The sequence below is a fragment of the Henriciella aquimarina genome (genome assembly GCF_002088975.1).
Taxonomy (GTDB): domain Bacteria; phylum Pseudomonadota; class Alphaproteobacteria; order Caulobacterales; family Hyphomonadaceae; genus Henriciella; species Henriciella aquimarina.
The window spans coordinates 1-50,047 of record NZ_NCST01000077.1 but is presented as its reverse complement, the minus strand read 5'-3'; the positions used below and the strand labels follow the sequence as shown (position 1 = coordinate 50,047).

General features: G+C 61.4%; 75 protein-coding genes and 1 tRNA gene (1 of these 76 cut by a window edge). 60 read left to right on the top strand and 16 right to left on the bottom strand.

From position 1 onward, the window contains the following. The 4 genes in view from B8784_RS12665 to B8784_RS12650 are tightly spaced (each overlapping or abutting the next) and all read right to left on the bottom strand, a layout consistent with a single transcriptional unit that may run on beyond the window. Positions 1–87, bottom strand: the start of a protein-coding gene (locus tag B8784_RS12665; RefSeq protein ID WP_084398319.1) for a hypothetical protein. 243 nt of this gene lie to the left of the window's left edge; only the first 87 of its 330 coding nucleotides appear in the window; its start codon is at positions 85–87; the stop codon falls past the left edge of the window. Then, on the bottom strand, positions 84–377 hold the full coding sequence (locus B8784_RS12660; RefSeq protein ID WP_084398318.1) for a hypothetical protein: 294 nt from the start codon (positions 375–377) through the stop codon (positions 84–86). Before B8784_RS12660 ends, B8784_RS12665 begins: the two co-directional genes overlap by 4 nt. Continuing rightward, entirely contained in the window at positions 374–613 is a 240-nt protein-coding gene (locus B8784_RS12655) for a hypothetical protein (RefSeq protein ID WP_084398317.1), read from the bottom strand. The genes B8784_RS12660 and B8784_RS12655 overlap by 4 nt, the downstream gene beginning before the upstream one ends. Further along, positions 610–924, bottom strand: coding sequence for a hypothetical protein (locus B8784_RS12650; protein ID WP_084398316.1), 315 nt, complete (start codon positions 922–924; stop codon positions 610–612). The genes B8784_RS12655 and B8784_RS12650 overlap by 4 nt, the downstream gene beginning before the upstream one ends. A gap of 141 nt (positions 925–1,065) precedes the next feature. Here B8784_RS12650 and B8784_RS21615 point away from each other — a divergent pair, with 141 nt between their 5' ends. Continuing rightward, complete coding sequence (locus B8784_RS21615) at positions 1,066–1,236, top strand: hypothetical protein (protein WP_158085672.1); 171 nt, start codon at positions 1,066–1,068, stop codon at positions 1,234–1,236. Between the two features lie 301 nt (positions 1,237–1,537). Next, positions 1,538–2,170 (top strand): hypothetical protein, encoded by a 633-nt coding sequence (locus tag B8784_RS12640; RefSeq protein WP_084398314.1) that lies wholly within the window; start codon positions 1,538–1,540, stop codon positions 2,168–2,170. Positions 2,171–2,174: 4 nt separating this feature from the next. On the opposite strand, the gene B8784_RS12635 is transcribed toward B8784_RS12640, so the two are convergent. After that, a complete protein-coding gene (locus B8784_RS12635) occupies positions 2,175–2,780 on the bottom strand; it encodes a LexA family protein (RefSeq protein ID WP_158085671.1) in 606 nt (201 codons plus the stop codon). Between the two features lie 88 nt (positions 2,781–2,868). Here B8784_RS12635 and B8784_RS12630 point away from each other — a divergent pair, with 88 nt between their 5' ends. From B8784_RS12630 to B8784_RS12445, 40 genes are all read left to right on the top strand, one after another. Then, complete coding sequence (locus B8784_RS12630) at positions 2,869–3,093, top strand: helix-turn-helix domain-containing protein (RefSeq protein ID WP_084398358.1); 225 nt, start codon at positions 2,869–2,871, stop codon at positions 3,091–3,093. Beyond that, a complete protein-coding gene (locus B8784_RS12625) occupies positions 3,090–3,275 on the top strand; it encodes a hypothetical protein (RefSeq protein ID WP_084398312.1) in 186 nt (61 codons plus the stop codon). The genes B8784_RS12630 and B8784_RS12625 overlap by 4 nt, the downstream gene beginning before the upstream one ends. Positions 3,276–4,125: 850 nt before the next feature. Further along, a complete protein-coding gene (locus B8784_RS12620) occupies positions 4,126–4,524 on the top strand; it encodes a hypothetical protein (protein ID WP_143435466.1) in 399 nt (132 codons plus the stop codon). Between the two features lie 53 nt (positions 4,525–4,577). Continuing rightward, positions 4,578–5,039, top strand: coding sequence for a winged helix-turn-helix domain-containing protein (locus tag B8784_RS12615; protein ID WP_084398310.1), 462 nt, complete (start codon positions 4,578–4,580; stop codon positions 5,037–5,039). A 1-nt stretch (position 5,040) separates the two neighbouring features. Beyond that, a complete protein-coding gene (locus tag B8784_RS12610) occupies positions 5,041–5,583 on the top strand; it encodes a TRM11 family methyltransferase (protein WP_084398309.1) in 543 nt (180 codons plus the stop codon). Beyond that, on the top strand, positions 5,580–5,924 hold the full coding sequence (locus tag B8784_RS12605) for a LexA family protein (protein ID WP_084398308.1): 345 nt from the start codon (positions 5,580–5,582) through the stop codon (positions 5,922–5,924). The genes B8784_RS12610 and B8784_RS12605 overlap by 4 nt, the downstream gene beginning before the upstream one ends. After that, the gene (locus B8784_RS22075; protein WP_267889986.1) at positions 5,921–6,052 is read left to right on the top strand and encodes a hypothetical protein; all 132 of its coding nucleotides are present in this window, start codon (positions 5,921–5,923) and stop codon (positions 6,050–6,052) included. The genes B8784_RS12605 and B8784_RS22075 overlap by 4 nt, the downstream gene beginning before the upstream one ends. Then, positions 6,049–6,705 carry a hypothetical protein gene (locus tag B8784_RS12600; RefSeq protein WP_084398307.1) on the top strand — a complete coding sequence of 219 codons (657 nt, stop codon included), beginning with the start codon at positions 6,049–6,051 and terminating at the stop codon, positions 6,703–6,705. The genes B8784_RS22075 and B8784_RS12600 overlap by 4 nt, the downstream gene beginning before the upstream one ends. Continuing rightward, complete coding sequence (locus B8784_RS12595; protein WP_084398306.1) at positions 6,702–7,076, top strand: RusA family crossover junction endodeoxyribonuclease; 375 nt, start codon at positions 6,702–6,704, stop codon at positions 7,074–7,076. The genes B8784_RS12600 and B8784_RS12595 overlap by 4 nt, the downstream gene beginning before the upstream one ends. Beyond that, the gene (locus tag B8784_RS12590; RefSeq protein ID WP_084398305.1) at positions 7,073–7,618 is read left to right on the top strand and encodes an endonuclease domain-containing protein; all 546 of its coding nucleotides are present in this window, start codon (positions 7,073–7,075) and stop codon (positions 7,616–7,618) included. The genes B8784_RS12595 and B8784_RS12590 overlap by 4 nt, the downstream gene beginning before the upstream one ends. Beyond that, positions 7,611–8,300: a YdaU family protein gene (locus B8784_RS12585; RefSeq protein ID WP_084398304.1), complete on the top strand. Its 690-nt coding sequence runs from the start codon at positions 7,611–7,613 to the stop codon at positions 8,298–8,300. The genes B8784_RS12590 and B8784_RS12585 overlap by 8 nt, the downstream gene beginning before the upstream one ends. An 85-nt stretch (positions 8,301–8,385) precedes the next feature. After that, complete coding sequence (locus B8784_RS12580; RefSeq protein WP_084398303.1) at positions 8,386–8,865, top strand: hypothetical protein; 480 nt, start codon at positions 8,386–8,388, stop codon at positions 8,863–8,865. Then, positions 8,862–9,218, top strand: coding sequence for a helix-turn-helix domain-containing protein (locus B8784_RS12575; RefSeq protein ID WP_084398302.1), 357 nt, complete (start codon positions 8,862–8,864; stop codon positions 9,216–9,218). Before B8784_RS12580 ends, B8784_RS12575 begins: the two co-directional genes overlap by 4 nt. Beyond that, on the top strand, positions 9,208–9,621 hold the full coding sequence (locus tag B8784_RS12570; RefSeq protein WP_084398301.1) for a hypothetical protein: 414 nt from the start codon (positions 9,208–9,210) through the stop codon (positions 9,619–9,621). Before B8784_RS12575 ends, B8784_RS12570 begins: the two co-directional genes overlap by 11 nt. Further along, a complete protein-coding gene (locus B8784_RS12565; RefSeq protein WP_084398300.1) occupies positions 9,622–9,945 on the top strand; it encodes a hypothetical protein in 324 nt (107 codons plus the stop codon). Beyond that, on the top strand, positions 9,942–10,217 hold the full coding sequence (locus B8784_RS12560; protein WP_084398299.1) for a hypothetical protein: 276 nt from the start codon (positions 9,942–9,944) through the stop codon (positions 10,215–10,217). Before B8784_RS12565 ends, B8784_RS12560 begins: the two co-directional genes overlap by 4 nt. 26 nt (positions 10,218–10,243) lie before the next feature. Continuing rightward, on the top strand, positions 10,244–11,032 hold the full coding sequence (locus B8784_RS12555) for a hypothetical protein (RefSeq protein ID WP_084398298.1): 789 nt from the start codon (positions 10,244–10,246) through the stop codon (positions 11,030–11,032). A 9-nt stretch (positions 11,033–11,041) separates the two neighbouring features. Beyond that, on the top strand, positions 11,042–11,443 hold the full coding sequence (locus tag B8784_RS12550; RefSeq protein WP_084398297.1) for a hypothetical protein: 402 nt from the start codon (positions 11,042–11,044) through the stop codon (positions 11,441–11,443). Beyond that, complete coding sequence (locus B8784_RS12545; RefSeq protein ID WP_084398296.1) at positions 11,440–11,739, top strand: hypothetical protein; 300 nt, start codon at positions 11,440–11,442, stop codon at positions 11,737–11,739. The genes B8784_RS12550 and B8784_RS12545 overlap by 4 nt, the downstream gene beginning before the upstream one ends. A 229-nt stretch (positions 11,740–11,968) precedes the next feature. Further along, positions 11,969–13,027 carry an RNA-guided endonuclease InsQ/TnpB family protein gene (locus tag B8784_RS12540; protein WP_084398295.1) on the top strand — a complete coding sequence of 353 codons (1,059 nt, stop codon included), beginning with the start codon at positions 11,969–11,971 and terminating at the stop codon, positions 13,025–13,027. 129 nt (positions 13,028–13,156) lie between these two features. Further along, positions 13,157–13,660, top strand: a complete 504-nt coding sequence (locus B8784_RS12535; protein WP_084398294.1) for a DNA-packaging protein — start codon at positions 13,157–13,159, stop codon at positions 13,658–13,660. Beyond that, positions 13,647–15,317 (top strand): hypothetical protein, encoded by a 1,671-nt coding sequence (locus tag B8784_RS12530; RefSeq protein WP_084398293.1) that lies wholly within the window; start codon positions 13,647–13,649, stop codon positions 15,315–15,317. Before B8784_RS12535 ends, B8784_RS12530 begins: the two co-directional genes overlap by 14 nt. Continuing rightward, complete coding sequence (locus B8784_RS12525) at positions 15,317–17,212, top strand: phage portal protein (RefSeq protein WP_084398292.1); 1,896 nt, start codon at positions 15,317–15,319, stop codon at positions 17,210–17,212. The genes B8784_RS12530 and B8784_RS12525 overlap by 1 nt, the downstream gene beginning before the upstream one ends. After that, a complete protein-coding gene (locus tag B8784_RS12520) occupies positions 17,209–18,987 on the top strand; it encodes a phage minor head protein (protein ID WP_084398291.1) in 1,779 nt (592 codons plus the stop codon). The genes B8784_RS12525 and B8784_RS12520 overlap by 4 nt, the downstream gene beginning before the upstream one ends. Next, positions 18,984–19,259 carry a hypothetical protein gene (locus B8784_RS12515; RefSeq protein ID WP_084398290.1) on the top strand — a complete coding sequence of 92 codons (276 nt, stop codon included), beginning with the start codon at positions 18,984–18,986 and terminating at the stop codon, positions 19,257–19,259. Before B8784_RS12520 ends, B8784_RS12515 begins: the two co-directional genes overlap by 4 nt. Position 19,260: 1 nt before the next feature. Beyond that, positions 19,261–19,590: a hypothetical protein gene (locus B8784_RS12510; RefSeq protein WP_084398289.1), complete on the top strand. Its 330-nt coding sequence runs from the start codon at positions 19,261–19,263 to the stop codon at positions 19,588–19,590. Further along, complete coding sequence (locus B8784_RS12505; RefSeq protein WP_084398288.1) at positions 19,587–20,171, top strand: motility associated factor glycosyltransferase family protein; 585 nt, start codon at positions 19,587–19,589, stop codon at positions 20,169–20,171. The genes B8784_RS12510 and B8784_RS12505 overlap by 4 nt, the downstream gene beginning before the upstream one ends. Beyond that, positions 20,168–20,701, top strand: coding sequence for a DapH/DapD/GlmU-related protein (locus tag B8784_RS12500; RefSeq protein WP_084398287.1), 534 nt, complete (start codon positions 20,168–20,170; stop codon positions 20,699–20,701). Before B8784_RS12505 ends, B8784_RS12500 begins: the two co-directional genes overlap by 4 nt. Beyond that, positions 20,658–21,311, top strand: a complete 654-nt coding sequence (locus B8784_RS12495; RefSeq protein ID WP_084398286.1) for a hypothetical protein — start codon at positions 20,658–20,660, stop codon at positions 21,309–21,311. The genes B8784_RS12500 and B8784_RS12495 overlap by 44 nt, the downstream gene beginning before the upstream one ends. A 94-nt stretch (positions 21,312–21,405) precedes the next feature. Beyond that, positions 21,406–21,570: a hypothetical protein gene (locus tag B8784_RS21610; RefSeq protein ID WP_158085670.1), complete on the top strand. Its 165-nt coding sequence runs from the start codon at positions 21,406–21,408 to the stop codon at positions 21,568–21,570. A 67-nt stretch (positions 21,571–21,637) separates the two neighbouring features. Next, complete coding sequence (locus B8784_RS12490) at positions 21,638–22,786, top strand: DUF2213 domain-containing protein (RefSeq protein ID WP_233356113.1); 1,149 nt, start codon at positions 21,638–21,640, stop codon at positions 22,784–22,786. Between the two features lie 3 nt (positions 22,787–22,789). Next, the gene (locus B8784_RS12485; protein ID WP_084398284.1) at positions 22,790–23,167 is read left to right on the top strand and encodes a head decoration protein; all 378 of its coding nucleotides are present in this window, start codon (positions 22,790–22,792) and stop codon (positions 23,165–23,167) included. Positions 23,168–23,222: 55 nt separating this feature from the next. Further along, positions 23,223–24,242, top strand: coding sequence for a major capsid protein (locus B8784_RS12480; RefSeq protein ID WP_084398283.1), 1,020 nt, complete (start codon positions 23,223–23,225; stop codon positions 24,240–24,242). Between the two features lie 57 nt (positions 24,243–24,299). Then, on the top strand, positions 24,300–24,581 hold the full coding sequence (locus B8784_RS12475; RefSeq protein WP_084398282.1) for a hypothetical protein: 282 nt from the start codon (positions 24,300–24,302) through the stop codon (positions 24,579–24,581). 3 nt (positions 24,582–24,584) lie between these two features. Beyond that, positions 24,585–24,959: a DUF4054 domain-containing protein gene (locus tag B8784_RS12470; protein WP_084398281.1), complete on the top strand. Its 375-nt coding sequence runs from the start codon at positions 24,585–24,587 to the stop codon at positions 24,957–24,959. Then, positions 24,959–25,318: a head-tail adaptor protein gene (locus tag B8784_RS12465; RefSeq protein WP_084398280.1), complete on the top strand. Its 360-nt coding sequence runs from the start codon at positions 24,959–24,961 to the stop codon at positions 25,316–25,318. Before B8784_RS12470 ends, B8784_RS12465 begins: the two co-directional genes overlap by 1 nt. Further along, positions 25,311–25,721, top strand: a complete 411-nt coding sequence (locus B8784_RS12460; RefSeq protein WP_084398279.1) for a hypothetical protein — start codon at positions 25,311–25,313, stop codon at positions 25,719–25,721. Before B8784_RS12465 ends, B8784_RS12460 begins: the two co-directional genes overlap by 8 nt. A gap of 5 nt (positions 25,722–25,726) precedes the next feature. After that, on the top strand, positions 25,727–26,026 hold the full coding sequence (locus B8784_RS12455) for a hypothetical protein (RefSeq protein ID WP_084398278.1): 300 nt from the start codon (positions 25,727–25,729) through the stop codon (positions 26,024–26,026). Next, a complete protein-coding gene (locus B8784_RS12450) occupies positions 26,013–26,432 on the top strand; it encodes a DUF3168 domain-containing protein (RefSeq protein WP_084398277.1) in 420 nt (139 codons plus the stop codon). The genes B8784_RS12455 and B8784_RS12450 overlap by 14 nt, the downstream gene beginning before the upstream one ends. Before the next feature lie 105 nt (positions 26,433–26,537). Continuing rightward, entirely contained in the window at positions 26,538–26,987 is a 450-nt protein-coding gene (locus tag B8784_RS12445) for a phage tail tube protein (protein WP_084398276.1), read from the top strand. Here the strand turns inward: B8784_RS12445 and B8784_RS12440 are convergent. Beyond that, positions 26,984–27,559 (bottom strand): HNH endonuclease, encoded by a 576-nt coding sequence (locus B8784_RS12440; RefSeq protein ID WP_084398275.1) that lies wholly within the window; start codon positions 27,557–27,559, stop codon positions 26,984–26,986. The genes B8784_RS12445 and B8784_RS12440 overlap by 4 nt on opposite strands. Before the next feature lie 118 nt (positions 27,560–27,677). Here B8784_RS12440 and B8784_RS12435 point away from each other — a divergent pair, with 118 nt between their 5' ends. Then, a complete protein-coding gene (locus tag B8784_RS12435) occupies positions 27,678–28,154 on the top strand; it encodes a gene transfer agent family protein (protein WP_084398274.1) in 477 nt (158 codons plus the stop codon). Between the two features lie 112 nt (positions 28,155–28,266). On the opposite strand, the gene B8784_RS22200 is transcribed toward B8784_RS12435, so the two are convergent. Continuing rightward, positions 28,267–28,857 carry an HNH endonuclease gene (locus tag B8784_RS22200; RefSeq protein WP_407646485.1) on the bottom strand — a complete coding sequence of 197 codons (591 nt, stop codon included), beginning with the start codon at positions 28,855–28,857 and terminating at the stop codon, positions 28,267–28,269. 250 nt (positions 28,858–29,107) lie between these two features. Here B8784_RS22200 and B8784_RS12430 point away from each other — a divergent pair, with 250 nt between their 5' ends. From B8784_RS12430 to B8784_RS12420, 3 genes are read left to right on the top strand one after another with little or no spacing between them, the layout of a single operon-like run. Then, positions 29,108–32,473, top strand: coding sequence for a phage tail tape measure protein (locus tag B8784_RS12430; protein WP_084398273.1), 3,366 nt, complete (start codon positions 29,108–29,110; stop codon positions 32,471–32,473). 51 nt (positions 32,474–32,524) lie between these two features. Further along, positions 32,525–33,004, top strand: a complete 480-nt coding sequence (locus tag B8784_RS12425; protein WP_084398272.1) for a hypothetical protein — start codon at positions 32,525–32,527, stop codon at positions 33,002–33,004. After that, positions 33,001–33,552: a hypothetical protein gene (locus tag B8784_RS12420; protein ID WP_084398271.1), complete on the top strand. Its 552-nt coding sequence runs from the start codon at positions 33,001–33,003 to the stop codon at positions 33,550–33,552. The genes B8784_RS12425 and B8784_RS12420 overlap by 4 nt, the downstream gene beginning before the upstream one ends. Positions 33,553–33,554: 2 nt before the next feature. On the opposite strand, the gene B8784_RS22195 is transcribed toward B8784_RS12420, so the two are convergent. Next, a complete protein-coding gene (locus B8784_RS22195) occupies positions 33,555–33,737 on the bottom strand; it encodes a ribbon-helix-helix protein, CopG family (protein ID WP_143435464.1) in 183 nt (60 codons plus the stop codon). A gap of 89 nt (positions 33,738–33,826) precedes the next feature. On the opposite strand from B8784_RS22195, the gene B8784_RS12415 reads away from it, so the two are divergent. The 4 genes from B8784_RS12415 to B8784_RS12400 are packed head-to-tail and all read left to right on the top strand — an operon-like array spanning position 33,827 to position 35,836. Continuing rightward, a complete protein-coding gene (locus B8784_RS12415; RefSeq protein WP_084398270.1) occupies positions 33,827–34,201 on the top strand; it encodes a S24 family peptidase in 375 nt (124 codons plus the stop codon). 11 nt (positions 34,202–34,212) lie between these two features. Next, positions 34,213–34,449, top strand: a complete 237-nt coding sequence (locus B8784_RS12410) for a hypothetical protein (RefSeq protein WP_084398269.1) — start codon at positions 34,213–34,215, stop codon at positions 34,447–34,449. A 39-nt stretch (positions 34,450–34,488) separates the two neighbouring features. Next, positions 34,489–35,337: a ParB N-terminal domain-containing protein gene (locus tag B8784_RS12405; protein ID WP_084398268.1), complete on the top strand. Its 849-nt coding sequence runs from the start codon at positions 34,489–34,491 to the stop codon at positions 35,335–35,337. Beyond that, the gene (locus B8784_RS12400) at positions 35,315–35,836 is read left to right on the top strand and encodes a hypothetical protein (RefSeq protein WP_084398267.1); all 522 of its coding nucleotides are present in this window, start codon (positions 35,315–35,317) and stop codon (positions 35,834–35,836) included. Before B8784_RS12405 ends, B8784_RS12400 begins: the two co-directional genes overlap by 23 nt. 37 nt (positions 35,837–35,873) lie before the next feature. Here B8784_RS12400 and B8784_RS12395 read toward each other — a convergent pair whose 3' ends face one another. Together B8784_RS12395 and B8784_RS12390 are read right to left on the bottom strand one after the other, a co-directional pair. Then, positions 35,874–36,164 carry a HigA family addiction module antitoxin gene (locus B8784_RS12395; protein ID WP_084398266.1) on the bottom strand — a complete coding sequence of 97 codons (291 nt, stop codon included), beginning with the start codon at positions 36,162–36,164 and terminating at the stop codon, positions 35,874–35,876. Positions 36,165–36,177: 13 nt separating this feature from the next. After that, positions 36,178–36,459, bottom strand: a complete 282-nt coding sequence (locus tag B8784_RS12390) for a type II toxin-antitoxin system RelE/ParE family toxin (RefSeq protein WP_084398357.1) — start codon at positions 36,457–36,459, stop codon at positions 36,178–36,180. Positions 36,460–36,559: 100 nt separating this feature from the next. On the opposite strand from B8784_RS12390, the gene B8784_RS12385 reads away from it, so the two are divergent. The 9 genes from B8784_RS12385 to B8784_RS12345 all read left to right on the top strand — a co-directional run bounded on the left by B8784_RS12385 (position 36,560) and on the right by B8784_RS12345 (position 43,884). Continuing rightward, a complete protein-coding gene (locus B8784_RS12385; RefSeq protein WP_084398265.1) occupies positions 36,560–37,171 on the top strand; it encodes a hypothetical protein in 612 nt (203 codons plus the stop codon). Beyond that, the gene (locus tag B8784_RS12380) at positions 37,168–40,350 is read left to right on the top strand and encodes a phage tail protein (protein WP_084398264.1); all 3,183 of its coding nucleotides are present in this window, start codon (positions 37,168–37,170) and stop codon (positions 40,348–40,350) included. The genes B8784_RS12385 and B8784_RS12380 overlap by 4 nt, the downstream gene beginning before the upstream one ends. A 316-nt stretch (positions 40,351–40,666) precedes the next feature. Further along, complete coding sequence (locus B8784_RS12375; RefSeq protein WP_084398263.1) at positions 40,667–41,350, top strand: hypothetical protein; 684 nt, start codon at positions 40,667–40,669, stop codon at positions 41,348–41,350. A 22-nt stretch (positions 41,351–41,372) separates the two neighbouring features. Beyond that, positions 41,373–41,699: a hypothetical protein gene (locus tag B8784_RS12370; RefSeq protein WP_084398262.1), complete on the top strand. Its 327-nt coding sequence runs from the start codon at positions 41,373–41,375 to the stop codon at positions 41,697–41,699. Positions 41,700–41,779: 80 nt separating this feature from the next. Continuing rightward, positions 41,780–42,253, top strand: a complete 474-nt coding sequence (locus B8784_RS12365; RefSeq protein WP_084398356.1) for a M15 family metallopeptidase — start codon at positions 41,780–41,782, stop codon at positions 42,251–42,253. Positions 42,254–42,361: 108 nt separating this feature from the next. Further along, positions 42,362–42,895 (top strand): hypothetical protein, encoded by a 534-nt coding sequence (locus B8784_RS12360; RefSeq protein WP_143435463.1) that lies wholly within the window; start codon positions 42,362–42,364, stop codon positions 42,893–42,895. 48 nt (positions 42,896–42,943) lie between these two features. Then, on the top strand, positions 42,944–43,261 hold the full coding sequence (locus tag B8784_RS12355; RefSeq protein ID WP_084398260.1) for a hypothetical protein: 318 nt from the start codon (positions 42,944–42,946) through the stop codon (positions 43,259–43,261). Between the two features lie 144 nt (positions 43,262–43,405). Next, a complete protein-coding gene (locus B8784_RS12350; protein WP_143435462.1) occupies positions 43,406–43,690 on the top strand; it encodes a hypothetical protein in 285 nt (94 codons plus the stop codon). Then, positions 43,687–43,884 carry a hypothetical protein gene (locus B8784_RS12345; protein ID WP_084398258.1) on the top strand — a complete coding sequence of 66 codons (198 nt, stop codon included), beginning with the start codon at positions 43,687–43,689 and terminating at the stop codon, positions 43,882–43,884. Before B8784_RS12350 ends, B8784_RS12345 begins: the two co-directional genes overlap by 4 nt. A gap of 159 nt (positions 43,885–44,043) precedes the next feature. Here B8784_RS12345 and B8784_RS12340 read toward each other — a convergent pair. After that, positions 44,044–44,120: transfer RNA gene (locus B8784_RS12340), tRNA-Met, on the bottom strand. A gap of 94 nt (positions 44,121–44,214) precedes the next feature. Beyond that, positions 44,215–45,330, bottom strand: coding sequence for an NAD(P)/FAD-dependent oxidoreductase (locus tag B8784_RS12335; RefSeq protein ID WP_084398257.1), 1,116 nt, complete (start codon positions 45,328–45,330; stop codon positions 44,215–44,217). Positions 45,331–45,396: 66 nt separating this feature from the next. Here B8784_RS12335 and B8784_RS12330 point away from each other — a divergent pair, with 66 nt between their 5' ends. Then, a complete protein-coding gene (locus B8784_RS12330; RefSeq protein WP_084398256.1) occupies positions 45,397–46,152 on the top strand; it encodes a tetratricopeptide repeat protein in 756 nt (251 codons plus the stop codon). A gap of 11 nt (positions 46,153–46,163) precedes the next feature. Here the strand turns inward: B8784_RS12330 and B8784_RS12325 are convergent, their stop codons facing one another. The 4 genes from B8784_RS12325 to B8784_RS12310 all read right to left on the bottom strand — a co-directional run. Next, positions 46,164–47,171: a tetratricopeptide repeat protein gene (locus B8784_RS12325; protein ID WP_084398255.1), complete on the bottom strand. Its 1,008-nt coding sequence runs from the start codon at positions 47,169–47,171 to the stop codon at positions 46,164–46,166. 109 nt (positions 47,172–47,280) lie between these two features. Beyond that, positions 47,281–48,249, bottom strand: a complete 969-nt coding sequence (trxB, locus tag B8784_RS12320) for a thioredoxin-disulfide reductase (RefSeq protein ID WP_084398254.1) — start codon at positions 48,247–48,249, stop codon at positions 47,281–47,283. 97 nt (positions 48,250–48,346) lie between these two features. Further along, entirely contained in the window at positions 48,347–49,258 is a 912-nt protein-coding gene (locus B8784_RS12315; protein WP_084398253.1) for a cation diffusion facilitator family transporter, read from the bottom strand. Positions 49,259–49,337: 79 nt separating this feature from the next. After that, a partial coding sequence (locus B8784_RS12310) for a mitochondrial fission ELM1 family protein (protein ID WP_199288581.1) occupies positions 49,338–50,047 on the bottom strand: 710 nt, incomplete at its 5' end.

Genomic DNA, 50,047 nt, shown 5'->3' with positions numbered 1-50,047 from the left:
AGCTTCGGCGGTCCATTCGCCGAACCTTTGCTCGGCAACATGAACAGCGCTATCGAAGTCGGCGGTGAGGGTGACGGCGGTGGTCATGCTATCCTCCGGTGGATTTCATGCCGGAAGTTGCAGCCACAGCGCAGACAGGTATCGTGGTCTTCACCGCGCCCGTCATGCATATGCGAAACACCTCTCCACAGCGCTTGTTGAATGGCGTCTTCCGGCTCGTAGCGATCAATGGCCTTGCAGACCGCCTCGACCAGATGCGACTCCTGAGAAGTCGACACACCGGCCAGAAAAAGCAGGTCTGCGAAGGCATCAGCGAACGTCTCTTGTGCTTCACGCAGCTGGTCGGCTCGTTCGGTGAGGGTGACGGCGCAGGTCATGGCTGATAGTCCTCCACGCGCGGACCCCAGTGGAAGTTGGTGAGCGGCTGCCACTTTGCGACGCCGGGGACCATCACCATCAGGCGGTCTTCGTGGCCCTCGTCCCAGCTGTTCTCAACAACGTGCATGACCTCCCATTCGTCGCCCGTGCCGTCGTCCGGGTCGGCCGTGCCTGGCGCCTTGGTGTGCCACTGGCCCCACCAGAAACCTTCTTCGTGTGGTGCGCGCGCACTCATGCCGCAGCCCTCCGGTCTTCATCACCGCCGGGATGGGCAAGCCCATGCGCCGCTGCTGTGACCTTCTCGTCAGAGAGGGCCTCGTACATCACATCCATGTCGGTGAACTCATCCACGATGGACTCGCGGTAGGTGTCGATGACGGCGGGGATCAGGTCTTTCTGTCCGGCCCGGATCAGGGTTGCGGCCAGATCGGCGGCAACGTTGAAACAGGCGGCTGCATACTCGGCGTCATTACGGGCGGCATAGTGCGCCGCCTCGACATTGGCGCGGGTCTCTTCCTCGCGGCGTTCTCGGATACTCAAGGTCATGGGTCTCTCCCGTTGGGTTGAGACCTTAGTGTCACCAAAATGGTTACACGTCAATAGGGCGAGACCAAAAAAGTAACCGCAATGGTGACGATCAGTGCGTGTGCTGCTATCCTCCCCGTCTCAACGGAAAGGGAAACGGCGATGAAGATGATCGTGGAAATCGAAGCGGAGACTTGGCGCGAGGGCGATTACTTTCACTCGCGGGAGATCAGAAAGCGTTTCAAGGTCGGGCCGGTTTATGTGCCGCGCTTCTTCTTCAAGTGGCTGGCTGGTCGCCTAAATAGAAAGATGAGGCGACTAGAGCGAACCTAGGGTGCGGCGTCGAGCGTCATCGAAAGTCGGGCATTCGATACGATCATAGTCGGGATCGGTGCAAAGCCGCTTCTGCTCGGTGGCGTCAATCGTCCACTTGGTTCGGCCTTCGCGCTGAGGGAAGTCAGCTTCGAAGCCGCAGCGCGGGCATCTAACAGTCACAATCCGGCTCACCCCAGCGCCCTCCCGATCCAGATGACGCGACCGATTACATTGAGAAATCGAAGCGAGCATAATGACAGGCTTGCAATCTCAGCCTGCCCGCGCTTTCATCGCGCCCTGAGATTGAGGGAGGATCAAGATGAAAAGCATAACCGCTATTGCCGCGTCGGCTGCCATGCTTGCGGGTTGCGCGACGAGCCTGGAAATGCCCGTTCTGCCGGAGAATTATACCACCACCACTGGTGATTATGATCAGCAATATGTTGATGAGGTCACCTTCAAATATCCGGCGCCAGAGACCGCAAGCTTCACAGATCGAGTCGCCCGGTGTGGAGTATCAAACCTCTCCATCGACAGCTTTGTCGCAAAAGACACATCGAGGTCGTGGGTGGGCCCTGCGACCGGCAACTACTATGAAGCCGGCAATCGCTCGACAGTTGAGGGTAGTGAGGTCCTCAAATATATATCTGATAGCGAGAACATCGTTGTTCTGTCAGGACGGGAAAACTATGGCCAGGCATCTGGTTGGCAGGCGGCGCTCGCGGATTCCGCTCTATTCGAAAATGAGCTTGATTTCGATGTGGAGGCGGCGCTGAAGGAGGAAAAGTACGTTCTGACCTTTAAGAAGATCGAGCGCGCCTCTCATTCCACAGGGGCCATTGAAAACAGGGGGTTCATGCCCGTGGGAATTTGGAAGGGGTCAAGGGCTGACGAAATCGTTCCTGTCATCGATGATGTCGCAGAACGTCTGAATGACTGCATTCAGTCCTGATCGCCTATAGGCTCAGGATCGATTTCCTAACCCTGCCCAGCACCGAAGGCGACTGATCTTCCCTCACAAAGATAGGCTGGTGAGCATCATTCACTGATACGGGCTCGAACCGCTGTGGGTCGGGCCGGTATCGTTTATATGTGGCGTTTCCATCCTCGTCGGCGATCACATAGCAGGCGTTTGGCACGAGGGCCTTTTCGCGCAGGTTCACAAAGATGATGCTCTCCGGCGGGGAGATGCGGTCCATGGAATCGCCTTGGACACGTAGGGCTATCCACTCACCAGATGCAGATAAATCAGGCGCCGTCACGCGCGGGGCGTCTTCCACCTGGTCGATACTCATCTCCGTAAGCCTGGATGCGCTCACCCAAGAAATTAGAGGCGCGGACACAACGCCGCCGCCGTCAGTGTAGAGCACTTCGGAAACCGGCACCTTCAGGTGTTCAGCTATCTTCTCGGCCACGTCGAGCGGGATCTTCCGCGTCTGCTTTACCCAGCGGCCGACATTCTGCCGACTCGTGTTCAGTGCACGCGCCAGCTCGGCCTGATTAATGCCGCGGCGCTCGATCAGCGCCGTGAGTCCGTTGGGCCATTTGCCTTCAGTATCCATGCGCTCGAAGCTGTCACCAATCAGGCGACGTGACGATATTCCAAATTGGTGACTTGCATCGTCACCAGAATGGTGACATAAGGCGGGTATGACACTCGCTGACTGGCTTACCAAGAACAACCTTTCGGACGCCGACTTCGCGGATCGCATTGGCGTGAGCCGCCAGGCATTGCATCGCTACAAGACCGGCGCACGTCGCCCCCACGCGGATATTCTAACGGAGATTGTCAAGCACACCGGCGGACAGGTTACCGCGAACGACTTCTTCAATTCGAAGAAAGAGCAGGGCGCGCCCGAGGCGGTGCAGCCATGACGCTCGCTTTCTGCATCTCGCTTTACCTCACGATTGGCCTCTTCGACCTGATGGCCAGGAATCTCTGGGTCGGGGTCGATGACCGTGGCGTGGTGCCCGGCCTTCTCCTCATTGGTGTGCTTGTCCCGCTCGCGGCGACGTGGCCGGTCCGGGCCGCCGTCTCCTTCTGGAGGGCGCTCTAGATGCACACGGTCAACTGGATCCTTTCTCTCGTCTTCCTCCCGCCCGCGCCTCTGCCCATGGAGGGCATGCGCGACCTGCGCGCGGGGAGGGCGTATCAATGAACCGTCTTCATGCCTCAGCCCCCACCGGGAAAGGGGAGGTTGGCCGACCCTCACCAGAACAAGGGCGCGATGCCTTGGGCGCCGCCGGTCGCTCAGATAATCGCGTCAATCCCGGCTCAGTTTCCAAGATCCCAGAGCGAAAGCTCCCCGAAAAGCGGCGTCGTGCCGTGCAAGCCAAGAGAGGCGCTTGCCGGTGCATCGTCACGATACCGTGGGGTGTGAGTAGGGGGAGTCCGGCCCCGGCGTACCGGATGCTGCGAGGGCAGAAACCCTCATGCCGTGGCTGCAGCTCGGCTAGGAACGGCGGCAAGGTGAGCGATGCCACTTTCGCCGCAGGTTCTGATCTCAACTCAGTTTCCATTCGCGCACGCAGGCCCTCCGAATGCTGTTGTGCGCGCGCGCCGGGGGAGGCCCGTACCCTCTCCCGGCGCACCCGTCTTCGCGTGTCCAGGCCCGCTGGTTTCTCCGGGCTGACCGCGCGACGGCCGGGAGGGGATTGCGCCCCCTTCCGGCCCACTATTTGCGCCAGCAGGTGCGATGCTCCCCCGCCCAGCCTGCGAAGCGCAAGAGCCGGGCGCCTCAGTCCCCGAGGTGTCCGGCTCGCTATTTCCAAATGCTCTGTCGGCCCTGACGGCCTGCTCAAGGTGCTTCGCAGCAAACTCCAAATGCCTGCGCACCTGCTCGTCCATTCATCGCGCTCCTTCGTGTGTGCCTCGTCCTGTCGAGGTTCAACATGGAGCTAGCGATCATGAAAAGCACGCGAACAAATCCCAACTTGTTGGAAGCGACGATGGAGGCCCGGTGGCGCAAAAAGCAACACCAGCACTGGCCGTCCGCGACCGCTCAGCACAATGACCTGAAAGCCGCCGGCGTCGATGTCTCGCACTCGACCGTCTGCAACTGGCGCGCAGGTCTCATCCCCCACCACTTCACCCTGATGCTCATCGCCGCCGCTGGCTGGCGCAGCATCGTCACCTACGTGCAGGCGCCCGCCATGGAAGCGGGCGAACTCGCGGCACTTGAAAGAGAGATCGATGAGCGAACGAAAGAACTCACCGAGCGCCGTCGAGAGCTTCAAGCGCGCCTTGCTGAAGCTGATCGGCTGGATCGGACCAGGCCCCATTCGCCGGACGTTGAGCCGCTCTGAGCGTCTGCAAGACCGCGCCGAATGGATGCACGGCAAGTTGGAGGATCGGAACGATGAGCGATAGCTTCACATGTCCTGAGTGCCATCAATCGTGGTCGTATTTCGATGTTCGCAAGAAGCGTGATCCGCGCCTGACCAGCTTTCGCACGATTTGCGAGGGCTGCTGTGAACGCATCAAATCTGAGGCGTCTCCATCGGCGCAGAACTTCCACGTCGAGCGCAACCACAAGACCGGCGGCACGTCTGCGCAGGCAGCGCAGGCCGCGGCAAAGAAGGCTGTCCTTAACGACACCCACAGAACGATCTGGAAGGCCATCGCCGAGCGCCCGATGACTGCTGACGAGGTTGCTGAGGTCACCGGCATAAACCTTCTGACGGCCCGCCCCCGCATGTCCGATCTGGTCAGCGCGGGGTGGGCGGAAGCCACGGGAGAGCGTCGGGCGCCATACGAGGGCGCCGCGGAGCGGAACGTGTACCGCGCCGTCACGAAGTCGGAGCAGGGGAGGGCGGCGTAGGATGGGCAAGCGATCAGACTTTCCCCGCATGAAGGCGGACCTTTACATCACGCCAGCGAAGGCTGTGGAGCCGTTGCTGCCTCACCTGCCGTACAACTCTCTGTTCTGGGAACCATGCGCTGGATATGGCGACCTCGTTCGTGCGCTCGAAGCGGGCGGCATGTCCTGTGCGGGCATGTCCGACATCGAGCGACGCATTCCCGATGTAATTAAACAGGACGCACTGAGGGACTGGGGTTCTCCGGTCTGGCGTGAACATTCGATCGATTTCATCATCACGAACCCGCCGTGGACGCGGCAACTGCTGCACGAGATGATTTTGCGGTTCTCGTCGTTCAGGCCGACCTGGCTCCTGTTCGACGCCGACTGGATGCACACCGTTCAGGCGGAACCATACCTCAAGCACTGCCGGAAGATCGTCTCTGTCGGGCGCGTGAAATGGATCGCGGACTCCGAACACACGGGCAAGGATAACGCTGCCTGGTATCTCTTTGACCAGTCGAGCGAAGGCGCTGCCGAGTTCGTCGGGAGGGCCGCCGCATGAGCCTGACACCCCGCCAGAAAGACTGTCTCCTCGCCTTGCAGGCGCACTATGACGCGCATGGCGTGATGCCGAGCATCCGAGAGCTTGCCGACAGGCTCGGATATCCCGGCAAGAAACGCCCGCATGAGATGCTGGTTGCGCTGGAAGAGCGCGGTTTCATTCGCCGGCTGCCCGCCCGCGCCCGCGCCATCGAAATCCTGAAACGCATCCCCTCTGAATCCCCCGCCCGCTGCTGGCGCTGGGACGGTCCCGAACGCGGCCCGCAGATCGGGGATGCGGTCATCATCGAAGCCCGGCCCGAAAGTATACACGCCCCGACCCCGCTTAAGGATGTCTCATGACGATACACACCCTCACCTGGAGAAACCCCGGCACCAAGATCGGTCTCGCCTTCTGCGCGGCCTCTACCTGTCTCGTCATTGCTGCGGCTGTGAAGCTGGTCAACTGGATGTGGGGGATTGGGGCATGAAGGCCGATGACCTCAAGCACCTGGCTGCTCTCTGGCTTCGCGCTCGCAAGCCGGACGCACACATCCTTTTCGAGTTCAGTCTCGCCGAATACGGGGGCGCCCTCATCGACGTCGCCGCGATCTGCGAGGATGAGATCATCGGTGTCGAGATCAAGGGCGATGGAGACTCTGCCTCACGCCTGAAGCTTCAGGGGCAGATGTATCCTCGCGTCTGCCGGACCGTGTATCTTCTGCCGAGCCCCGACCTGCTGAAGTCTTGCCGCACGCACCTGCCGCCCGAGTGGTCGCTTCTCCTCCCGCTTGGCGGTGACGACGACAATGAGTGGCGACTTCTCCAGACCTGTGAAGAGACGGGCATCCAGTACCCGAAAAACGGCAAGGCCATTGATCCCTCGACGCTCGGTCGAGGCGAGGGGCTGGGGCTCTCTCCGGCCGCGCTGGCTGCCATGGTCTGGACCACTGAATACACCCGCCTGAAGATCGCGCTCGATCCTATGATCGGGCTCCCGAGGCGCAAGGCCGACTGCATTCGGTATGTCGCAGAAACCTATCCCCTCCCGAAGATTGAGCGCGCTGTCTGTCAGGTGCTGCGGCAGCGGGATTGGGGCTTCAAGGAAGTGATTAAGCCGATGGCGGCGGGAGCGCTGTCATGAGATTCCGAACACTCCCAATCCCGCCCTCATTGAACAGCATGTTCCCCGGCAAGGCCCGCCGCCACAAGTCGGCGGAATACAAGGCATGGATCGAACATGCCGGCTGGGTGCTGGAGACCGCGCGTATCCCGCCGGTGATCGGCCCCTTCGCCCTGCACATCCGTCTGCCGGTGAAGATGCGCGGAGACATCGACAATCGGGCAAAGGCGATCCTCGACCTGCTCGTGAAGCACGGCGTCACGCCTGACGACTCCAAGACCTGGCGCGTCGTCATCGAACGGCATGGAAGCGTCCGAGACGGCTCCTGCCAGTTCGCCCTTGCCGAAATCGACCCCAACACTGGCGCTGAACGCGCCGAGGAGGCTGCGTGAAACCAACCGAACAGCAAATAGACGATATGGTCGCCGCATTCGAAGATGGAATACTTCCCGGCCTTGTCGAAGAATTTGAGGCTCAGCGGTTAGAAGGGCTTCGCGCCCTGCTGCTCGAATGCGATAGCCCGATCGAATGCAAACTCGCCTATGCATTGGCTGCCCAGCGTGGCAACCTTATGCCTTACGATTGGGTGGCCGGCACAAAGCGGAAGTATTTTGCCGTCCTGCCTGCCAGCCTTCAAATAATTGCTCAATATCCGATTGGGCGGTATCGCGTCGACTTCGCTATCAAGGCTCCGCTATGGAATGGCCCATCGCTCCAAATCGCCATTGAGTGCGACGGGCATGAATTTCACGAACGTACAAAGCAGCAGGCAGCGCGCGACAGATCAAAGGATAGGCTGCTCACCCAGAAAGGGTGGACCGTCCTGCGCTTCACCGGGTCGGAGATTCACAACAAGCCAGCCGAGTGCGCCAAAGACGTTTCGAGGACGGTAGAGACGTTCCTGATCGACGACTGGAGGCGCGCCAATGGCTGAGCTTCCCTACATGCCTTGGTACCCGAGCGACTACGGTGCCGACACAAAGCATCTGACGCTTGAAGAGCACGGCGCTTACCGCCTTCTCCTGGATGAACTCTGGATGCGCGGCGGTGCGATCCGCTTCGATGAAAAGCGGCTCGCGAAGCTGCTCTCAGTCACACCCCATCGCTTCCGTAAAATCTGGACCGGAATAGGAGAGTTTTTCTGCCTCGAAGGCGGCGAAATCCGTCACAAGCGGATCAGTGAAGAACTAGAAAAAGCGCGGAAATCTGTAGAAAAACGCGCCGAAATCGCACGCCAAGCGGCTCAAAAACGATGGAAAAAAGACAAGAAAAACAAAGGCAATGCGATGCCGGAAGCATTGCCGGAGCATTGCCATCCAGAACCAGAAGGTTCTGGTACCCCCCTAAAGGGGGATACCAAGAACCTGCCGCATGAATGCGCGCTTGCCCTGGATGGGCTACGCGCATCAGCGGCTACGGAGCACGCCAAGAACGAAGTGAACGCCCTAGCCAGCAGCGTCTGCGGTTGGGAGGACAAGACCATCTTCGTCACCGGGAAGTATGTGCTCGACCGCTTCACCGAAAGCCTTGCCCGCGAACTTCGCGCCGAGCGCATCACGCTCGCGATCGGCAAGCCCTCGCCAAAGCTCACCGCAATCGAAGGAGGCCGCTCATGATCCGCCGCATCGACTGGCCGGCCTGTCTCGCGACAGCCGCCTACACCGCTTTTCTCATCGCTCTCATGTCAGGAGGACAGTCGCAGTGAAACCGCATGCGAAATCACCCTCATGGGATGCGGTGCTCGCATCCTCACCGCTCAACCGGGAGGCCGCGACCGTTACCAGCGAGAGCCGGGAAGAGCATGGCTTCTGGCGGGAAAATTGTGACCAGTACCACCAGGACGCGCCACATGAGCTGATGAGCGGGGAGCGGCTTGCTGCCAGACAGACAGCGCCGACCTTCTCCGATCTGACCGGGCAGCGATTCAACCGCTTTGTGGTCAGAGGTATCGCCGAGCTTCAGACGAAGCAGAAGGGGAACCCGCTTTGGGCGGTCCGCTGTGATTGCGGGGCCTACACGCTCCGGCGCTCGAAGGCCCTGCGCTGTGGCGACCATGACCGGCAGATGTGCGCGGTCTGCGACCACCTTAATGAGATCCGCCGCGGCAAGGTGCCTGGCATCGACAACTCCAACCGCAAGCGGGCCGAGGTCCGCGAGCAGTTCCGGGAAAGGAAGACATGATGGCTTTCACCGCGACCCAGACCCCAAGAGAGCGGAAGCTCGGAGAGGCGACACAAGCCGCGTCGGCTTATTTCGGTGAGACGATCACAAGCAAGTTCGTACTCGATAAGTCAAAGCGGAAGAACGTTGCCAGGGCCCGCATGTGGTGCATGGCATACATCCGCTGGCGTTTCCCGGAAATGAGCCAACCCCAGACCGCGCGCTTATTCCAGAAGAAGGACCACACGACCGTATGGAACGCCGAGCGCCGGGCGAGGGTGCTGTTCCCTGATGCGATATTCTGCCTTGGGGATGCTGACGAAGTCATAGGACGCATCGAGGCGCTTGGGTTGGGAGGCGCCGATGCCGCTTGACCATGTCCCCGGCTTCACCCTGGACCGCATTCGCCCGCAGCGCCTACGCCGCATGCTGGCCGTCGCGAGAATGCGTCAGGCCAATATGAGCCACAAGCAGATACAAGCCGCTATCGACATCGCCCGCAACACGCTGAGAGCGGACATCAGATGCGTCAACCTGCTCGGCGCCGACGCCATCCGGGAGCAGCTGGAAAAGATCGACGGGCCGGTTCATGAGCCGGACCCTGCGGACAAGCTCCAGGGCACATGCCAGCGCACCATTGTCGTCAGCGGCAGGGCCCGCATCTGCGGAACGCCATGCGATGGCCAGCTCTGCGACGACTGCAAACCCCTGACAGCCCCCATCGGCGGCGCACGCTGGCCGGGCGGGAAGGCTCAATCGAAGACTGGGAGGTTCTAGATGTTCGATGTGAACGACGCCGTGAAATGCATCCGCTGGGAGCGGGGTGCGGAGCCATTGGAGCTTGGGGCCGTCTACCGCGTGAGGCGAGTGTATCCCGAAGGAGCCATCATTACAACGCGAGACGACATTCGGCGAACTGCGAGTGATTGCATATCGATTGGGATCGATAACCACACCCTGAAAGCCTACGGCTGGTCGATAACTGACATCTGGCCCGTGTGGATGTTCCGCAAGATCGAAAAGCTCTCTCCCGACCCCGAAGCCCTCTCCGCCCTCAAATCCCTGACAGTGAAACGGCGTGAGCCAGTGGAGGCGGGATGAGCGACAAGATCGTAGACCTGCATGAAGACGAAGGCCCGAAGATGTCTGGCGGGGAAGTCCCGCACGGCACGAACCGCGTCTGGGCGATGCAGATATTCCGGGGTGAAAAGGTCCATTTCTGGCACCTGCGGGCGACCGGATACAGGCGGCTTTGCGACGGGGCGCTCGCGCCCGCCTTTCTGACAAACGGACAGTCTACGCTCTGGTACGGCGGCAACTTTCCGAAGTGCAAGCGCTGCATGCGCAAGCTGACCAAAGGGGACGCATCATGACCACCTCAACCCTACGGAGGCCCTCATTGGCCAAGAGCGGAACGTCCCGACAGAAGAGCCTTCAGATCGGCGTGTATTTCGCCCGACCGATCGAAGACGAGGAAGAGTTCATCCAGCGCCAGAGAGACGCTGAGGACCATGCCCGCCGGCAGGGAACAGAGGAGAGCCTTGCCGAGGCCCGGCGCCGGGCCCACACCGTCAACGCCTATATGAGCAAGCGCCACATGGATCGGCCAAAGACGGCCCGCGATCCGGTCATGGCGATTGGCAGTCACCGTCTCCGCCTCGCCGCCGAGCGCCTGCGGGATGCATATGAGGGCTTCGAGACCGGCATGTACGAGGCCAGCCACAAGGCGCCGAAAGACCCGCCGGCCGATCCGCTGGAAGCCCTGCCGCCGATCAAGAACCCGCCCAGTCCGCCGGACCCCATCAATCGCTGGCACAAGGCCAAGCGTGTCTGGAAGACGAACAAGGACGGCGAGCTGGTCAAGATGGAGGCCCCGCCGACCTTCCCGCCGAAGCGTCCGAAGCGCGGCAAGTTCTCCGGCAATGACCGCATGGCCGAACTGGTCTCGAAGCTCGCCATCCGCGAGCGCAAGCACCGTGAGGCCGTGGAGCTGTGGCTGTCGGCCGTGGAGCCCTTCGAGACCGCCCTGATGCGCTGCATCGTGCGGGACGTCATCGTCTTCCGCATGCCGTATCGTGAGGCCGCCCTGAAGGCCGGATACAAGAGTGGCGGCGGACGCAACAACCAGGCCATGCGCACTCAGGTCGAGATTGCCATGAAGGCCGCAGCAGATTATCTTGGAGTGTAGGAGGATAGCATGCGTATCGTGGACCGAGAGACATTCCTGAATCTGCCAGCTGGCACCGTCTTCATGAAGTTTCCCGACCAGCCCGAAGATGGCAGCTATTTCGCTTTAGACGGCGACGGCGAAGTGCAGATCAAATGGCGCACCAGCTCCGGTGTCGATTTCGTCTGCCAGAACCTTGTCCCGTTTCCCGAGGGGTGGCACGATGACGGAGACGTTTCCGCCAACCAGATTGCCATGCTACGCGGCGAAGAGGGTAAGCCCGCCGACTATGATTGCGCTGGTCGCGACGGCCTCTTCGATCAGGATCAACTCTTCCTTGTCTGGGATACAGATTCACACCAAAAGCTGATAGACTTGCTTCAGCGAGCGCTGGATATGCAACTTACCGAGAGCGAGCCTGCCGCACCATGACCCGCATCCAGTCCCGCCTCCGCCTGCTGACGGCTATGCCGAGGAAGAAGCCGCGCGCGCCAGTCCGCGATAGCGCCACACTGGATGATATCGCAGAGAACCTGCGCCGGCTGCCAGAGATGATGCGCAAGCATGGCTACACCTCCTCGGTGAGAGACTTTCCGTTCAGGGCCATCAGCGACGACGAGGCCAAGATAGCGCAGGAAAGCAACCAGTGGCTCCGCGACGAAATCAAGAAACTGGAGTTCGGCACGAAGACACCGCACCGCCCATATCTGGTGCCCGCCGACAGGTAATCCACAACCTCTAGCCATTTACCATATTGACCCCGCGTACCAAATCACATAGTCAAAACCTAGTTTTCGAAAATAGCGACCGCAGCCCATCGGCTTGCGGTCGTTTTCGTATCTGCGGCGGCGCGCGCAGTAACGCGGAAGCTACCGTTCAAATAGGGCTGGTAATTCGGCCTCCCCGCGTCCCGTAGACCCCTTTCACCGCCCGGCCCCGAACCGGATAGGTCAAACCATGAAACAGACCAAGACCCTCCGCGTCCGCGTCAAGGACAACCACTCTGCCCAGCTTCGCCGCATGGCGCGGTCGGTCAACCTTGTCTGGAACTACGTCAACGAACTGAGTGAGCGCAGTATCCGCGAGCGCGATGTGTTCCTGTCGGCCTTTGATCTGCAGAAGTACGTGCAGGGCGTAAACCAGGAACTTGGCCTGCACAGCCACACGCCCGTTCAGGTCTGCAAGGAATACGCGACCCGCAGGAAGCAGTTCAAAAGGCGCCGCCTCGCGTGGCGCAAGTCCTATGGTGCGCGCCGCTCTCTTGGCTGGGTGCCGATCAATACGGGCATGGCTCAGTGGAAGAATGGCGGCGTCTACCACAACGGCACCGTGTTCAAGGTCTGGGATAGCTGGGGCTTGGCCGACTACAAGTTTCGTTCGTCATCGTTCAGCGAGGATGCGCGCGGGCTCTGGTACTTCAACGTCGTGGTCGAGTTCGAGGCCCGCCCGTCCGAAGGCGCGGCGTCCGTCGGCATAGACCTCGGGTGCAAGGACGCCGCAACGGTGAGCGATGGCACCAAGGAAACGGGGCGCTGGTATCGCGGGATCGAGACCGATCTTGCGACGGCCCAGCGCGCCCGCAAGAAGAAGCGGGTTGCGGCCATCCACGCGAAGGCCGCGAACCGCAGGAAAGACGCGATGCACAAGCTGTCGCGCAAACTGGTCGATGCGAATGCCGCCATCTTTGTCGGCAACGTATCCTCAAAGGCCATGTCTCAGACCCGCAACGCCAAGTCTGCGCTCGACGCTGGCTGGGGGATGCTCAAGACGATGCTGTCATACAAATGCGATCACGCAGGCATCGTTTTCGAAGAGGTCAACGAGGCTTTCACCACCCAGCGTTGCTCGTGCTGTGGGGTTATTCCCGACAGCAGTCCGAAAGGTATGGGCGCGCTTGGAATAAGGGAATGGGAATGCGGATCATGCGGGGCGGTCCACGACCGCGATGTGAACGCCGCCCGCAACATTCTCGCGCTCGGGCATGAGCGTCTCGCAGGAGGAATGCCCGTCCTTTAGGGCGGGTAGGATGTCAAGCGACCGTGGCTTCATACGCCGGACTGTAAACCTGAAGCTGAAACCGTCCAAGGGCCAGCACTCACAAACCAACACCAAAGGGTGAAACCTTAGCGTTTCTCGATATGAGCCATGGCAGCACCGGCAGGAAACCGTTTCTGGGAAGCCCGCAGCTCCCATGGGCGAAAGCCAATCTTCGAGAGCCCGGATGATCTATGGGGCGCCTGCGTCGAATATTTCGAGTGGGTCGAAGAAAACCCGCTCTATGGGGTCGATGTCGTAAAGTTCGAGGGCAGCGCCCACGATCACCCCGTCCCCAAGATGCGCGCCATGACCATCGCGGGCCTCTGCAACTTCCTTGATATCGCTCAAGTCACATGGGCTGAATACCGCACGCGCTCCGAAGATTTTACTTTGGTCACATCGCGAGTGGATTCCATTATCCGCCAGCAGAAGTTCGAAGGCGCTGCCGCCGACCTGCTGAACCCGCGCATCATCGCCCGTGACCTTGGCCTTGCCGAGAAGCATGAACACAGCGGCCCGAATGGCGGTCCGATGCAGACGGTGAACAAGTCCATGTCGGCGAAGGAAGCAGCGGAGGCCTATCAGGACTCCCTGAACCATGGCGAAGGATGAGGCCGAGTGGCCGGTTCCAAACGGTCTTGCTGAAGGAGAGTGGCCGCCTGATCCTGTCCCGGTGTACGGATGGAGGCAGCGCCAGCTATCCCGGCTGAGGGCCGACCCGGTTCTCGCTTTCGGCGCCAAGGAATATTACCGCACCCGCCCAGTCGAGTTCATCAATCACTGGGTCGACACCTACGACCCGCGGAACGCAGGCACCGACCTGCCGGCGCGTTTGCCGCTGCAGCTCTTTCCCCGGCAGGTCGACCTGGTCGGCTTCTTCATGGCCTGCCTGAAAGGCGAGACCGGGGGGCTGGTCGAGAAGTGCCGGGACATGGGCGCGACCTGGGTGGCCGTCGCTTTCTCGGTCTGGCTCTGGCTGTTCTGGGATGGCGCCGCCGTCGGCTGGGGGTCTCGAAAGGAAATCCTGGTCGACAAGATCGGCGATCCTGACAGCATCTTCCAGAAGATCAGAATGGTGATCCGGGGGCTGCCCCGCGAGTTCTGGCCGGATGGGTTCAATCCCGACGAGCACATGTCCTACATGAAGGTGATCAACCCGGATTCAGGGGCGACAATCACCGGCGAGGCGGGCGACAATATCGGACGCGGCGGCCGCAAGCTCATCTACTTCAAGGATGAGAGCGCCCACTATGAGCGCCCTGAACTGATCGAGGCGGCACTTGGGGATAACACGCGGGTGCCGATCGACATCTCTTCGGTCAATGGTATCGGCAACGTCTTCTACCGGCGCCGGGAAGCTGGCCATGAATGGCAGACCGGCAAGCCTGCGCTGAAGGGTGCGACGAACGTCTTCATCATGGACTGGCGCGACCACCCGGCCAAGGATCAGGCCTGGTATGACCGCCGGAAAAAACAGGCTCAGGACGAGGGGCTTCTGCACACCTTCGCCCAGGAGGTTGACCGCGATTACGCCGCTGCCGTGGAAGGCATCGTGATCCCCGCTGATTGGGTGAAGGCGGCAATCGACGCACACATCAAGCTCGGCATCGAGGTCACCGGCCCGCACATCGGCGCGCTCGACGTGGCCGACGGCGGTATCGATACGAACGCGACCATCTGGCGGCATGGCATCCTGCTCAGCGCTTCGGACACATGGTCTGAACGCGATACGGGGGTCACAACACGCAAGGCTATCGCAGCGGCCCCGCCGGAAGGTGGAGCGCTTCAATACGACTCCATCGGGGTCGGTGCCGGCGTGAAGGCGGAAGCCAACCGGCTTGCTGAGAACGGCGACATGCCGAAGGGGCTCAACCTTGTGCCATGGAATGCCGGGGCAAAGGTTCTGGATCCTGATGGCCATGTGGAGCCAAGGGACCGCAACAGCCCGCTCTGGAAGGACTTCGCCGCCAATCTCAAGGCTCAGGCCTGGTGGCTCGCACGCCGCCGCTTCGAAAAGACATACCGGGCCATCCATGAGCCCGGCTTCACATGGGAGCCCGACGAGCTTGTCTCGATATCGAGCGACCTCCCGCATCTACACACGCTGGTCAAGGAATTGAGCCAGCCGACCATGGGGCAGAGCGCCAACATGAAGCTGATCATCAACAAGACCCCTGACGGCACGCGCTCGCCGAACCTCGCGGACGGCGCGATCATGTGCCTGCATCCGATTCCGCCGAAGTCCAAATACACGCTGGACAATCTGTGATGGGCGCTATGACCTTCATAGGCGACCGGCTCGCCAACGTCCTTTCCGGCCTCGGCGGGCTGCGCGACAAGACTGCGGCCAACAGCTGGGGCTTTGCCGAACTATCCCGTGAGCAACTGTCGAACGCCTATCGCGGCGACGGCCTGTCTCGCAAGGTCGTCGATGCGCCAGCCTTCGACATGGTGCGCGAGTGGCGTGCCTGGCAGGCCGACAGTGACCAGATCGAGGCCATCGAGAAGGAAGAGACCCGTCTCAATATCCGGGGCAAGGTCAAGCAGGCGCAGATCCTTGCGCGGCTATACGGCGGCGCCGGCATCGTCATGGGTGTGGGCGCCGACGACCCGATGGAGCCGCTGGACCCGGAGCGTGTCGGCAAGGATGATTTGCGCTGGGCGCACGTCATGCACCGGCATGAGCTTGTTGCCTCGACACTTCGCACTGATCCGGAAGGAGAATGGTTCCGCGAGCCTGAATACTATCAGTGGACAACGGATTCGGGCATCCTGTACCGCGTTCACCCCTCCCGCGTCGTCCGCTTCACGGGCAATGAGTGTCCGGACTATCAGTTTTCCCCGCATGGCTGGGGCGACAGCATTCTTCAGTCGGTCAATGAAGCATTGCAGAATGCAGGCGCTGCGATCTCCGGCATTGCGTCCCTCGTCCAGGAGGCGAAGGTCGACGTGTTCAAGGTGCCGGGTCTCATGGAGAACCTGGCCACGAAGGAATATTCCAGCCGGCTCGTCCAGCGCTTCGAGACGGCCAACGCCATCAAGTCGATTGTCAACGGGCTGATCCTCGACGCCGAGGAAGAATATGAACAGAAGCAGATCAGCTTCTCCAACCTGCCCGAGATCATCCGCGAGTACTTGCAGATCGTCTCCGGCGTGTCCGATATTCCGGCGACCCGGCTGCTTGGTCAGGCGCCCGGCGGGCTGAACAGCGACGGCGAAAGCGCGCTTCGCAACTATTACGACCGCATCCGCGCCGAACAGACGCTCACGCTTGGCCCGACACTCTCGCGGCTGGATGAGGTTCTGATCCGCTCGGCGCTCGGCTCTCGAGACGAGGCGATCTGGTACAAGTGGAATCCGCTTTGGCAGCTTGATGATGACCAGCGCGTCAAAATAGAGAAAGACCGCTCAGAGACTGTATCCAAGCTTTCGGCTACCGGCCTTATCCCGTCCGCGGTTCTGGCTAAGGCGGTGCGGAACGTGCTGATAGAGTCAGGAGAGTGGCCCGGCATCGAGGCGGCTTATGAAGAGTTCGGCGAGGAAAGCCCGGACTTCGACCCGAATGCCGGCGATCCAAACAATCCGGACCCTGACGCGCCGGTTGATCCAGACGACCCGGAAGCGGACCCGACGCAGACGGCCGATGCGGAGCCCCGCACGCTGTATGTGCATCGGAAGGTACTGAACGCTGGCGAGATCGTGAAGTGGGCGAAAGAGCAGGGCTTCGAGAAGCCGCTCGCCGCCGACGACATGCATGTAACGATTATGCACTCCAAGACGCCGGTAGACTGGATGAAGGCGTCCGACACCTTCCTTCAGGAGCGCGACGGCAAGCTGATTGTTCCGGCTGGCGGACCTCGTATCGTCGAGCCTCTTGGCGACAAGGGCGCCGTTGTCCTGCACTTCGCATCGTCGGAACTGTCCTGGCGCCACGAAGACATCAAACGCAAGACTGGCGCGGAATGGAGCTTCCCGTCCTTCGAGCCTCACATCTCGATCGTCTATGAGGGCGCGGGCGACATGGACTTGTCGAAGGTCAAGCCGTTCACCGGCAGGATTGAGCTTGGTCCGGAAATCTTCGAGGAGTTCGTCGATAGCTGGCGCCCCAACACGAAGGACGCGCTCCCCCGTGACGCACGCGGGCGCTTCGTCAAACGGTCATGAGTTTCGATTTAGCCGAGCTGGCCCGGCAGGAGGGCCTGCGAAAGAACCGCGTGCTTCGCGGCATCGAGATCACGGACACGCTGAAGCGGGACTTGTACCGCATCGTGGTCCGTCCGGTGCGAGCATGGGAACGGCAGGTCATCGACCGGATTCGCCCGGCCTATGGTCAGGCTATATCCACGCTGACGCAGGACGACGAAAGCGACGACCTTGCTGAGGCGATCAAGATAGCGGAGGCGCAAGCGGCCGGTGCAACTGTCTCAGTCGAGGCAGATGTGCGCGGCTGGGTGAGAGACGCCCTCCGTTGGCATGAGCAACGCTGGGCCGATGCGGTGAAGGCCGGGACGGGCATTGATGTCTTCCCCTTCATCGACCGTAAGGAAAACGCGGCCCGTGTGAAGGCCTTCCAGAACCAGATTGCCAACCTGGTTAAGGACGTGGACGCGAAGACGAAGAAGGAAATCGCGGACATTGTCTGGCGCGGGTTCACAGAGGGCACGCCCCGCCGGGAGATCGCTAAGGAACTGACAAGCCGTCTCGCCATCGCGCGGCGTCGCGCAAACACCATCGCCGTCGACCAGGCCCAGAAGCTCAATGGGGAACTCACCCGGATTCGCATGTCGGAAGCCGGGGTGACAGCGTACCGTTGGAGACATAGTCAGAAGCGCCGCTATCGGCCGAAGCACAAGGCACGAGACGGGCGGATCTACAAGCTGGGTGAACCCGCAGGCGATCAGCCGGGTATGGCCATCTATTGCTTCCCGTCAGGGCAGCCAGTCAGCATCCACGACGATGTACTTAAAATCTGGCGCCGTTGGCACAGCGGCCATCTGACCGAGTTCATTACGGAAGCGGGCGAAAGAGTAAGTTGTACAGCGAACCACCCGATTCTCACGAACACCGGCTGGAAGCCGGCTGAGGCGCTGAATGTCGGCGACTATATCGCTCAGCCGAGCGTCAGCCGCCTCCATGCAAGCGACGTGTACATAGAACAGCGAGAGCCCTCGATCGGCGAGATATTTGCAGCGGGCGAGGCCATTCTCGGATCGGTATCGACCAACGGGAGAAGTGGAGACTTCCACGGCGACATTATTGCTGACGAGGATATCGACGTTGTAGATGCCGACGGCGGCTTGCGGCGTGAACTCACAGCCTGCATCAGCCAGGGCGTTGCAGAGCATGTCTTCGAACATGCCCACGCGGCTCTCGTTGACTTCGAACGTGTGGGCGCGTTTGAGGCGCTGCCGCATTGGGCGCTTAGTACCCGTCAGAGCCGCGTGGGCTGCCTCCGTTTGCTTGAATCGCTCTTCTGGCGTCATGCGATCCCAAACGATGCGCCCGGCCTCAGCTGCGCCTCTGATTGGTATGCCATTGCGCTTAAGCATTTCGGTGATGGTCTTGCGGATGGGGCCAAGGCGCTCGCTGAGAGATTTGACGGACTCGCCGGCAAGGTAACAGCGGATCGCTTCCGCCTCATCGTACTGTATGCTGTTAGCAGGGCGGCGGCCGAGGCGGCTGATCCGATATCCGCGCCTGGAGCGGAGGTGCTTGGACAGGCAATCGGGATGGAACCCGACCATGGCGCCAATCGACTTGAGAGTTTCGCCGGCGTCGAGCTTCGATATAGCAAAGTCGAGGTCTGCTTCAGTCGGGCTTGGGAGGGGCATGTGTACAATTTCCAAACTGCTTCAGGTTGGTACATAGCAGGAACAACCGGGGTTGGGAATTGCGGCTGTGTCTCCGAGCCGGTCATCGACGTGGAAGGAAGCCTATGAAGATCGAAAACGTGACAGCGCTCCTGATGGAGGCGCTTGAGGCCCAGTGCTCGGAGGGCGAGGCCCCACGCCTGATGATGGTGGAGACAGACGATATGTCCGCAGTCTCGCTGGAAGGCAGCTTCGATGTCCGGGCGATTGCAGCGCGTGTGGCTCAAGGCTTGCCGCGCGAGCCTATCTTCACGGCCTCGGAGGCCGGCAGCGTCCAGTTCGACGGCAAGGGCGGGCTGACCATCAATATCGCGCCGGGCGCGCTGGGGAAGATCGGGTGATATGATGAATTGGCTATTGGTTGGTGATGGCGGTACGCCAGAGCGCTTCGAGCTTTGCGGTGTCGTTAAGGCGATGGAGGTGGAAAATAGCGATGGACGTTTGACGATTGACGCAACCATCAAGGTTGAGCCGCACGTCACGCCCGCGCGGGACAACATGGTCTTCCGCTTCCTTGGTGATGACACCAACTTTCAAGCACAGGGGACGATCACTTACCGCAAGGCTTTGCCCGGCGGGTTTGTTCATTGCCGGATGAACGTTTCGACTTGTGTTAGACTGGACGGCGGCGGCGATCCTCCACAGCATCGCTTGAAGCGCGACGCTGCATGATCGGCGCATTCCGGGGCAAAGCAATTTCCATCCTCGGAGGCGGCCCCAGCATCAACGATCTCGATATCCGAACCCTCGGCTCTGACCCCGTGATCGCGGTCAACAATGCGGGCCTCGATGTCTTCCCCGATGCTGATGTTCTGTTTGTCATGGATCGGCGCTGGTTCGACTGGAACCGGGAGCGCCTGCACCTGAACCGGAGCAAATGGCGGGTCATCCGACAGTTTCAGGAGCCGCGCGGCTGGGAGCTGCCGTGGCCTGTCACGGAGCTACAGCACGACAAGTTCGGCACGCTGAGCGAACAGCCACATAAACTCGCAGGGGCATGTGGCGGAGCAATGGCGCTGAACCTCGCCTATCTCATGGGGGCCGACCGCATCATCCTGCACGGCTTCGACATGCGGCCGGGCAACTACCACGACGACCACCGCGTGAAGACGCCGGTCAATATGTACGAGACCACCTTCATTCCCTCGCTGGAAGCCATGGCGGCGCGGCTGGGTGATCGGGTGTCGGTGTTCAACGCTACGCCGGACTCTGCCCTGAAGTGCTTCCCGTGTCTGGAGACTCACCCGCAATGAGCATCCACCCCGACGCGTTTATCCACCCGAAAGCACTCGTGGAAGGGGCGACGGTCGGGGCGCGCACGCGCATCTGGCAATTTGCTTCTGTGATCCGTGGCGCTGTGATCGGGGCAGACTGCTCTATCGCCAGCGGGGCCTGTATCGACGGATCAACGGTCGGTGACGAGACGGTCATCGCGCATAATCTGGCCGCTGGTCCCGGCTTTCAAATCGGGAGCCGGGTCTTCATCGGCCCGAATGTCACGCTTTGCAACGATGGCTGGCCACGCGCCGGGAAGAACGGGTTCAATGTGTCGGCCTACAAGGATCGCCCGGCCATCATTATCGAGCCTGATGCGAGCATCGGCGCGAATAGCGTCATCCTTCCCGGCGTCCGCATCGGTGTCGGGGCCATGATTGGCGCCGGGTCGGTTGTGTCCAAGGATGTGCCTGCCTGCCATGTCTGGATGAAGCACGGAGAAATGCGGCCGATCACGATGGAAGATGAAATCTGCCGTCAGAACAGGCGGGTTCGCTTTGCGGCCTGATCTCGTCGTCGCCACGCTGCTTTGGGATAGCAACCAGAACAGCAAGAGCTTCAGCCAGGCCTATGACGAAAGCTGGGCCGAAAAGCTCTATCGCGGCTTCGCCCGAAACCTGACTGCACCCTTCGAGTTCATCTGCTTCACCGACCGGGAGCGCGACTTCGAGGAGCCGATCACGCAAAGGCTCATGACCAACCGGACGCCGGGATATGGCGACTGCATCGAACCCTACCGGCTGAACCGGCCCATGATCCTCGTCGGGCTGGATACCATCGTCACCGGCAATTGTGATGCTCTGGCGGAATACTGCTTCACCGCAGAGCGCATTGCCGTGCCGCTTGATCCGTACTGGCCCTCTCGGGTGTGCAACGGGGTGGCCTTGGTCCCTGCCGGGCATGCCTACGTCTATGACCGCTGGCGCGGGCAGAACGACATGGAATGGATACGCCGGCAGAACCCGGACGTTCTGGACACGCTCTTTCCGGGGCAGGTGCTGAGCTACAAGTGCCACGTCAAGCCGGACGGGCTGGGGGATGGGCGGATCGTATATTTCCACGGCGAGTCCAAGCCGCACGAACTCGATGAGAGCTGGATCGCCCAGCACTGGAGATAATCCATGACAACCGAAGCGCTGCGGGCTGACCCCGGACCCTTGCGTGGTCTCAAGCTCGATAAACCAGGGCCGTTACAGGAAATAGGAGGCCCCCATGTGGGTTGATCTGCTTCAGTCAGCGACATTCGTGATATTCGCGGGCAGCTGCTTGCTTCTCACCTTGACGATTCTGCGGGACCGCAACGAGAGGTGGGAGAACGACAGGCGCATGAGCCAGCTCGTCTCCGAACTGGGGCGGAAGATCAAGGAATTGAAGTGAAGCCCCGAACGGGGCCGAACGCAAAACCATAGCCGCGAAGGGCTCTTAAATGATCATTCGAGACAGCGTGACGCTTGATGCCTCCGGCCTCAAGATGACCAAGGACGGCTACCTGATCGGTGACGCCAAGGTCAGCCGGGCCGGGAACGTCCAGCAATATTACGGGGCCGAACTTGGTCTCACCGGCGACGACGCCACAAAGATGTTCGGTGTGTACCGCGACCCTGACACGGTGTTCGATGAGCAGAGCATGCTCTCGCTTGCCGGTCGTCCAGTGACGCGGGGCCACCCCGAGTCCGCCGTCACCGCCGATAACTGGAAAGAGCTATCAAAGGGCCAGGTTGGCGGCACGATCAAGCGCGACGGCGAGCATGTTGTCGCGCCCATGGCGATCATGGACGCGACCGCAGCGAAGGAGGTAGCTGACGGCGCCCGCTCGCTGTCGGCAGGCTACACGGTGCAGGTCGTCGCTGACGAGGGCGTCGCCCCGGACGGAACGCCATACCAGTACCGGCAGGCCAGCCCGTTGCGCTTCAATCACGTTGCTTATCTGCCCGACAACAACCCTCGGGCTGGGAATACCCGTATCGGAGACGATGCGGGGGACGGCGGGAAAGACCGCTCAATTTGGGGGCCGCGTGCCTCCGTTGTGGAAGACCACGAAAGAAAGGACTCGGTCATGACCGACAAGACCACTCAAATTGTCAGGGACGGGCTGCCGGTCAATGTGCCGGAAGCTGCTGCCCCGATCATCCAGAAGATGTTCGCCGACGCTGATAAGGCGCTGGCGGACAGCAAGGCTGCGCTCGAAAAGGCGCAAGCCGACCTGAAGGCCAAGGACACCGAACTCGGCAAGAAAGACGCCGAGATCGAGGATCTGAAGTCGAAGCAGTTCGACGACGCGAAGCTCGACCAGATGGTCGCCGATCGCGCGGATATCGTCGCCAAGGTGAAGGCCATCGCGCCGAGCCTGAAGACGGATAACGTCTCGAATGCGGACCTGAAGAAGCAGGCCGTTGCCGCCAAGCTCGGTGACGAGAAGGTGAAAGACAAGTCCGACGACTATGTCGCCGGTCTGTTCGACCACCTCACCGCCGACGCGAAACCTCGCAATCCTCTGTCTGATGGCATCCAAGATTCGAAAGTCGTCGATCTCTCCGACTGGGGTGATGACGTGTTTGCCCGTGCGGGCGTCAACGCCAAGAAGGGAGCATAACCCATGGCACTTACCGAAGGCGCTCGTAACGCGCAATTCCTCGTCTCGGAAGCGAACAACTATCGCTCTCGTGGCACCGCCACGGTTGTTGTCCCGGCGAACACCACGCTCGCGGCCGGCACCATCCTCGGTTACGACACGTCTGCCGAGAAGTACGTCAATCCGGACTTCAGCTTCGCCTCTGGTGATCTGGAGAACCAGGCGCTTCTCTACGAGACGCTCGTGAACGACAGCGGATCGGCCGTCGATCGCGTTGTCACCCTGATCGAGCGTGATGCCGAAGTCGTTGGCGCTCATCTCACCTATGTGGATGGAGCCGACGACGCAGCCAAGGCAACCGCCAACGCGGCGCTTGCCACCAAGGGCATCATCGTCCGCTAGCACCACTATTGGCCCGCTGAGAAGCGCGTCTTTCCCATAGAAGGATACTTTCATCATGGCATCCATGGATGTGTTCAACAGCTCTGCGTTCAGCATGACTTCGCTGACCGGCGCTGTTGAGAAAACCGACTACAAACCGCAACTGCTCGGTGAGCTGGGCATCTTCGAAGACATGCCGGTTCGCACCCGCACCGTCTTCGTGGACGAGCGCGAGGGCACACTCTCGCTGATCCCGTCCTCTCCGACCGGCGCTCCGCCGGAAGAACTGGTCAAGGACAACCGCAGCGCGGTTCCGCTGAAGACCACGCGCCTCGCCAAGGGCTTCACGCTCTATGCCGAGGAAGTGCAGGGTATTCGCGGCTTCGGGTCCGAAACCGAGTTGATGCAGGTGCAGGCTGAATACCTGCGTCGCATGTCCCGCGTCCGCGACGACATGGAACTCACCCACGAGTACCATCGTCTCGGTGCGCTCCAAGGCAAGCTGCTTGATGCTGACGGCACTACGGTGATCTACGACTACTTCTCCGAGTTCGGCGTCAGCGAAGCCGCAGCCATCGACTTCGCGCTCACCACGAGCACGACGAAGGTTCGCGAAAAGTGTCAGGCGGTCACCCGCGCCATGGCCCGGTCCTCGAAGGGTGCATTCACGTCTCAGACGAGCGTGCATGCACTCGTCGGTGACACGTTCTACGACAATCTGATCTCGCATCCGACTGTCGAGAAGACCTACCAGAACTGGGCGGCAGCCGAAGACCTGCGTTCGAACAAGGCGTTCAGCGCATTCACCTTTGGCGGCATCACCTGGCACAACTATCGCGGCACCGACGACAATTCGACGGTTGCGGTGGCTGCCAACGAAGCGAAGTTCTTCCCGGTCGGGGCGAGCGGCGTCTTCAAGAAGGCGATGGCGCCGGCTGAGTTCGGCCCGTACGTCAACACGCTGGGCCAGGACATCTACGCGATCAACGTTCTTGACCGCGATCGTCAGGCTTGGACCCGTGGCGAACAGTACAGCTACCCGCTGTACTTCTGCCAGCGTCCGGGCGTGCTGCGCAAGGCTGTCGGCAACACCTAAGCCGAATATCGGGGCGGGGGCCTTAGCGCCCCCGTTTCTCATTTCAGGAGACTCCCCATGAAATACGAGATCGAGAACAACTCCCCGTTCGGCAAGGCCTTCAAGGTTTTTGGCGGAACGGAAGTCGTCAAGCGCGGCGAGACGAAGACCGTCGATTGCGAATACGAGTTCGCCCCGGAACAAGTCGAGGCTTTCGCGCGCGACGATGTGATCATAACGCCAGCGAAGGACTCCAAGTCCGGCGGCAAGTCCGCATCGAAGGACAGCGGAAGCACCAAGACTTCCGGCAATGGTGGCCAGCCCAAGTCCGACACCAAGAAAGACGGCGAGGAAGAATAGGCCATGGCCTACACGCCCGCCGATGCCGACACATTCAAGGCGCGTTTCCCGGCCTTTGCGACTGTCGATGATGCTGTCATCGAAGACGCACTGGACCGGGCGCGCCGGGTGGTCGACTCCTCGTGGATGGCTGACGATCGGCAGGAAGCCGAGAGCCTGCACGCCGCCCATGAGCTCACCATGGACGGCCTCGGCGCGACCCGTGAGGCACAGCTTCAAGGCTTTCGCCGGCTGAAGCTCGGCTCGCTCGAACTGGAGCGCGAAAGCAGCGGCTCAGCATCGTCGAGCACCTACAACCTCACCACCTACGGCAAGCGGTTTCTCGCGATCCTCAAGAGAAATCACCCTGCTGTGATCGCACTCGGAGGGTCGCGCTGATGTCCGGACTTCTCGGCGGCGATCTTCAGGAAGTCTTCGGAAGCGTCTTCGCCCCGCTCCTGCTGGATGCGACCATCACGAAGGTGACGCTCACAGATGACGGCTATGGCGGCTTCACCGAAACCGAGCAGACCGCCGCCGCAAAGGGCATGGTCGAAGCCTACAGCGCCTATACCCGTGCGCAGGCCAACATCCCGAGCACCGATGTGAAGCTGATCATCCTGCAGAAGGATGTGGCGATCTCGCCGGACCTCGACAGCAAGATCACGATCCGGGGGCAGGATTACTCCATTCAGGCCATCGAGGAAGACCCGGCGCAGGCCGCATGGACCATCCAGGGCAGGCCGACCAATGGCTAAGTTCAAGGGCGTCAACCGCCACCGCAAGCACCTGAAGCAGATGCGCGGGCGCGAGCTCGTCAACGAGCTTGGCAAGCGCGTCTTCATCGCCGCCGATCAGGTGCGGGCTGAGGCGCATGTCCTGATTGCGCGCGGCTCGGTCCAGGGCGCGGGGCATGTGCCGTCCAAACCGGGCGAGCCTCCCAATCTCGATACCGGGCTTCTCACCTCGAAGACGACAGCCCGCCGGACAGCGCCGCTCAAGGCGGTTGCGGAGTCCGCGGCGCCCTACAGTGTCGTGTTGGAGTACGGCGGAAGCAAGGTAGAGGAACGACCGTTTATGAGGCCCGCCGCCAACAAGGTACGCGCGCAATACACAGTCAACATCCGCGCGGGCGTGAACCGCGTGAACAGGAAAGGATAGCCCTCATGCCTTGGGTTCAGTTCACCTCGAAACACGAATGGCGCGTGCCCGGCAAGCGGGCCGTGCGGACCTTCCAGGAGGGCGCAAAGGAGAATGTTCCACGCGCCTGTGCGGATGACGCGGAAGCTAAGGGGAACGGCTATCGCACTGAGGGGCGTTCGAAGTCGGAAACGGAAGCCACACCCGAACCGGAAACCTCCGAAGTCTTCCTCACCGACGAGGCAGAGGACCAGCCCGAAGACGCCCCGAAAAAGCAATCCATGTTCGGCAAGCTGACAGGTACGGCAGACCGTGACGCCGGCTGATCATTCGCTCCCGCTCCGGCGCGCGGTCGTCGCCTATCTGCGCAGTGTGTCGGCCGTGACCGATCTTGTGACCGCGACCCGCATCTATGGCCGCCGCGTGCCGGACAATCCGACCTGGCCCTTCATCCGCTACGGTGTCCCTGACACACGGCCTTTCGAGGCTTCATGCTGGGGCGGCAGCGACAGCGCGATCACGGTTCACGCCTTTGCGCGCGGTCCCGACGAAAGCGACTGCGCCGAACTGGCGGCGGTCATTGTTGAAGCCCTGTCTTCCGATCAGCTCCCGCTTGAAAACGATCTTGGTCTCGTCTCGCTGGACTGGCAGCGAACGCAGATCCTCGAAGATGGCGACGAGAGCGCCGACTACCACGCAATCATGGAATTTTCGGTGATCACCACCGGATAGCAAGACCCCGCCCGGCCCAGGCGGAGGAATCAACGACATGAGGTCTGGGCAGCCTCGTGATGCACCGCTGTGAAGCGGCGCGGCCCAATAGAAGGATGCCCATCTATGGCACTGGCTCAAACCATCAAGTTCGGCTCGGCAATGATCATGCTGGGCGACGGCGCTTCCTCGGAAACGTTCGAAGCACCTTGCGGCTTCACCGAACTCACCATGACGGTGAATATCGAGAGCAACACGACCAACATTCCCGACTGTGACGACCCGGACCTTCCGTCCTGGCTGATCTCGGATGAGGTCTCCAAGCAGATGACGCTTTCCGGCTCAGGTGTGCTCGACAAGACCGCGAAGCAGACGTGGCACGACTGGCTGATGGCTGGCGGCGAAAAGAATGTCCGCTGGTTCCTCGACCTCTCCTCGGCTGACGGCGGCGGCTATTACGAAGCCCCGGCTGTTCTGACCTCGTATGAGGAAACCTTCTCGCGCGGCCAGCGTGCGCAGGTGAGCATCGGCATTTCGCTCAATGGCAAGCCGACTTTTAGCCCGGGCAACGCCTAGGCGACATGCTTCCATGCTTGGCGTCTTCGAATGAGGCTTATGAGCTTCCTTGAGACGCCAAGCTCTCGGGCCAAAGCTGCGCCGGATTTTGAAGACGACCGGATGCGGCGCACATCGGCTTCGGTCAGCTTGGAGTTGCCGGATTTCTCGCCACGCGGGTACGTCCCGTGCTTCAGCATATCCCGAAAGTTCTCCTTCGGGGTCGCCCATCTCAGGTGGTTTGGGTTGCAACAGGCTTCATTGCCGTTGCCGCACGAATGAGCGGCGTGATGTCTTGGCGTCGGCGGCTCGCCGTGAGCCATTCTGCACATGACGCGATGCGCCCATGTGTCTGTCCCGTCGATCCTGATCTTCGCATAGCCGTTCTTCGCGGTCGCGAATGGCCACGGCAGGCAGGCGTCCCCTTCATGGTCGGCGTGCTGCTCCAGCCACGCCACGGTCGAGCCAGTGGGTATTCGCCCGGCCAGCGGGTCACCGTATCGCTTGAAGCGAGAATAATGGGCGCGGCAAAAGCCCCTACAGTAATGCGTATTGCCGCAGTCCGAAACTGAACATAGACGTTGGGTAGCCATTTCGACCTCCTTCAAAGGTTGGCTTGGTTAGAACCCGTTTGGCGTTGGCGCGCCGGGCGGGTTCGCTTTCTGTTCTAACGTCTTTTCTCCCGTAAATACAGGCTAGGGAGGACGTTTTTTGTCCACCAAATATCGAAGCTGCGAGGTCACGCTTGAGTTCGCAGACGCAGACTATCTCTTCCGGCTCCCGCTCAAACGGATCGCGGAGCTGGAAGAACGCTGCTCAGCCCCAATCGGTACGCTCTGGAAACGGGTCTGCCTCACCGGCGACTACAAGGGTAACGACCTTATTGAGACCGTCAGGCTTGGTCTCATCGGCGGCGGCATGGATGCCCAGGAGGCGCGCAAGCTGATCGAACGCTATTGCGATCAGTGGCCGCTCGCCGAATGGCACTCCCATGCCCTCGCCATCCTCGGCGCCTGCGTCGAAGGTTACGAGGTCGCTGAGACGACACCGGAGGCGGACAGCCCAAAAAAGCAGAAGGCGGCGGGGACGGATACCTCAACCTCGCCGCCTGCTACGCGGTCGGCCTCGAAAAAGGCGTCAGCCCGCAAGCCATCGAAGACCTCACGCTCTGGCAGTGGCAAGGCATGATCGCCGAGCACAACAAGCTGATGAAGCCTTCAGGATCTGAAGCGCAGACGGATGAAGAGTTCGATGCTGCGCTCGACCGCATCCGGGCAATGAACCTGCCCGATGTGAGGGTTTAGATGTGAGTCCAACTCTTGCGGCGGACTATTCCGCTGACGGTTGTTGGCGTCACATCGAATATTGCCGCAAGCTGAGAAAGGGAATGGGAGGGCCTAAGTCGGCGCATTTCCAGCACTTGGTCTTCGGTCAGTTTGGCGTGCGGATTGGCCTCACCGATTTGATGTGTCCCATGCTCAATTTTGTCGGCCATGTTCCCGGCTGCGGTTTTCCAGCTCAAGTGCTTGGGGTTTATGCAGCAAGGATTTCCACAGGAGTGGGCGGCATGCCAGTTTTGAGATGGTGGCGCTCCGTGCGCTTGTGCGCAGACAGCCCGAGAAACGAAAACGGGTTTTCCAAACAGTGATATTCGCGCGTACCCCTGCTTGGTTAACCTGAATGGCCACTCGATACACTCGTCAGTGTCAGAGTCGAGGGCTTGGCCCAAAAATGCCAGATGCTTTTTCTGGTTTGTCTTGAAGGGCCTCCGGGGCGAGGGAGAGCCGCTTCTCTGTACGCGGGCATAGTGTGAGGAACAAAACCCTTTGGCCAAATGCGGGCGCTGGCAGTCGCGGACGCTGCATTGGCCGTCATGATTATGATTTCGCATCGGGCCGCCAGCCGTGGGGGAGCCATGCCGGAGAAAACGTAGATGATGGGCCTTGCACCATCCACGCGCCTTAACCGGCTTGCCGCAGCCGTCGATAGAACATATTCGGGAAGTAGCCATGAGAGCCTCCACATAGGCTGATTGGTCAGAACCCGCTTTGGCGCGCCAACGCCGGGGCGGGTTCGCTACCTTACCCCAATCGACACCATGAACAAAACAAAAACCTGCCCACGGGCGGAAAGGTATTCGTATGGCTGTCAGTGCGGATAAAATCATCGTCGAACTTGAGGCTCGCGTCGCCGAGTACGAGCGAAAGATCGCTGGTGCTGACCGCAAGTTCGACAATCACATGGATTCCATGCGCCGGTCGGCAGGACTGACCGAGCGCAAAAATGTTGCCGCCTTCAACAATATCGGTCGCTCTGCCGATAATATGGGCGCGAAGCTGGCCGGTGCGGCATCCGCTCTGGCCCTCGCTGCCGGAGCTGCTGCTGGCATCCGTGTCTTGGCAACGTTCGAACAGGCCATGTCGTCGGTCGCCGCCGTCAGCCAGGCGACGGGTGAGGAGCTGGACGCTCTCACGGCGAAAGCGCGTGAGCTCGGCGCCACAACCCGGTTCTCGGCCACTCAGGCCGCAGAAGGCATGTTGTTCCTTGCCCGTGCCGGTTTCGACACGAACGAAGTGCTCGGAACAATCGAGGGCACGCTGCAGCTTGCACAGGCTGGTGGTCTGGACCTTGGGCGCGCTGCAGACATTGCGTCGAACGTGTTGCAGGGCTTCCGCCTGGAAGTCTCCGAAACCGCTCGCGTGGTCGACGTTCTGGCCAAGGCCGCGAACTCCTCGAACACCGACGTGAACCAGCTCGGCGAGGCCATGAAGTACGTCTCGCCGGTGGCAGCGGGCCTCAATGTCGGCATCGAGGATACTGCTGCGGCCGTCTCGGCCCTGTCAGATGCTGGCATTCAGGCGGAAATGGCTGGCACCGGCCTCCGCCGCGTCATGATCGGCCTCGAAAAACAGTCGAAGCAAGGCGAAAAGGTTCTCGCCAAGTACGGGCTGACGATGGAAGATATTTCCATCTCAGCGACCGGGTCTCTGGCCAACTCGCTGCGAAAGCTATCCGAAGCTGGAATCGCAACCGCTGACGCCATGACGCTGTTCGGCTTGCGGGGCGGTCCTGCCTTCGAAGTGCTGCAATCGTCCGTTCCGAAAATCGACAACCTCACGGCAGCCTTTAATGATGCCGAGGGCACCGCCGCCCGCATGTCCAAGATCATGGATGACAATCTGAACGGCGCGCTGCTCGCAACACGCTCGCGCCTGGAAGAGCTTGTCCTGGCCTTGGGTGAGGCTGGCGCGACCGACGCCCTGATCAACGCTCTTGAGGTTATGCAAGACCTGCTTACCGGGCTGGCCGAGAATGCAGATATTGTCGTCGCGGCGATTGTCGGTCTGACGACAACCGCTCTGCTGCCGATGGCCGCCGCCATGGGCGGAAAGGTCATTGCGGCTGTGACGGCGCTGCAAGCCGAATTGGTTGCGCTCAACGCCATTGCCGGTACGAGCACGACCGCGATCAAGACATTCACCGCCGTTGCCGGGCGCCTGCTGATCACTCTAGGCCCGCTTGGTATCGCGCTCGCCGCGAGTGCGGCTGCCTACGGGCTCATGGCCAGCAACGGCAAAGACGCCGCCGCCTCGATCTCCGCAGCCGGCGATGCGCTGCGCAAGTATGACAGCGTGAATGCGCAGATCACCGAAGACATTCGCACGCTGACCGGCCTACAGAACGATCTTTCCGATGCCATCGAGAACCAGAAGCCAATTATTGAAGCCACGAAGCGCGCGGACATTGCTGCATTGAATGAGCGGATCGCGAAGAATAGGGAGTTGGCTGGGGTGCTTGAAGCACAGGCCCGCGCTGAACTTGCGAACGCGCAGAAGAACTCTGGCCGCTTCACAAGCCGAGAGGCGCAAGACCTGTTCGGAGAGCGAGCGTTCGGTGAACGCCAACAAGCCGGGACCACTCCCGGCGGCTCACCGATGTATGTTCGCCCTCTGAAGTCGCAAGAAGAGTTGAACCGGCTGTTGAGGGAAGAATATGAGCAAGTCACCGCTATTCAAGATGCTGGCGGCCAGCTGAGCAAGCAGCAGCGCGACATCATTGACGCCTATGCCGAGAGGCTTGGTCAGGCACAAGATTTGCGCGCCGCGGAAGAGGAGGTTGCAGCGCTCCGAGAGGCTAGGCTTGGCGGCGCACCCGCTGGCGAAAGCGCCGCCATCATTCCGACCGACCCTGAAGGGTTTGCAGGAGGCGGCGGCGAGATCGATAACACCTCCCAGATTTCCGCAATCGAGGAGATCGCCGAAGCGCATCGCCAGATGTTCCAGGCCGAGGCCGACCAGATCGAGCACAACTATCAGGCGCAGATCGCGGCCATCAATGCCACGAAGGCCGCTGAGGCGGACAAGGAAAAGGCTCGGGAGCAGGCACGCGCGATAGCGGACGCGGAACTCGTCGAGCTGCAGAAGCGAGAAGACGCGCGCATTGCCCAACAGCAGGACTTCGCCGACATGGTCATGGCGTCCCGTGACCAGATGCTCGGCAATCTCGCATCCATGCTGGACCGCGAATACCGGCTGAAAGAGGATCAAATTCGCGCCGAGCTGAAAGATGCAGCCGAACTTGAAGACGCCCTGCTTGCCCTGAAGGAAGAGCGCCTCGCCGCAGAAAAAGATTTGCGGGATCAGGTGCTTCAGGAGGGCCGCTACGCCGATGATGAGCTAAGCCGCTTCCAGGCCTATTATGATGAGCGGCTGGTGATCCTGCAGGATGCCCTCGAACAAGAGAAGATCACGAAAGAGGAGCACGACCAGGAAATCGCGGAGATGAACCAGGAGAAGCGCGACCTGGAGCGTGAGGCGGAGATCGCCAATCAGCAGATGATCCTTGCTGCGACGAGCGACTTTATCTCAGCGCTCGGCAACCTTGCCCGCCAGCGTTTCGGGGAGAACTCCGCACTTGCCAAGGCTTTCTTCCTTGCGGAAAAGATCGCGGCTGTTGGACACGTCATTCTGAACGCCGAGGTTGCCAAGATCCGCGCACTGGCAGAGCTCGGCCCGATTCTTGGACCTCCGGCTGCAGCATCTATCGAGGTCGCCAAAAACCTGAGCCTCGCCACGATTGCGGCTCAGACCGTTGCTGGCTTCAAGGACGGTGTCATCGACCTGCAAGGCCCCGGAACGTCTCGATCCGATAGCATTCCGGCCCGACTGTCGCGCGGCGAGAGTGTCATCACCGCAGCGGGCACGCGGCTCAATGCCGGCCTGCTTGAGCAGATCAATCGCGGGGTCGATGTGGAAGGCCAGCTCGCCAGGATCACGCAGCCCGTGAACGTGAGCCCTTCCTACTTCTCGCCAGGCGGGCGCCCGATCAATGTTGCGGGCTCCAGCATCACTTTCACCGGCCCGATCAATCAGGACACCATGCCAGAGGTGCGAGCCTTGCTGGATGAGTACGATCGCAAACAGGATCGCCGTATTGAGCGAGCCCTGTACCGCGATCGGCTCTACTCTACGCCGAGGCGCCAAAAACGGGACATTTTCGGGCGGTAGGTTTCTCAACGGTTGGTTTGCGGCTAACCTCCGGCCCGATTCGGAGGAGCTATGAAAAAACTGATCATTCTGGTGGCCGTGATGTTGGCCGGCTGTGGGGGCGGGGAAGCGAAATTCCAATCGGCCTGCGTAGACGCCATAAAGAAGCGGCTGAAGGCGCCCAGCACTTTTGAGCTCATCGAAGCTACAGCAGATCATCAAAAGGTTCCTCTTCCGGCTGAGCAAGTTATCCGCGCTGAGCTAGAGTCATTGGAAGATCGCGACGACATCGACTCTCGGGTTCGCCAGGCCCGTCTCAGAAGTGACTTGGCGCGCGCCACGAGCGGGGAACAATACAAAGCGACGAACCTGCGGCTATACATTGAGTATGACGCCCAAAACTCGATGGGTGTGCCGCTTCGTGGGGCAGTGATCTGCACCGTCGAAGGCGGTCCCAACGGAGAGTTTTCAGCAGACGACGGCTGGAATGTTGAGATAGACGGCGAGACGCACACCGACTGGATCGTTAATCAGGTGAAGCGCGGGCAATGAGTGACTCGCAGTTTCAGGTTGACCTCATCGTAAAGGGTAGCATCGAAAAGCAATTGAAGGCGTATCGAAAGGCTTTCAGGAAGCGAGAGAAGCGCGAACCGTCTGCGGAAGAATTGCAGTTAGAGATATTCGATGCCGAGCGCGCCTACTATGATGAGCACTGGCAGATGGGGCTGGCTAGAAACGCCCTGCTTCACCGCGCACGGTATTTGCACCGACTGAAACGCTACCGAGACGCCATTCTCTACTACTTGGCGGTGAGTGTTTACGACGCAAATGGGCCCAGAAACCTAGGAGTCTATGAAAGGCGCGGCAAAATCGTAGGCCTAATCGATGACCGCCCCCCGTTTGATGTGAACGATAGCCTCTACATGGGGGTGAACGCCACAATCACACATTACATCGGTATTTGCTGCCGCAAGGGGAAAATGACCGAAGAAGACGTGGAGCAGATCTATAAAGAGGGTGCCGTGGAACACTTTGACGAACACATGCCGCTTGGGCCCGACCAAGTGTGGTCGATGCTTCAGGAGAAGCTGGAAATCTAATTCTATGGCAGCTCCGCCTCCAGTAGGCGGCGTATGGCCTCTTGCCGATTAGGTAGGTCCTCAAGCGTCCGGCGATGCGCGTCGAGACGCTCCAGCAGCTCATTGGAAAGTCGCAGGGTCAGCGCAGTCGTATCGACTTGCGGTCGGCCCTTTTTTGACTTTTTGATGTTATCTGTTGACGTCATGACTTTCTAATGTCATAAAATTGCGAACCGGGCAAGGAGTACCAGTCCATTGCCCGGCTCTAACCAAAGCAACCTGCCTAGAGGTCACAATGGCTAACCCTTCTTTTGAGAATCCCCGCCGCTTTGTCGAGTCCGATCCTGTTTCGGCGCTCATCGCAAAGCACAATGCAATGTCAGAGCCGTCCAAGGACAGCTATGTCGAGGAAGTCCAGGGCGACTTCATGTTCCCGTATCTTCGCAGCGGTGACATGGTTCTGGTCGATCCCTGCAATGACAGCCTGTCTGATGGTCTTGCGGTCTTCGAGTTCGTGCCCGGTGTGGCGAAGGTCTGCCGCGTGCAGCTGATGCCCGGACAGGTCCGCATCTTCGGCGACAACAAGAACTATGACGAGCAGTTCGTCTCAACGGAACGTGCCTCGCTGGCCCTGATGGGCCGGGTGAAGGGCATCTTCAAGCGCGTTTGAGGGAGACGGACATGACAGTCATCAACATCAAGCAATCCGACGCTCTCGACATGGTGGACGGCATTCACGAGGCCGCGTCGCTCATCGACGGCATGATCACCTGTGCGGAAGCGATGCAGGACGAGCTGTGGGCTCGGATCAAACATGCGGGGCAGGCGGGCACCAGCGAGGGCTTCAACGAGGCCCTGACCTGCACCTTCTCAATGATGCGGTCGCAGGTCGCGGCGCTCAAGGCACTGGCGGACTAGGACCGCCGATCAGGCACAATCAGGAAAGGAGACTGGCATATGCTCATGCCAATCGACGACATACGAGTCGGCGAACGCTACCGCCGCGAGCTGGGCGACCTGCAACCTCTGGCCGACAGCATCGCGAAACAGGGGCTGCTCCAGCCTGTCGGCGTCACCGAGGACGGGCTTCTCGTCTTCGGTGAGCGCCGGCTCACGGCGTGCCGGGATATTCTCGGACTGGCAGAAATCGAAGCCCGCATCGTCAATGTCACGTCCATCATCGAGGGTGAGCATGACGAAAACGAGGTCCGCAAGGACTTCACTATATCCGAGCGTGTCGCCATCGGCGAGGCCGTCGAGCGGATGCTTGGCGAACGACAGGGGCAGCGCACCGACCAACTTAGGGTCAATTGCGCCGAAGTTCCGCAGGGCCGTAACCGCGACCTTGCCGCCAAAGGCTCAGGTTTCGGGTCGGGCACCACCTACGAGCGAGCAAAGAGCGTCATCGAGAGCGCAGTCCCTGAACTCATCGGCAAGATGGATGACGAGGAAATCTCGATCTCTGCGGCCGCGACCATAGCCGCTCAGCCGAAAGAGGTTCAGGCCGAAGTTATCCAGCTTGACCGGAAGGCCCGCAACAAGGCCGTCAGCCGGATCAAGAAGGGTGAGGGCTACAGCCTCGACGACCCCGAACTCGCCCGCAAGATGCAGCAGCACATCATCGAGAAGGTCCAGGACATCAATGGTGGGCTGAGGCAGGCGGACGAGGCAGGCATGACCGGAGAGGAATTTCTCCGCGATGCGCTGCCCTACACCATCCAACAGGTCCGCGAACGCGCGCCCCGGCTGATGGCATTTCTTCAGGCAATTCAGGAGGTCAACCATGACCAATCAGCAACGGGCTAAGCTACGGACCATCGTCAGCCAGATAGCCCTCGAACTTCGCGCCAAGGGCGCGATGACGACACGAGCGCTCGTCGAGGAGGTGATGGACAGACACGCCGACCTTATAGAGGACGCAAAGGATATGCTCATGAAAGAGGCTCTCGCCGGATGGGCGCGCCGCGCGCTCAAGTCCGACCGCGACGAGCTGAAGTCTCCGCAGTTTGAAATGCCCTATGAGCTTGCCGGCGTGAAGCTGCCCGCCGCCATTGCCATCCCGTACACGGATGATGATGACGAGGACGCGCCACTCTGGACGCCCATCGAGGACGCGTCCTTCAGCCAGCTGGAAGCGAACCTTTCAATGCTTCGTGGCCAGATCGCCGCCGACATGCGCAAGCTGCAAAGCATCGAGCAGCTGCACAACTATCTCGCCCCCTTCATGGCGGACGAGCGCCGGGATGATCCTATCGGCCTCGTTCTTCGTGAGCAGGCGGCGAAGCCGATCCCCAAGTCCGCCTAACCCATCACCCAGCCCCGCTCCGGCGGGGCTTTCATCATTACGCCGCCACCAGCGGCTCAATGTCTGACACGTCGACCTTCGCACCGTCTTCGATGAGATCGTAGTTCATCTGAATGTTCATCCAGAACTCTGGCGTGGTCCCGAAGGCTGCGGCCAGGCGCTTTGCTGTATCGAGCGTCACAGCCGTCTTTTCCTTGACCAGGCGCTCGATGCGCGTGCGGGGCACGCCGATATGCTTGGCAAGGCGGCCCGCGCTCACGCCCATCGGGTCCATGAACTCGTGCTTGAGAATTTCGCCCGGATGTACCGGTGTTTGAAGGCTGACCATCTGAATGCTCCTTTCAGTGATAGTCGACAATCTCAACGTCTTCGGGGCCGTTTTCGGTCCAGATGAAACAGATGCGCCACTGGTCATTGATCCGGATCGAGTGCTGTCCCGCACGGTCGCCCTTGAGGGCTTCCAGCCGGTTTCCCGGCGGCACTCTCAGATCGTCCAGAACGTGAGCGGCCTGAAGCATTGCGGCCTTGCGTGTCGCAACTTTCAGGATCTCTGACGGGAAGCCTTTCCGGGTCTTGCCGGTCAGAACCTGCTTGATCAGATCGCCCTTGGTGCTCTGTATCATGAAGTGATACGTATCACGCCGTGATACAAAGTCAAGTCTGACGTGAATCTTTTTCACGCCGCCCTCCGAAGCGGCTTTTTCTTTGCCCGAAAGGTAGACCATGAGTGCAGGTGAGCAGGCACCCTGCCTCGGCATTGTCGAGGCCCAATGGAGCCGCGTCGAAAACCAGACCCAGATTGCGTCAAATGCCGGTGAGGCCGACGTTATCGAGATCGGCGAGCCGTTCTGGCGGATCGAGCTGGACGTCGACATCAAGGACCGCGCCCATTTCGACGACTGGGACAGCTTTCTTGCCAGGCGCCGGCTGCATGACCTGACCTTCACGATCTGGCGGACCTTCCGGCCGAGGCCGCGCGACCTCCAGATCACATCTGACATTGGCCTTTATCTGGACGCTGTCAGCGTTTCCAGTTCAATCATAAAGCTCTCAAGCTATGGAGCCAACAGGAAGGCCTATCCCGGTGACATGATTTCCTACATCACAGCAGGCGGTGGCTACTGGATCGGGCAGGTCACTGAAGAGGCGACGGCAAGCGCGGCGGGCGTGATTGAGTGCAAGGTCTGGCCAAGGCCCGTAACCCCGGAGGCTGGCGGGTCGTCTCCGCGCCGGATACAGGCGCTTGGGGAGTTTCGGCTGATAGAGCAGCCGCGCATTCGTGAAGGCTTCAAGCGCTGGAGCTTCCGCATCGAGGCGGAGCAGGTGCTGCGATGACGAGGCAAGCTCGCTGGTTTCTCGATATCACGCTCGACGATGAGACATTGCGCTGGTGGTCGGGCACTGGCTCCGTCAGTTTCGACGGCAATACATATACAGGACTCGGCACGCGCTGGACGCCGCCAGAGAGCCTGAAGCGGAAGTCGTCACTCAAGTCTGAAAAGCTTGAGCTGGAGTTCGACAGCTCTCGCCAGAGCGATAATTCCGACCCCATTGGCAGCCTTCTCGATGAGAAGTGGCGCAATCGCGCCGTTCGGCTGCGCCGTCTCGCATGGGACGCTGGTGACAGTCCGGATGATGGCGACGTGCTCGAAGATGAGCGTGGCCGCATTCGCAACCTTTCCGACGCCCTGAAGAAAGATGATCCGGCGATCATCACGATGGAGATCGAGAGCGGGGCGCTCGCCTATCTCGAGCGGCGCATGGAGACGCGCTCACCGGCCGGCCAGAAGGCCGTTTTCGCGGGCGACAAGGGCTTCGACCTCATCGCCCAGCTTGAGGGCGCCACGCTGCCTTGGCGAACCAAGCACAAGAAGGCCGGCACCGTCCGTGTCGAACTCCAGGAGGAATATGAGCCGGCGCCGCGGGAGCTGGCTTTCGGGCGGTTCGCGACGTCCGGAACCTTTGTTGCCGCCTTCACTGGCGGCCAGCAGAGAAAGTATTTCCAGCGCGTCTTCGCGCTCGCCGATCACCGGATCAACAAGCTCGACAAGGTCTGGATCAACGGCTATCTCGCCCGCAATTCCGCGCTGAGCCATGGCGTGCGTACACTCGTCTATCTCGAAGGCAACAACGAACAGCGTTGCTGGGTGACGTTCTATGACGGCCGCCCAGACCAGACGGCAGATTCCTACCTCGTCGGATCGGCCTCGACCTGGACCAGCAGCCACCGGTTGCGCGGTGTCGCGTATGTGATCGTCGAACATCTCTGGGATAGCGACCTTCCGGAGAGTTTCGACTACCGCTTCAGCGGCGAGGGAGCACTCCTCTACGACCGCCGCAAGGACACAACGGCCGGCGGATCTGGTTCACACCGCTGGGATGATCCGGCAACGTGGGAATATTCCACGAACGCGATGGTCGCTGCCGATCACTACCGGTCAGGCATCCGGATAACATCAGGCTCGTCTGCTATGTGGTTCGGCGTGGGCGAGCCGGTCGATGCAGTGCCTTATGCCGAGTTCGAGAGCCTCGCCGATCATTGCGACGAGCTGGTCGCCCTGAAGGGCGGCGGAACGCAGAAGCGTTACGAGGTCAACGGCATTCTCTCGGCTGACGATGACCATGCCAAGAACCTGCAGAAGATCGCCGACCAGATGGCCGCGCGTGCTATCGACCAGGGCGGCCGCATTTCCATTCGCCCACCGATCGAACGCACGCCGGTCATCACGCTGACTGACGGAGACACCATTCGCGACAGCGAAAGCATTGCCGACCCTGGCGGGCGTATCGACGACATGGTGAATACGCTCTCGGGGCGTTTCATAAATCCTGCCAATGATTACAAGAAAGACGACTATCCGGAAGTCTCGATCAGCGCTTATGTCGCTGACGACAATGGCGAGATCAGCGACACGCTGGACCTCGACATGGAGATCAGCGGCGAGCGCTCCCAGCGCATTGCGAAGCTGAAGATCGAGGACAGCCGCCGCATCTTCGAACTGGAGGAGACTTATGGCGTCAAGGCCCGCGTGATCGCGCCGGGCGAGTGGTTTGTGCGCGAGAGTGTCATTCGTGGGTTTCCGGGGGGCAAGACCTTCATCTGCGAAGAGGTCGAACGCTTCCTGGACGGCAGTATCCGGGTCATGGCCTGTGAGGTCGACCCGGACCAGCTCGTTTGGGATGAGGAGACGGCTGTTGACCTGTCTGTGCCGCCGGCGTTTCCGCAGACGGCGCTACCGATCGTGCAGGTGCCGTCTGTTTCGTTGACCGCCGTCGAGCTTGGGTCCAGCAACGTGACGCCTGGCGTAAGGCTGACACAGAGCCTGCCGACCGACCTTACTGAAGTGTTGGCCGAGGTGATCGAAGTCGAGTTCGGCGTCTCTGACGGCAGCGGTGGCATTAGCGGGCAACCACAATATGTCCGGTTCGATGCGCTGCGGGCGAGCCTCACGCTGGCCGGGTTCCTGCCGTCGACAGTCTACGCTTTCCGGTTCCGGGGGATCGACGGCCGCCGCGGCAGCGACTGGTCGTCATTCCAGACGGTAACGACGACCGCGAACGCGACGGCAACAAGCGCCGGCGTTGTCGCGTGGTCCGGTGTGACTGGATCCGGCAAGCCGGAAGACAATGCCGACGTCACGTTTTACAATACAGCCGCAGCCATTATCGGACAGGACTGGGGGGCGACGGCGAGTGAAGGCGATGCGTCAAATGATGTGGTGCGTCAGGAGGCGGCGCCGCTAAACCGGCTTCCAGAACAGTATGCCATGCCGCATCAGGCCAGCCGCCCGGCGCTTTATACACCGCAGGGCAATGTCAGAACGACGGACACAAGCCGCGCGCATGCCGTGTTGCGTGGGCTGAGCGCCATCCCGGTCGAGAGCGACGAGACGCAGCCATATTTCTTCATCCGCCTGACGAGCGGATCGGGCCGGACAAACATGGTGCTGCCGGATGGGCGGTTTGCTTACAAGATCCTCGTCAGCACGTTTTCCAGCGTCACCAGCATCACCGTCCGGCTGCGGGACGCTTCGAATGTCTCGCGCTACAGCTTCACCTTTGCGCGAACAGCCGCCACCCAGCTTATCGAAGGGTATTTCGACGTCTCCGGGGCGTCCGCGGGCACCAATGAGTTTTATCTCGATCTCTCCTTCGGGTTGTCCGGCACGGTCTATTCGCAGGCCTGGTATCACTACGCCTATATCGCGCAGATCCCGACGACACAGAGCGCGCTCGGCCCGCTGCCAGCCATCGACTACAAGCTGCTTGGCATTGAAGACGATGCGGACGTAACCGGCGACCACGTTGCGGCGGGCTTCCAGGGACAGGGCGCGCTAGCGACTCTAAATGAACTAGGGCCGGCCTATCTTGCTGTGCCGTCACTTGCGGCGATCACGGGGACAATCGGGCTTCTGCGAACCGCGACAAGTGGTGCTCGGACCGAAATCGAAGACAACCAGATCAGGGTATATGACGCCAGCGGGACGCTGCGAGTCCGAATGGGGGTTTGGTAATGCCACAAGGCTTGCAGGTATTCGATGCCAGTGGAAATTGTATCCTCGATACCACAAGTCTTGTGGCGCGGATACTGGGATCCTTTTCGGCGGCGGCGGGCTCATCCGGTAGCGTCGACAATTCTCTTTTTAGTCAGGCTGAACCATTTGCGTTTCCAGTTATGGAGTTCTCCGGATCAGAGACGATGTGGTCCTTTTCGGCGCATCCGACGGCCCCTGATATTTCGTTCACTGGAAACACGCTTAGCTGGAGCCGTGATGCGGCGCCGGCCGGAAACACGGCGCCAGCCTGCACCATCTATTACGGGGTCATGTGATGCCGCAGGGACTGCAGCTCTTCAGGGAAGACGGGTCGCTTCAACTCGACAGTAATATCAAGGTGCCGGTCTTTCTCAGGAAGGGCTCTATTTCGCCAACGGAAATAATTCCAGGCGGTCCCTCAAAGGCGACGGTTTCCCTGGCCGCTGGCGAATTGCTGGCATTTCGGTGCGCATCTCCGGCGATCCTGAATGTGAAACGCTCTGGATCCGTCGACATCCATAGCACAGGCGGGAGCGCCAATCAGATACACTACTATGTGTTCGGCTTTCAGAGCGTGTCGCCGTCGTTTGGGCTTCAGGTGTTCGACGCTAGCGGGGCAAAGGTCTATGACGCCACGCAGAAGCCACTGAATATTGTCGGCATTCTGGATGACGCAACGAGCAGCCTCGATCTTCCGAGCGGCACATATGCCGCTTTGCAGGAGGCCGTCAGCATGAGCGACACACGCATCTCTCTTCCTCCTCCGCCAGCGCAGGCCACCTCGCTGGAGGCAAACCTGACCGCAACCGGCTGTCAAATCCACCCATCGAGCGGGGAGGTTTCAAAGGGCGTAGGACTTGTCGACAGGAAAATTTATTCGGGGTCATTTACATCCTTCCAGCGAAACCAGTGGGACGGTTCGTCAAAATCCAACGGTCTCACATCAAAATTTTTCATTGCCAATGTGACCGGCTTTTAGCCTGTCACCGTCAGGAGTCCCCATGAGTACCTACCCGAACACCGTCCCGGCCGTCCGGGAAGCCCTGCAATCCTATGTGCCGCCAGAGAGCATCGAGGGCGCATTCTATGGCGCGCTCTCGAAGCCGCCGGTGCCGATGTTCGTGGCGTGCTTCGATCTTCTGAAGGAGGTCGAAAACGACAGCGAGCAAACACTCGATGACGAGGGCCGCAAGCTTCTCTGCGGTTGTGCCGAGCTGATCAATCTCGGCCAATGGTTCGGCAAGGCCTCGGAGGCGCTCACGGTTCTGATGAATGTGGCGCCGACGCTTCCGGAGGATGATCAGCTGCCGGAAGGCGTTACCGAGTAGCAGACCCCATGTTCCGACCGATCACGGCCATGCTTCAGGTGTGGCCTTTTTTGTATCCGCAACCCGAAAAGGCGGCCCCCATGTCAGGTTTCAAGCTGGGCGCCCGGTCACGAAGTGAGCTGACCGGCGTGCACCCCGATCTTGTGCGCTGTGTCGAGAAGGCCATTGCCACGACCCCGCAGGACTTCTCCGTGCATGACGGTATCCGCTCGCCGGCCGAGCAGGAGCGGCTGGTTGCGCGCGGTGCGTCCAAGACGATGAACTCCCGTCACCTCACCCAGCCGGATGGATACGGCCATGCGGTCGATCTCGTGCCGTATGTGAATGGTCAGCTTCGCTGGGAATGGCCGCTCATCTATCCGATAGCCGCCGCCATGCACGCGGCTGCCGATGAGGTTGGCGTGCGTCTGCGCTGGGGCGGCGTGTGGGACCGCATGCTCGACGAGCTGCCCGGCACGGCGGACGGGCTCAAGCAGGCCGTCCAGGAATACGCCGTGCGCCATCCGGGACCCGATTTTTTAGATGGCCCCCACTTCGAGATCCACCCCGCCTGATCCTCACCGAATGTCCGTCCGCGAGTGTGTGCGGCCGGTCTGCGTAACCCGCCCCGCCAGTCAGGCAGGCGGGCTTTTTGTGACTGAAACCCCGAAAGGAAATCCCCCATGTCACTATCCCCGATGAAGTGGGCCGTGCTCGGCGCGGTCATGCTGTTCGGCGCGGTCTCCTGCGTCGCCTGCACCCAACTGAACGATGTTCGCTCGAAGGTCGGCCTCCCGCCGGTCGCTGACATATCCGCTGCCTGCGAGCAGCTTCCGACCGACGAGGCCCGTGCGTCTGAAATCGCCGAGACCGGCGACCGCGTGGCCTGTGAGGCCTTTGCCGGCCTGCTGGCCTATGAGGTTGCCCAGAAGTCCGTGATCAACCTCCAGGAAGCCGCTGACGGCTCTGGCGACGAGGCCCTCATCAAGACGGCCATCAAGGCCGGTGAACTCGAAGCCAAGGCCGCCCCGGTTGCCAAGGCGCTGAACCGGGCCATTGATGCTTTCGTCTACCTCCACGGTGAAGTGCTTCGCTATGAGTCCGAAGGTGTTCCCCCGCCGGCCAGCCTGCTCCGTGAGGCCGCAGATGCCTATGGTGTCCTGACCGAGAAGTGGGACGAGGCGAAGCCGATCTTTGACGAGCTCGGCGACCTGTAGTCGCCGCCTCTCCCCCGATTTCCTCTATCCCCCGAAAGGAACATTCCCATGTTCAATCTCACCGAATGGCTGACCATGATCGAGCGCGCCCAACAGGTCGCTCGCATCTTCGAAGGTCAGAACAAGGTCATCGACACCGCCCTCGATATCGTCGAGAGCGCAACCCGCTATACCCGTCTCGGCATCCAGTTGGACAAGGATATGGCCGCTGATGTGAAGGAAGCTGCCGACCTCCTGCAGCAGATCATCGACGACAACGGCCGGATCGACGATGCTGCGCTCGATGCCCAGCTTGAGCGTCTGAAGGCGAACTCTGCGACCATCGCAGCGAACACCGAGAAGCTTCGGGCCCAGCTCGAAGGCTGACGTCCGCTGACGCCTGATAAGCGGGCGTCACCGCAGCCGGGCAGGGGCTTGGGGGCTGTCTGCCCGGCTGCATTCTTCCACACTGGGTCACTCGCGGGGCGCGACGGAGGCCGAACCCATCCAATCCATGGAGACGGCATGAATATGGAAACGCTTCTTACGATAGTCTTTGTCCCGATAGGGGCAGCTATCTCCGGGGCCTTTGTGGCGCTCTGGCAGAAGCTGAACAAGAAAGACGAGACGATCCTTGAACTTTCTCGCGACAATATCGCTTTAGCAACTGCGGCAAAGGAAGATGCCCGTGATGACGTCGCCCAGCTCATGAAGGCGGTCGACGCCATCAAGGTCGCAGCCGAAAGCGTTCAGAGCATGGCCAAGATGCGTGAAGACATTATCGAAATCCGAAGCCTCCTGGAGGGCAAGGGATGATGATGCGCAAAGCAAAGGCCTGCCTGGAAGAAGCTCGGAAGCATCGCGATGACGACGGCGTAAAGCTTGTCCGCGCAGCCGTGAGACTCACACTCGATCAAGTCGTGGAGGATCTGAAGCGGGAGGTCGGCGAACTGAACGCCCGATCTCGATCACCTTCGACGCCGGCAAAAATGAAACGCCGCGAAGCCTGACCCGCTCCGCAATCCGTCGCAGGAATACGAATGCCTCGGGCCTCACGGCTCGGGGCATTTTTTTATGCTTGGAACGCGCCCGGAACACCGATGTCCGAACGCGGGTCCGAACGAGGTCCGAACGGCTTCACCTGAAATCGCTGAGAGCCCCGTCGTGAATGGTGGTTGGAGGGAGACTTGAACTCCCGACCTCATGATTATGAGTCATGCGCTCTAACCAGCTGAGCTACCCAACCATGGCCATTCGATTGCCGCGAGGCAGTTTCCGGACGACCGCCATGCGGGTCCGAAGCGGGCTGAATACACAGTCTGACCCGGCTTCGCAACCGCCTAATCCAGCAGCTCTGCGACATGATCGGCAAGGGCGAGCGAGGAGGTGAGGCCGGGGCTCTCGATGCCGATGAGATTGACGAGGCGGGTATCGACCGTGCCGATCCTGAAATCGCCCGATGGCTCGCCGGGGCCGACGATCTTGGGGCGCACGCCGGCATAGTCGGGCGCGAGCGCGCCGTCCGGCAGACCGGGCCAGTAGCGCCGGGCGGAGGCGTAGAAATGCTCCGCGCGCGCCGGGTCGACGCGGTAGTCGAAGGGCGGGGCGGCCTCCTCGGGCAGCCATTCGGCATCGGGGCCGAGCTTGCCGCGCCCGGACAGATCCACGGTGAGATGCAGGCCGAGGCTCGCGCGGCCCGGCATCGGATAGATGAGGCGGGAGAAGGGCGTGCGGCCCTGGATGGCGAAATAGCTGCCCTTCACGAAGCGCGGCGTCGGCAGGCCGTCCTGCAGGTGCGGGCCGTCGATACGCCGGGCGAGGGCGACGGCATTGTGTCCGGCGGCATTGACGACGCTGCGCGCGGTGATGCGCACCGGCGTGTCGCCGCCGGTGACGAGTTCGACGCCGCTGGCTGTGACGGCGCCGCGGTCGATGGGGGTGGCAAAGGCGATCATGCCGCCATGGTCTTCCAGCTCTCCGCGCAGGGCGAGGAAATAGCCATGGCTGTCGAAGATGCCGGAGACGGGCGAGCGGATCGCGGCGGTGATCTCCGGGCTGAGGGCGGGCTCGATGTCACGGGCCGCCTTGCCGCTGATCAGCTTGAGGTCTTCCACGCCATTGGCCTGGGCGCGCTTGAGGATATCGGACAGCCCGTCGGCCTCGTCGGCATGCGCGACAACCAGCTTGCCGCAATTCTTGTAGGCCACGCCATGGGTGTCGAGATAGGCATAGAGCTGGCGCCGCCCGGCGACGCAGAAGCGCGCCTTCAGCGAGCCGGTCGGATAATAGAGCCCGGCATGGATCACCTCGGAATTGCGCGAGGAGGTATGCACGGCGATGGCTTCTTCGGCCTCGGCGATGATGACGTCGCGGCCTTTCATGGCGGCCGCGCGCGCCACGGCGAGGCCGATGACACCGGCACCAATCACGACAAGGTCGGCTTCAAGCGTTTCCATATGCCCGATCTAGTCGCAAATGCGCGATTGGGCGAGGCATCAATTCGCGCTAGATTGCCACCGGCAATGAAGAAGATGCTCGCTGTCTCCGTGCTGATCAGCTTGCTCGCCGTCTGGCCTGCCATGGCCGAACGGGCGGAAACGGCTTTCAATGCGGGGCGCTTTCTGGACGCGGCGCGGATCGCCGAAGCCGAGGGCGGGGCCGACAATCTCGCTTATGCGGCCCGGTCGTTTCTGGCCGAGGCAGTTGCGAGTGGCGCGCCGGCGCCTCTGCAGCTCGATCGGGCAGAGGCCCTGGCGCGGCGCGCGCTGGAGGCGGATCCGGAGCATATCGAGGCGCGCCTGCAGCTTGCCATCGCGCTGTCGCTCAAGTCGCGCGCGATGAGTACGGGCGAGGCGCTGGAGTCCGGCTATGGCCGCACCGCCTGCGACCTGGTGCAGTCGGTGCTCGAGGACGATCCGGACAATGTCTATGCGCATGGCTTTCTCGCGATCTGGAACATCGAGGTGATCCGCCGCGGCGGCGGGCTGGGCGCGGCCTTCATGGGGGCGAGCATGGGCCAGGCCCGGCGCCATTACCGCGCGGCGACCCAGACTGGCGAGGCGGATCTCTCCATTGACTGGCAGTTCGCCCGCGCGCTCGCCTCTCTCAATGCTCGCAAGTATCGCGACGAAATCGAGGCCTCGCTCGCGCGTGCGGCGGCTGCCCATCCCGACACCGCGCTGGCGGAGATGATGCAGAGCCGGGCGCTCTCCTTCCGGCAATATGTCACCAGCCATTCGCGCCGGGACATCGAGGCGCTGGCGGCCAGCCTGCTCTAGGCGGTGGAGGACTAGCGCTCGGGCCAGCCGGCGCTTTCGCCGATAAGCTGGATCAGGCGCTGGCCGCAAAAGGTGGCCCCCGGGCCACTGTCCGGACGGTTGGCGAGGGCATCGCGGTGGGGCACCAGCGCCAGGCGCACCGCCTCGGCATTGAGCCCGCCATTGCGAGCGGGATCGGCCAGGAGGTTTTCGCTGGCGCGCAGGGCCTCGCTCATGGCGGTGAGCTGGCGGTCGGTGTTGGCGAGCTCGCTGTAGCGCGATGAGCGGGAACCGGAGCGGGCCTCCACCCCGGCGCCGTTCAGCGTCATCAGGCTTTCGAGGGCCAGCTTCTGGCGCTCGATCTCCGGACGCAGAACGACAAAGCAGCTCGCTGCGGCGTCACCGATCGGGCTGAGCTGGGTGTCGGCGAAAATGGGAAAGCGCGTCTTGTCATTCATGATGAGCGGCGGGGGCGCGGTCGCAGTGCCGAGAATCGCGCTGGCCGGGGACGGCGCCTTCTCTGCCGAGATGGGTGTCTCGGAGGAAGTGGCAGGAGCCCCGGCAGCAGGGGCGTCCGGCGCGGGTTCGCTGGCCCAGGCGGCCCCGCCGGCGGCGATCACGATGTCGGCCGGCAGACGCTTCAGGGCGGCTGGTGCCGAGGTAGTGTCCCCGCCCTGGGCGGCCTGGACATACCATTTCGCGGCGGCCTTCGGGTCCGGTGGAATACCCTCGACGCCGAACTCGAAGACGCGGCCGAGATGGACGAGCGAAGAGCGCTCCCCGAGGCTGGCGGCCTGTTCGAGCAGGGCGACGCCCAGGGGGCGGTCGATCTCGATGCCATAGCCATAGAGATAGGCCTGTCCGAGCACGGCAATCGCCTCCGGGACGCCATCCTCGGCATGGCGGGCGATGATCTCGATGTGGCGATAGTCCTCGGCGAGATAGGCATCGATGGCCGCACGCAAGTCCTCCGGCTGGGCGGAGGCCGGCGCAAGCGGGAGAAGACTGGTCAGAAAAGCTGCCAGGGTGAACCGGATCATGACTGTTACTTTATCGACGGGATTGGCCCCGTCCAGCGTTTCGCTTCATTGGAGCGGGACCGTAGCGGCGCTTGCCATACGGTCGGACGGTCTGCCGGAAAGGCGCCACCTATTCGGCCGCGACGGCTTCCTCGATGGCGGTCTGCTCTTCCAGCCAGTGCTCGGCCTCGAGCGCGGCCATGCAGCCCATCCCGGCGGCAGTGACAGCCTGTCGATAGGTCTCGTCGGTCACGTCGCCAGCGGCATAGACGCCCGGAACGTTCGTCTTCGTCGTGCCCGGCTCGGTGATGATGTAGCCATTGGCTTTCATGTCGAGCTTGCCCTTGAAGAGCTCGGTCTGCGGGGCGTGGCCAATGGCGATGAAGACGCCATGCACATCGCGCGTGAATTCCTCGCCCGTCTGGATGTTCTTGAGTTTGGCACCGGTCACGCCAAGCGGGTTCTCGTCGCCGATCACTTCTTCCAGAACCGTGTCCCAGAGCATCTCGACCTTGGGGTGCTTGAACAGCCGGTCCTGCAGGATCTTTTCCGCACGCAGGGAATCCCGGCGGTGCACCACGGTGACCTTGGAGGCAAAATTGGTCAGGAAGAGCGCTTCTTCCACGGCGGTGTTGCCGCCGCCGACCACGATCACTTCCTTGCCGCGATAGAAGAAGCCGTCGCAGGTCGCACAGGCCGACACGCCGAAGCCCTGGAACTTCTCCTCGCTCGGCAGGCCAAGCCACTTCGCCTGGGCGCCGGTGGAGATGACAATGGCGTCTGCTGTATAGACCGTCCCGCTTTCACCAACCGCCTTGAAGGGCCGGGTCTCGAAGTCGACTTCGGCGATGTGATCCTCGGAGACTTTCGTGCCCATCTTCTCGGCATGCTCACGCATCTTCTCCATGAGCTCGGGGCCCTGGATCTCGGCAAAACCCGGATAGTTCTCGACTTCGGTCGTGATGGTCAGCTGACCGCCCGGCTGCAGGCCGGCCACGACGCGCGTGTCGCGCATGGCGCGGGCAGCATAGATGGCGGCGGTCCAGCCGGCAGGGCCGGACCCGATGATCAGGATTTCGGAATGGAGGGTCTCACTCATCACCCGTGCTCCAGTCTGGTCTGTCTCAGCCCACAGGTATGGGGATTCTTGGGCCGTGAATAAACCCCCGGCCTGCTCAACCCGGCGTGAAGCAGGACTATTGCACAGGCTTGCGCACTTCCACCGTGGCGTGGCTGACACCGAACTTCTCTTCCAGGCGGTCCTTCACCGCCTTGCGGAGCGTATCGAGGCAGACGCCGTCCTTCGCGGTGACTTCCAGTGTGACGAGCGGTTTCTGCTCTGTCAGCGCCCAGGCGTGGATGTGGCCGATCTTCGCGGCATCCGTGAGATGGGCTTCGAGGTCGGCCTTGATGTCGGCCGGCTCCAGTCCGGAGGGGACGCCCTCGATCAGGATGTGGGCCGATTGCAGGGTTACGCGCACGCCGCCAATGATGATCAGCCCGGCGACGAGCATGGAGAGCAGCGGGTCGATCGGCATCCAGCCGGTGAAGATAATCACCAGCGCAGCTGCAATGGCCGCGACCGAGCCGAGCAGATCGCCAGCGACATGCCAGAGCGCGCCCTGCAGGTTGAGGTCTTCCTGGTCGCCGCCATGCAGCAGGACAAAGGCGAGAATGTTCACCAGCAGTCCGGCAATCGCGACGCCCATCAGGACATTGCCCATGACCGGTTCCGGCGTGATCAGGCGCTGGACCGCCTCGAAGATGATCCAGGCGGCTAGCAGAAGCAGGGCCATGCCGTTGACGAAGGCAGCGAGGATCTTGAAGCGCGCCCAGCCAAAACTGCGCCGGTCGTAGACGGGACGCTCGGCCAGCTTGAAGCCAAGCCAGGCCAGCGCGAGCGAGCCGGCATCGGTCAGCATGTGCGCCGCATCGGCCAGCAGGGCGAGCGAGCCGGAGATGACCCCGCCCACCACTTCGGCGATCATGAACGCGAAGGTCAGAAAAGCGGCAAGCGCCACCCGCTTGCGCGCATCGGCAGTGTCGACGGCGGGCGCGTGCGAGTGCCCGTGGGAATGATCGTGCGAATGGGCGTGGTCGTGGGCCATGCGCCAAGAAATGAGGAGACTCCGGCGGAGAGTCAATAAAAATACAGAAAAAACAATATTCTAGATATGTTATTCCGTTTCATTGCATCCAGTCGGGCAGGACGACATCGCCATTGTCGCCATGCGCCTTCATGGCCGGCTGCGGATGACGGGCGAGCAGGCGCTTGACGATCTCGTCGGCGACCCGGTCGGCCTCGCGCAGGGGCTCATAGGTCCATTGCTCCAGCTGGCCTTCGAACCAGCGGGCACAGCCGCGCCGGATCAGGCTTTCATGCAGGCGGTCGAACTTCGTACTCGTGCCTTCGAGCCTGGCGATATGCACAGGCAGGCCGTGCCAGGCGGCGTCCGAGAGCATGTTGGCGCTGTCTTCGGTCACGATGGCGGCGTCGGAATAGACCAGCCAGGCGAGATAGGGGTTCGGCCCGTCTTCCGGGCCGGCCCAGAAACGGGCCCCGATCCGGTCGGCGAGCGCACGCATCCTGGCGACGACCGGCACGGGCGTGCGCCGCGACGTCGTGATGCGCAGGCGCCAGCCAAGCCCGGAGAGGCGCGTGAAATCTTCGGCCAGACGGTCGGCAGCGGCTTCGGAGAAGGTGTGCGCCTTGGAGTCGCCGCCCAGGATGACGACGCAGGATTTGCCATTCTCGTCGGCGAGATCGGCGAAGGCCTGGCCGGCCTCCTCGATATCGTCCGGGGCGAAATAGGAGGGCGCACCGACCGTGCGGATGACGTTCGGGCCGTCGAGGCCGTCATGCTCGGGCACGACGATCAGGTCGAAATCGCCCCGGT

Bases quoted from the DNA above. Each gene is read 5' to 3' on its own strand.
- B8784_RS12460 (WP_084398279.1), top strand. From the start codon at position 25,311: ATGGCTAAGTTCAAGGGCGTCAACCGCCACCGCAAGCACCTGAAGCAG.
- B8784_RS12630 (WP_084398358.1), top strand. From the start codon at position 2,869: ATGACACTCGCTGACTGGCTTACCAAGAACAACCTTTCGGACGCCGAC.
- B8784_RS12390 (WP_084398357.1), bottom strand. From the start codon at position 36,459: ATGATACAGAGCACCAAGGGCGATCTGATCAAGCAGGTTCTGACCGGC.
- B8784_RS12560 (WP_084398299.1), top strand. From the start codon at position 9,942: ATGAGCGACAAGATCGTAGACCTGCATGAAGACGAAGGCCCGAAGATG.
- B8784_RS22200 (WP_407646485.1), bottom strand. From the start codon at position 28,857: ATGCGAAATCATAATCATGACGGCCAATGCAGCGTCCGCGACTGCCAG.
- B8784_RS12635 (WP_158085671.1), bottom strand. From the start codon at position 2,780: ATGGATACTGAAGGCAAATGGCCCAACGGACTCACGGCGCTGATCGAG.
- B8784_RS21615 (WP_158085672.1), top strand. From the start codon at position 1,066: ATGAAGATGATCGTGGAAATCGAAGCGGAGACTTGGCGCGAGGGCGAT.
- B8784_RS12345 (WP_084398258.1), top strand. From the start codon at position 43,687: ATGATGATGCGCAAAGCAAAGGCCTGCCTGGAAGAAGCTCGGAAGCAT.
- B8784_RS12540 (WP_084398295.1), top strand. From the start codon at position 11,969: ATGAAACAGACCAAGACCCTCCGCGTCCGCGTCAAGGACAACCACTCT.
- B8784_RS12500 (WP_084398287.1), top strand. From the start codon at position 20,168: ATGAGCATCCACCCCGACGCGTTTATCCACCCGAAAGCACTCGTGGAA.
- B8784_RS12620 (WP_143435466.1), top strand. From the start codon at position 4,126: ATGAAAAGCACGCGAACAAATCCCAACTTGTTGGAAGCGACGATGGAG.
- B8784_RS12335 (WP_084398257.1), bottom strand. From the start codon at position 45,330: ATGGAAACGCTTGAAGCCGACCTTGTCGTGATTGGTGCCGGTGTCATC.
- B8784_RS12475 (WP_084398282.1), top strand. From the start codon at position 24,300: ATGAAATACGAGATCGAGAACAACTCCCCGTTCGGCAAGGCCTTCAAG.
- B8784_RS22195 (WP_143435464.1), bottom strand. From the start codon at position 33,737: ATGACGTCAACAGATAACATCAAAAAGTCAAAAAAGGGCCGACCGCAA.
- B8784_RS12385 (WP_084398265.1), top strand. From the start codon at position 36,560: ATGAGTGCAGGTGAGCAGGCACCCTGCCTCGGCATTGTCGAGGCCCAA.
- B8784_RS12425 (WP_084398272.1), top strand. From the start codon at position 32,525: ATGAAAAAACTGATCATTCTGGTGGCCGTGATGTTGGCCGGCTGTGGG.
- B8784_RS22075 (WP_267889986.1), top strand. From the start codon at position 5,921: ATGACGATACACACCCTCACCTGGAGAAACCCCGGCACCAAGATCGGT.
- B8784_RS12350 (WP_143435462.1), top strand. From the start codon at position 43,406: ATGGAAACGCTTCTTACGATAGTCTTTGTCCCGATAGGGGCAGCTATC.
- B8784_RS12485 (WP_084398284.1), top strand. From the start codon at position 22,790: ATGGCACTTACCGAAGGCGCTCGTAACGCGCAATTCCTCGTCTCGGAA.
- B8784_RS12605 (WP_084398308.1), top strand. From the start codon at position 5,580: ATGAGCCTGACACCCCGCCAGAAAGACTGTCTCCTCGCCTTGCAGGCG.
- B8784_RS12480 (WP_084398283.1), top strand. From the start codon at position 23,223: ATGGCATCCATGGATGTGTTCAACAGCTCTGCGTTCAGCATGACTTCG.
- B8784_RS12585 (WP_084398304.1), top strand. From the start codon at position 7,611: ATGGCTGAGCTTCCCTACATGCCTTGGTACCCGAGCGACTACGGTGCC.
- B8784_RS12575 (WP_084398302.1), top strand. From the start codon at position 8,862: ATGATGGCTTTCACCGCGACCCAGACCCCAAGAGAGCGGAAGCTCGGA.
- B8784_RS12600 (WP_084398307.1), top strand. From the start codon at position 6,049: ATGAAGGCCGATGACCTCAAGCACCTGGCTGCTCTCTGGCTTCGCGCT.
- B8784_RS12445 (WP_084398276.1), top strand. From the start codon at position 26,538: ATGGCACTGGCTCAAACCATCAAGTTCGGCTCGGCAATGATCATGCTG.
- B8784_RS12640 (WP_084398314.1), top strand. From the start codon at position 1,538: ATGAAAAGCATAACCGCTATTGCCGCGTCGGCTGCCATGCTTGCGGGT.
- B8784_RS12495 (WP_084398286.1), top strand. From the start codon at position 20,658: ATGAAATCTGCCGTCAGAACAGGCGGGTTCGCTTTGCGGCCTGATCTC.
- B8784_RS12375 (WP_084398263.1), top strand. From the start codon at position 40,667: ATGCCGCAGGGACTGCAGCTCTTCAGGGAAGACGGGTCGCTTCAACTC.
- B8784_RS12395 (WP_084398266.1), bottom strand. From the start codon at position 36,164: ATGGTCAGCCTTCAAACACCGGTACATCCGGGCGAAATTCTCAAGCAC.
- B8784_RS12510 (WP_084398289.1), top strand. From the start codon at position 19,261: ATGATGAATTGGCTATTGGTTGGTGATGGCGGTACGCCAGAGCGCTTC.
- B8784_RS12420 (WP_084398271.1), top strand. From the start codon at position 33,001: ATGAGTGACTCGCAGTTTCAGGTTGACCTCATCGTAAAGGGTAGCATC.
- B8784_RS12515 (WP_084398290.1), top strand. From the start codon at position 18,984: ATGAAGATCGAAAACGTGACAGCGCTCCTGATGGAGGCGCTTGAGGCC.
- B8784_RS12550 (WP_084398297.1), top strand. From the start codon at position 11,042: ATGCGTATCGTGGACCGAGAGACATTCCTGAATCTGCCAGCTGGCACC.
- B8784_RS21610 (WP_158085670.1), top strand. From the start codon at position 21,406: ATGTGGGTTGATCTGCTTCAGTCAGCGACATTCGTGATATTCGCGGGC.
- B8784_RS12400 (WP_084398267.1), top strand. From the start codon at position 35,315: ATGACCAATCAGCAACGGGCTAAGCTACGGACCATCGTCAGCCAGATA.
- B8784_RS12530 (WP_084398293.1), top strand. From the start codon at position 13,647: ATGGCGAAGGATGAGGCCGAGTGGCCGGTTCCAAACGGTCTTGCTGAA.
- B8784_RS12360 (WP_143435463.1), top strand. From the start codon at position 42,362: ATGTCACTATCCCCGATGAAGTGGGCCGTGCTCGGCGCGGTCATGCTG.
- B8784_RS12595 (WP_084398306.1), top strand. From the start codon at position 6,702: ATGAGATTCCGAACACTCCCAATCCCGCCCTCATTGAACAGCATGTTC.
- B8784_RS12405 (WP_084398268.1), top strand. From the start codon at position 34,489: ATGCTCATGCCAATCGACGACATACGAGTCGGCGAACGCTACCGCCGC.
- B8784_RS12455 (WP_084398278.1), top strand. From the start codon at position 25,727: ATGCCTTGGGTTCAGTTCACCTCGAAACACGAATGGCGCGTGCCCGGC.
- B8784_RS12325 (WP_084398255.1), bottom strand. From the start codon at position 47,171: ATGATCCGGTTCACCCTGGCAGCTTTTCTGACCAGTCTTCTCCCGCTT.
- B8784_RS12415 (WP_084398270.1), top strand. From the start codon at position 33,827: ATGGCTAACCCTTCTTTTGAGAATCCCCGCCGCTTTGTCGAGTCCGAT.
- B8784_RS12440 (WP_084398275.1), bottom strand. From the start codon at position 27,559: ATGGCTACCCAACGTCTATGTTCAGTTTCGGACTGCGGCAATACGCAT.
- B8784_RS12520 (WP_084398291.1), top strand. From the start codon at position 17,209: ATGAGTTTCGATTTAGCCGAGCTGGCCCGGCAGGAGGGCCTGCGAAAG.
- B8784_RS12650 (WP_084398316.1), bottom strand. From the start codon at position 924: ATGACCTTGAGTATCCGAGAACGCCGCGAGGAAGAGACCCGCGCCAAT.
- B8784_RS12535 (WP_084398294.1), top strand. From the start codon at position 13,157: ATGGCAGCACCGGCAGGAAACCGTTTCTGGGAAGCCCGCAGCTCCCAT.
- B8784_RS12615 (WP_084398310.1), top strand. From the start codon at position 4,578: ATGAGCGATAGCTTCACATGTCCTGAGTGCCATCAATCGTGGTCGTAT.
- B8784_RS12365 (WP_084398356.1), top strand. From the start codon at position 41,780: ATGTCAGGTTTCAAGCTGGGCGCCCGGTCACGAAGTGAGCTGACCGGC.
- B8784_RS12625 (WP_084398312.1), top strand. From the start codon at position 3,090: ATGACGCTCGCTTTCTGCATCTCGCTTTACCTCACGATTGGCCTCTTC.
- B8784_RS12410 (WP_084398269.1), top strand. From the start codon at position 34,213: ATGACAGTCATCAACATCAAGCAATCCGACGCTCTCGACATGGTGGAC.
- B8784_RS12660 (WP_084398318.1), bottom strand. From the start codon at position 377: ATGACCTGCGCCGTCACCCTCACCGAACGAGCCGACCAGCTGCGTGAA.
- B8784_RS12465 (WP_084398280.1), top strand. From the start codon at position 24,959: ATGTCCGGACTTCTCGGCGGCGATCTTCAGGAAGTCTTCGGAAGCGTC.
- B8784_RS12505 (WP_084398288.1), top strand. From the start codon at position 19,587: ATGATCGGCGCATTCCGGGGCAAAGCAATTTCCATCCTCGGAGGCGGC.
- B8784_RS12380 (WP_084398264.1), top strand. From the start codon at position 37,168: ATGACGAGGCAAGCTCGCTGGTTTCTCGATATCACGCTCGACGATGAG.
- trxB (WP_084398254.1), bottom strand. From the start codon at position 48,249: ATGAGTGAGACCCTCCATTCCGAAATCCTGATCATCGGGTCCGGCCCT.
- B8784_RS12315 (WP_084398253.1), bottom strand. From the start codon at position 49,258: ATGGCCCACGACCACGCCCATTCGCACGATCATTCCCACGGGCACTCG.
- B8784_RS12330 (WP_084398256.1), top strand. From the start codon at position 45,397: ATGAAGAAGATGCTCGCTGTCTCCGTGCTGATCAGCTTGCTCGCCGTC.
- B8784_RS12565 (WP_084398300.1), top strand. From the start codon at position 9,622: ATGTTCGATGTGAACGACGCCGTGAAATGCATCCGCTGGGAGCGGGGT.
- B8784_RS12370 (WP_084398262.1), top strand. From the start codon at position 41,373: ATGAGTACCTACCCGAACACCGTCCCGGCCGTCCGGGAAGCCCTGCAA.
- B8784_RS12655 (WP_084398317.1), bottom strand. From the start codon at position 613: ATGAGTGCGCGCGCACCACACGAAGAAGGTTTCTGGTGGGGCCAGTGG.
- B8784_RS12570 (WP_084398301.1), top strand. From the start codon at position 9,208: ATGCCGCTTGACCATGTCCCCGGCTTCACCCTGGACCGCATTCGCCCG.
- B8784_RS12355 (WP_084398260.1), top strand. From the start codon at position 42,944: ATGTTCAATCTCACCGAATGGCTGACCATGATCGAGCGCGCCCAACAG.
- B8784_RS12525 (WP_084398292.1), top strand. From the start codon at position 15,317: ATGGGCGCTATGACCTTCATAGGCGACCGGCTCGCCAACGTCCTTTCC.
- B8784_RS12430 (WP_084398273.1), top strand. From the start codon at position 29,108: ATGGCTGTCAGTGCGGATAAAATCATCGTCGAACTTGAGGCTCGCGTC.
- B8784_RS12545 (WP_084398296.1), top strand. From the start codon at position 11,440: ATGACCCGCATCCAGTCCCGCCTCCGCCTGCTGACGGCTATGCCGAGG.
- B8784_RS12610 (WP_084398309.1), top strand. From the start codon at position 5,041: ATGGGCAAGCGATCAGACTTTCCCCGCATGAAGGCGGACCTTTACATC.
- B8784_RS12470 (WP_084398281.1), top strand. From the start codon at position 24,585: ATGGCCTACACGCCCGCCGATGCCGACACATTCAAGGCGCGTTTCCCG.